Consider the following 57,671-nt stretch of genomic DNA (forward strand, 5'->3'; position numbering starts at 1 on the left):
TAGCCCAACAGGTGAATTCATCGTGGGTAGTGGTAAATTGGCCGCGTTAATCCCGGTGTTCAGTTTTGAAAAGCTACAGAAAGCGATTAACAGCGCTGATTTCGAAGGCGAACGCTACGGTGGTATCCCGGTTGTTAATTATGAATCGGTACTACACGGCGAGGTACAAAAACCAGGCTTGGGCCCATTACACACGGAGTTTGATGAAAAAGGAAATGCATACACCTCGTTCTTCGTTTCTTCTGAAGTGGTCAAATGGGATTTAAAAACGTTGGAAGTATTGGATAGACAGCCGACTTACTATTCTGTGGGACACTTGATGGTAGCTGGTGGTAACGCTAAAACTCCTTATGGAAAGTACTTGGTTGCTTATAATAAGATTACAAAAGACCGGTTCTTACCCACCGGACCCGAATTGGCTCACAGTGCGCAGCTGTTTGATATCAGTGGCGAGAAGATGGAGCTATTGCTGGACTTCCCTACACTGGGTGAGCCACACTATGCCCAAGCCATTCCGGCAGACTTGATCAAAGATAAGTCGGTAAAAATTTACGACATCAATGCCAATGAGCACCCGCATAAAACGAATGGGGAAGCAGAAGCACGGGTCGAGCGTAACGGCAATATCGTTCGGGTATATATGACAACCATCCGTTCTCACCTGACTCCTGACGTGATTGAAGGTATACAACTTGGTGATGAAGTATACTTCCACGTGACGAATTTGGAACAAGACTGGGATATGCCGCACGGCTTTGCAATTAAAGGAAACAACAACTCCGAATTGCTCGTTATGCCGGGAGAGACAATTACGTTGAAATGGGTTCCGGACCGTGTTGGTATCTTTCCATTTTACTGTACAGACTTTTGTTCTGCACTGCACCAAGAGATGTCCGGCTACGCCAGAGTATCGCCAAAAGGAAGTAACGTTCCTATAAAATACTATACTGGCCAGCAGGCTCAATAAAAACACAAACAAATGACTGACGTTAAAAATCAACAACGTATCAAATCATTGCATAGGGCCATACTGATCATCAGCGGTATGGCCCTGTTTGCAGTCATCGCACTACCGATATGGCGTATTGAGTTGATTGCTCCGCAATATCCCGAAGGACTTGAAATGTTCATTTATAGCTATAAGCTTGGTGGGCAGGTAGAGATTATCAACGGACTCAACCATTATATCGGGATGAAAGTGCTTAAAGCTGATGATTTCATTGAATTTACAGTTTTGCCCTATATTATCGCTGTATACGCGGTATTTTTTATCCTAACGGGTCTGCTAGCGCGAAGGAAACTGGTTTATCTGCTTTTAGGGGCATTTATACTTTTCGGGATCGTAGCCATGGTGGATTTCTACAGTTGGCTATACGACTACGGTCATAACTTAGATCCCACTGCACCTATTATCGTTCCGGGCATGGCTTACCAGCCACCATTAATCGGATATAAGCAGTTGCTGAATTTTCTAGCATTTTCAATACCTGACATCGGCGGATGGATATTTATTGCTTGTGGTATATTGTTAACCTATTGCAGCGTAGCCGAGTGGCGGATAGCGCGACAAAAACTTCCTTAATCATGACAAAAATTCGATTTCTTTTCACCCTTATTTTGAGTGTCATCGTACTCTGGGGAACGCAATCTTGCAGTAGCAATAATGGTCCGCATCCCATCAAATACGGAACAGACCAGTGTGTTTATTGTAAGATGACGATCAGCGATGCTCGATTCGGCACCCAGCTAGTCACCCAAAAAGGACGTGCTTATAATTTTGATGATGTGCAGTGTATGATTGCTTACGTAGATGAGGGAAGCATCGCCCGTGAAGACGTGGCCGCATTCTATCTTCCCGATTTCAAAAGCAATGAATTAATGCCTGCCGAAACTATGTTTTATCTAAAAAGTGAAGCATTAAAGAGCCCGATGCGGGGGGATATCGCTGCTTTCGCCAACAAGGCGGATATGGAAGCCACATTGAACGCACTGGGTGGCACACCTTTACTGTGGGATGATCTTTGGGAATAAATCTGAGCATGCAAAACCTTTTTTTATATTTTTTATTGAACAGTGTTTTTTGTTTATTAATGGTAGCTGGTACAACACGTGCCGCTACCATTCATGTAGGTAAACACGACAACAGCAAATCCATAAATCGTGCCATCGCGCAGGCAAAGCCTGGCGACACAATTCTTGTACATGGAGGCCACTATCGGGAAGAAACCATTCAGATTACGAAGAGCTTGACTTTAATCGGGTTGGAAAACCCCATTATCGACGGCCAACAAAAACACGAACCGGTGGCTATAAAGGCCGATAATATAACCTTTAAAGGCTTCACCGTTAAAAACTCGAGTCATTCTGCCCTTACCGACGTCGCGGGTATTAAAGTGTACGGCGTAAAAAACGTCAGCATAACGGACAACGTGCTGGACAATAATTTCTTTGGGATTTATTTACAAAATGTTAAAAATTGCCATGTTGAAAATAACCGATTGCGGACTTACGGGGAAACGGAACGCTTGGTTGGAAACGGCGTTCACGCATGGAAAAGCGACAGCGTCACCATTCTTAACAATGAAATTATCGGTCACCGGGACGGGATATATTTAGAATTCGTTACGCATACCCATGTGCGGAAGAACTTGTCTCAAAACAATCTCCGATATGGCTTGCATTTTATGTTTTCGCATGATAATGAATATCATTACAACATCTTCAGGTCTAACGGGGCGGGCGTAGCGGTGATGTATACCCAACGGGTACGTATGGAGCATAACCGGTTTGAAGAAAATTGGGGTGATGCTGCATACGGCTTGTTATTGAAAGATATCACGGATAGCTATATCGAACATAATACCTTTGTTCGGAATACGACGGGTATCTTCATGGAGGGCAGTAACCGCACTTTGATAGAGCAAAACAGTTTTGAGAACAACGGCTGGGCTATTAAGATATTTACGAGCTGTATGGACAATACGCTCCGTAAAAACAGCTTTATACAGAACACGTTTGATGTGGCTACAAATAGCGGTAAGCTGAACAATACCTTCGTGGAAAATTATTGGGATAAATATGAGGGGTATGATCTCGATAAAAACGGGATAGGTGATGTTCCGCATCATCCGGTAAGTCTTTTCTCTATGCTGATTGAACGCTATCCGGCCGCGATGTTGCTTTTCCGCAGTTTTATGGTCACCCTGTTTGACCGCAGCGAAAAGATGATCCCGAGTTTAACGCCAGAAAATTTAAAAGACGATAGTCCGTTGATGAAACCGCTCCCGATCAAAACGGAGAAATTATCAGCAACCGGCAATAGTGAAGTATTTAGAAGAAGAAAAGGGGTAGAAGAATGATTGAAATAGAACAGCTCTCCAAAAAATTCGGCAAGCTCCAAGCGCTTAAGGATATCAATCTTTCCTTGTCGTCGGGACAGTGTATTTCACTGATTGGCCCTAACGGCAGCGGGAAGACCACTTTAATAAAATCTATTTTGGGCATGGTGGTGCCTAGTTCGGGGAATATTCTTTTTGACGGCAAAAATATCAACAAGGAATGGGCGTACCGAAACGATATCGGGTATATGCCCCAGATCGGACAATACCCGGAAAACATGCGCATCGGCCAGGTGTTGGATATGATGCGCGATATACGGAAAACTCCCGACCACTTATTGGATAATGAGTTGTACGAAAAGTTTGAACTGAACAAAATGCTTGACAAGCGTATGCGTACCCTGTCGGGTGGCACGCGGCAAAAAGTTAGTGCTTGCCTAGCGTTTATGTTTGATCCAAAGGTGCTTATTCTGGATGAGCCTACCGCTGGGCTTGACCCGCTAGCGACGGAAATCTTGAAAGAAAAAATCGTGTACGAAAAGCAGAAAAACAAACTGATCCTCATTACTTCTCATGTATTAAGCGACTTGGATGAACTCGTTTCCCAAATTATTTACATGCAAGATGGGGAACTGGTGTTCCACAAATCGTTGGAAGATTTAAAAAGCGATACAGGTACTGATAAGTTATCAAAAGCAATTGCCCATATCATGGGCCATCGATCCATCCCGCAAATAGAGATTATCCATGAACAATAAAATCATTAAATACGTTATTTCCGATCTGTTGCGTAATCGCACTGTTTTCTTTTATACGCTTGTGCTTCTCGCGCTTTCCTTAAGTATTTTCTTTATCGAAGGTAATGTGGATAAGAGTATCGCTAGTTTACTGAACCTCGTGCTTTTTGTTGTTCCGTTGGTAAGCATTGTATTTTCTACCATATATCTTTACAATAGCGAAGAATTTATCGCCTTGCTCGTGAGCCAACCCCTAAAACGTCAAAGTATATGGCTCAGCATCTTTGTTGGCCTAGCGACGGCCATGGCAGCGGCATTCCTTGTAGGCGTGGGATTACCAACACTGATCTTCGCCTATAGCCTTTCGGGGATTACCTTGGTGATCGGTGGATTATTGCTATCGCTTATTTTTGTATCGATCGCGATGTGGACAGCCGTGCGCTTACGCGATAAATCCAAAGGAATCGGTTTAGCGATCATTTTATGGTTGTATTTCGCGCTGATATTCGATGCATTACTATTGTTTTTATTGTTCCAATTCGCCGATTATCCGATCGAAAAACTGATGGTGGCGGTTTCTATGCTGAATCCGATCGATATCAGCCGAATATTGATCTTGCTGGAAATCGATCTTTCTGCCATGATGGGATATACAGGGGCTATCTTTCGGGATTTCTTCGGTACTGGAACAGGGATGCTGATCACCGGACTAGTGATGTTTTTGTGGATCGCATTGCCCCTCCTATTTGCTACGCGATTCTTTAAGCGCAAAGATCTTTAATCGGTTCATTCTGACATCTACCTGACACGTTTTTGAAGGAATATGAGTCTACGCATAAAACACTAACCTTCAACCATGTACCTTTACGTAGTAATTCATATTTAACTATAAAGCCATGATTAAAACAGCAATATTAAACGTCACAACGATCGAACCACGATTGAAACATCCGACCATTTTTGAACACTTCGATGCCTTGGAGGGCGGCGAGTCATTTATAATTTTAAATGACCATGATCCGCGGCCGCTGTACTATCAATTGCTGGGTGAAAGAGGAAATATCTTTACCTGGGAATACCTCGAATCTGGCCCCGAATGGTGGCGGGTGAATATCGCTAAAACCGGCGGCCAAAGTAAGCAGGAAACGGTCGGAGAAATTGCAGCGGCCGATATGCGGAAAGCGGAAGTATTCAAGAAACTTGGTATAGACTTTTGCTGCGGAGGAAAAGTTTCCTTAAAAGACGCTGCGGCAACGGTAGGTCTTAGTGAAGACGCGCTACGTGATGAACTTGCAAAAAGTGAGACGCAAGGAAATGTTTCGGTACATCTCGATTTTAACGGCTGGGACATTTCATTTCTCGCCGACTACATCAAAAATATACACCACGGCTATATCCGTGAATTCGGTCCAATTATCGAACAGCTGGCTAATAAAGTAGCCTCACGCCACGGAAATGAAAGTCCGGAACTCGTAGCACTGGCGAAAAACACGCATGATTTCATGGCGGATCTGTATCAGCACATTGAGAAAGAAGAAGAACTGCTCTTTCCCATAACGAAGGATCTGGCTTCGCTAGAGGAGGAAGAAATCAACCGAATTATCCACGAATTGGAGCATGAACACGAGGACGCAGGTGCGGAATTGGTTAATTTCAGAAAAATAACAAGCGATTATGCACTTCCGGCACATGCGTGCAATTCTTACTCCTACCTTTACGATAGAATGAAAGCTTTTGAACAGGATTTGTTCCAGCATATCCATCTAGAAAACAACATTCTGTTTCCGAAGGTTATCGATCTATGCCGTGAGCAACTCCACGTTAACTAACGCAGATGTAATCCATCTGCCAACATACTCCTTAACTAACCAGGCGGCTGCTCTAAAAAGAGCCCGTCTGGTTGGATAAGTTACACGCATCAACAAAATGGCAGATATATTTATTAATAAAGCACCTAAAGAACTTGCGGTTATTCCTTTTTACGGGACGGCAGCGCTATTCTTCGTCTTGCTGTGCACCCTACTTTTCTTTTCCGCATCAACGCTTGGTGGACATTATTTTAGTCCATCCATTTTAGCAATTGTCCATACGGCCGCGTTAGGCTGGGGTACGATGGTTATTTTTGGCGCAGCGTATCAGCTGCTTCCCGTCATCTGTGAACGGGAGTTATACAGCACACCCCTGGCACTGCTCTCCTACTTCCTTTTGACCATCGGTACCTGTGGCATGATTTGGTCCTTCTGGTGGTTTGATATGGGATGGTTAATGATTGTATCCGGGAGCTGCGTAGTCGGCAGCAGCTATTTATACGCATTTAATATCTACCAAACGAGTAATGAATCCAATAAATCGCAGGTGAATCAACACTTCCTGCTCCTTTCCGCTTTTTGGCTCTGTTTCACTACGACGGTCGGCTTGTTACTCGCTATAAACCTTCGGTACCAGTTTATACCGCGGAACCACCTTGATGTGCTCAAACTACATGCACACGCCGGTATTGTCGGCTGGTTCTTACAATTGATATGTGGCGTGGGTGCAAAATTAATTCCGATGTTTTTGTTGGGAAAATCAAAGAAAACACAGTTATTATACGCGGCGCTGATCCTACAGAACGTTGGGCTTATTCTTTTTCTCGCGGACGGTTATTTTAATCCTATCGGTCTGCGGACGTTGTTGTATGGTTTATTGGTGGCGGCAGGGACGGTTTGTTGGCTATTGTATATCATAGACGCCTATAAACATCGTGCACGCAAAAAAATTGATCTATTGATGAAACATGCGGGACTCTCCTCACTTTGTTTGAGTTTCGCTTTTCTATGTATCCCCATCGTTCTAATCAGCTCCCAAACGAAATGGGCTTCACTATATGGCTCGCTTATTTTTTTAGGCTGGATTACAGGAATTATTCTCGGCAAGACTTTTAAAACCCTACCCTTTATTGTATGGAACAGCCGTTATAAAACTTTAAACGGCAAAACGAAGATCCCTATGCCCAAAGATCTTTACGACGAGAAGATACTTCCCTATCAATACTATTTATACCTTGTCGCTTTGGCAATGTTATGTCTGGGTATCGTTTTGGACCAGTCTTTTCTGTTAAAGATAGCAGGCGTCGTATGGGTTGTTGTTTCTTTACTGTACGGATACAACGTCTTTCGCGTTATTTTTCATAAAAATCAAATTAAGCTATGATATCTTTGACAAATCCCTATGCGCAAGAAGAATTAAAGGCGAATATAGCCCTCATGGAGGTTATCGATCCGGAGCTTAACATCAATATTATCGATATGGGCTTGGTATATGGAATCGATTTCAGTGAACCCCAAACGATTACCGTAACCATGACCCTTTCTACCCCACATTGCCCCATGGGCGACGCTATCGAACAAGGTGTTATGAATGTTTTAGCAACCGCTTTTCCTAAACGGCAGACGAAAATAAATTTGGTATGGGATCCCGAATGGAGTATTGATAATATCAGCGCAGCCGGAAGAGAACAATTGGGTTTATAAAACCGACCCTTGGTTTATCTAGTCTGTCAATGATTCGTGTGGGAAGCTTCCGGAGGAGTTAAGAAAAAGTAAGTAAAAAACTGTATTTTCGTCCGTTCATTTTTTATAAGGCAGAAGGTATGCAGTTAGTAAAATTGGAGATTAAGGGGTTTAAAAGTTTTGGCGACAAGATTACCATTAACTTTAATGAGGGTGTAACCGCCATTGTTGGTCCCAACGGATGTGGCAAATCGAATGTGGTAGATGCTATTCGATGGGTATTGGGGGAACAGAGTACACGGATGCTTCGCTCCGAGAAAATGGAAAACATCATCTTTAATGGCACCGTAAACCGCAAGCCTGCTAATCTAGCCGAAGTATCTCTAACCTTTGAAAACAATAACAAACTGCTGCCGACCGATTTCTCTACAGTTACCATAACGCGCAAACTGTACCGCAATGGCGATAGCGAATACCGGCTGAACGATGTTAAATGTCGTTTAAAGGATATTACCGATCTCTTCCTCGATACCGGCCTGGGTGCGGACACCTACTCTATTATTGAATTGAAGATGATCGATGAAATTATTAATAATAAAGATAATTCCCGTCGGAATCTATTTGAAGAAGCTTCGGGTATTTCGAAATATAAAGTACGAAAGAAGCAAACTTTATCAAAATTAAAAGATACGGAGGCGGATCTAGACCGTGTGGATGATCTGCTTTATGAAATCAATAAGAACCTCAAGCAACTAGAGACACAAGCGAAAAAAGCAGATAAATATTTTCAGCTTAAAGAACAGTATCGCGAAGCTAGTATAGGATTGGCGTACCACCGGCTGGAAGGATTTAGTACGGATTTAGAACGTATCGCCGAACAAGAAAACGTACAACAGGAGCGCATTAAGGAGACTGCGACAAGAGTCGAGGCCCACGAAAACCAATTACGGACGTTGCGGGAAGATATACTGGCCAAAGAAAAAAATCTGGCGACACAACAGCGGAGCACCCAAGCTTATATCAATAAAATTCGATCCTACGAATCGGATAAAAAAATTAAGAACGAACGTATCATTCATCTACAGGAAAAAGAAACCCGAATTACTGCAGAACTTAATCATGACCGGAACCAACTGGAGCATGTTCAATATACGATCAAAAGGCTAAATGAAGAGCTTTTTGAAGAGCAGGGGAAATTGGATGTTTTCGGGTTAGATATTGACCGGAAGCAAACGGAGGTGGAAGAGCTACGTGGACAACAGTCGTCTGCTAAAGTCAAACTGGATAACTTTACAGAACAGTGCAATGCACTTCAAAACAACATCTATAAATTAGAAAAAGACATTGCGGTTCTGCATATTCAGAAAGAAGCGCTACAGCAGGAGTCTATACGCACGATGACCGACACCTCTACTAAAGTAGAAGAACTCGGTGATTTTAATAAAGCAGTAGACGATCTGGAGCAGCAGGTGGATACCCAAAAAGATCGTTATGATGCCGCTATGCAAGCGGAGCAGGAATTGCAACAGCAAATACAGGCTGTTGAGGAGCGTCTGAACGAAACACGTGCTCAACTAAACCGGGAGTCTCGTTTAATCGATGCGAAGCAAAATGAGTACAACCTTACGAAGTCGCTCGTCGACAACCTAGAAGGATATCCAGAATCTATCAAGTTTCTACGCAAGAATGCAGGATGGAAAAAATCCTATCCGCTGTTTTCCGATATTCTTTTCTGTCAGGAAGAATACCGTGTCGCGATTGAAAATTACTTAGAATCGGTAATGAACCACTATGTGGTGCAAGATCAGCAGGAAGCGGTGCAAGCGATTCAGTTATTGAGTGATGCTTCCCGCGGAAAAGCAAATTTCTTTGTTTTAGATGCTATTCAGTCGGTGAGAAGCAGGCCCGATACACCTGCAAACGCTATCCCTGCTTTAGATGTTATTAAGGTGGATAAAAAATACACGTTGCTTTGTGAGCAACTTTTACAGCACGTGTTTATACTAAAACCGGAAGCAGCTGATCGTTTAGAGGAAGGCTTACCTGCCGATGATCTGGTTATCTTACATCCCGAGGGAAAATTCGCTAAAAATCGTTTGGGCCTAAATGGTGGTTCCGTGGGGCTATTTGAAGGTAAGCGTATCGGTAGAGCAAAGAATCTGGAAAATCTCACGAAGGAAATTAAGGAACTTCATCAAAAAATTGAAAAACTCCAACAAGACGAAGCCGAGGGTGTTGAGCAATTGGCGACGCTGCGTGTTGCCTCTCAAAAAGATCTTATCGACGAGCTCCGTATGGTGTTAAGTCGTTTGAATAATGAATTGACTTCTGTAAAAACCAAACAGGAACAATATCAAACGTTTATTGCCAACAGCCAAAACCGAAAACAGGATATCGAAAGTAAAATTACGGTTATCCAGTACGAGCTACAAAAGACGGAACCGGAACTCCAAATATTGCAAGTTGAAGCGGCTTCGAGCCAAAAACAATTGGTGGAAATGCAGCAGACCCATGCAGAAATCGTGGAGATCCTCAATGATAAATCGGCCGCTTTTAATGAAGAAAATATCCGTTTTCACCAGCAGCAAAATAAAGTATCCAGCTTACAAAAAGACTTAGAATACCGGGAAAGTCAGCAGGAAGCCTTCGAAGCTCGGGTAGCCAAGAATGCTTTGGAATATGAACAGGTGAAGGTCGACATGAAAGAGGCTGCACGTACGGTGGATCATGAGGATGACGATTTGGTCGCGATGTATGCGCAAAAAGAAGCGCTTGAAAAAGGGCTCGCCGAAATTGAAGAGGATTTTTATACGACCCGTGGCCTCATTAACGAGTTAGAAGAAGAGATTACCCAGTGCCGCCGTAGTAAAGATCAGGACGACTTCTTGTTATCCGAATTGAAAGATAAGAAGACTGCTTTACAAATTGACCTCAACAGCTTAAAAGAACGTCTATCGGTGGAGTTCAATATTGATATACATACGTTGCTCGAAGGCGATATGCCGGCGATTCCGGTAGACAAAGACGAACTGGCCTCGACTTGCGATAAACTTAAAAAACAATTGGATGCCTACGGAACGATCAATCCGATGGCAAAAGAGGCCTATGATGAAATCCAGGAACGACACCAGTTTATCTCGAAAGAGAAGAATGATCTACTTGATGCAAAAGCGTCCTTGATGGCTACCATAAACGAAATCGACCAAACCGCTAACGATAAATTTATGCATGCGTTCAATACGGTTCGAGAGAATTTTGTGCAGGTGTTCCGCTCGTTATTCAATCAGGAGGACTCTTGCGACATGGTCTTAACCGATCCGGACCATCCGCTGGAGTCTGACATCGACATTATTGCCCGTCCGAAGGGCAAGCGCCCATTATCCATCAATCAGCTCTCGGGTGGTGAGAAAACGCTAACCGCTACGGCATTGTTATTCTCGCTATATCTGCTAAAGCCTGCTCCATTCTGTATATTCGACGAAGTAGATGCTCCTTTGGATGACACGAATATTGATAAGTTCAATAACATCGTTAAAGATTTTTCGAAAAACTCGCAATTCATCATCGTTTCGCACAACAAACGCACGATAGCGAGTACAGATATTATATACGGTGTAACGATGGTCGAGCAAGGCGTATCGCGGGTGGTACCAGTCGATTTAAGAGATGTAGCATAAGAACAAATTTGCTGGTTTAGCGTTATATCTTTACATTCGTTTATTATGACATTTCAAGACATCATTGATCAAGACAAACCGGTACTCGTTGATTTTTTCGCAACGTGGTGCGGTCCTTGCCAAACGCAAGCCCCGATACTCGAAGAGCTTAAGCAGCGCGTGGGCGATACCGCTGCCATCCTAAAAATTGACGTGGATAAAAATCCGGCTGTTGCAGCTCGGTATCAAGTACGCGGGGTTCCTACGCTTATCCTCTTTAAAAAAGGAGAGATCCGCTGGAGACAATCTGGTGTAGTAGCGGGTGCGGAGCTCGAGCGCTTACTTCGTGAGAATAGTTAAAAAAAATCCCGGTTTCTGTAACCGGGAAATTCTTACTAATCGCTCTACTATAAAATTAACTTACCTTTTCCATTACCTCGTCCTGTTGCAGATATCGTTCTAAACTATCGTCCATCTCCTCAATCCATGGCGTATGGTGAGGTTCTGCTTGTGTGCCGTCCATGACGGATGTGTACACTTGGTCGCGATAATTTAATATGTTAACCTTTTTATCATTAAGCCAGCTTTTGAACATCTCGGCTACCTTATCCAGGTTGAACATCGGATAATCCGTTAACGCGAGCAGATCTTTAATATAGTCTGTTTGGAAGTCAACATGATCCTCCGCCGAAATAGTACTTGCCTCGTCATCCAACCATTTTTTGATATCAGCATCGCGTTCTGCTTTAGCAGGTAAACTTACCCGTCCTAACATATAATCGCGTGCATACCATGCTTGAACGTCAAACATATTGAAGGTGTAATATTGATCCTGCATACCTAAGTAGATCAGGCGCTCATTTTCATTAAATACAACACCTTTATATAAATTATCGGGATACAGACAGTTTTTCGTTTTTAAGCGTAGCTCATCTGGAAGGAATGGAAACTTATGTTGATATCCCGTACACATTATCACCGCATCAAATTGCTCGTCTGTACCATCACTAAAGAAAGCTCGGTCACCTTCAAAATGTGTTACCAAAGGTTTCTCTTCAATACCTTCTGGCCATTGTACGCCAATCGGTGTAGAACGGTACGCAATGGTGACGGATTTACTTCCGTGTTTGTAGCATTGTACGCCGATATCTTCAGCCGAGTAGCTACTACCAATCAATAACAATTTCTGATCAATAAATTGATCTGCACCCCGGAAATCGTGCGCATGCATCACTGTACCGGGAAATTGGTCAATTCCTTCGAAGTACGGCATATTAGGCGTTGAGAAATGCCCGGTACCCACAACGAGGTAATCAAAGTACTCCTCGAATGTTTCATTTTTCACAAGATTATCGAAAACTACACGAAACTGCTGTTGATCGTCCAAATATTCTACCCAACGAGCTACGGTATTAAATTGTATAAAGGAGCGCGCATTACTTTTATTAATCCGGCCTTGTATATAATCAAAAAGCACTTCTCTGGGTGGATAGGAAGAAATAGGCTGCCCAAAATGCTCCATAAAGGTATAGTCTGCAAATTCCAGACATTCTTTAGGACCGTTGGACCACAAGTATTTATACATACTACCATGAATTGGTTCGCCATATTTCCCCACGCCTGTACGCCAGGTGTAGTTCCACATACCACCCCAATTTTCCTGCTTTTCGTAACATTTAATTTCAGGAATCGGATTACCTTTTTTCTGTTCAGATTCAAATGCCCTTAACATGGCCAGTCCACTGGGGCCTGCACCGATAATACCAACTTTAAAATTAGCCATATAAATAATTTAGGCACGATAAATCGTGCTGTTAAAAATATAAAAATTAAATCCTTAAGCTTCTTATCCCCTCCTATAGAGGAAGATTCTTGATGAGAATTTCTTCTCAAATAGATGTCCATTACCTGAATGGCACAAATAGAAAATAGCGCTCGCGCGCTATGCATGTTAACAAATATACACAAAAATTTCTATAAAAGCAAATTTTGCCTAGCGGTCGGTCGCCTAGGTACGGCTAACGTTCATAGAATTAATCCCAATTCGCGATATTTAAAGGCCAGCGAAACCACTGAGACGAGGCCATCAAAAAAGTGCAAGCAAACATTGAAAAGCACTATCAGGATAAAATATCTATCGAAACCTTAGCGAATATTAATTCATATCGGACGCCCTCATATAGTTTACGGAAAAGTTAGTGACAAAGTTTTAAGATAGCGTATTTATAGAATTGTTGTATTTTTGACCTATGGCAGAACGTAGCAAACAAGAAGTGATCGAATACCTTTCGAGAGCGGAAGTGGCAGCAGTGGGCACTTCAAATATGGGGACTCCACGACAACGGATGATGCATTTTGGCGCCGACGAAGATTTTAATATTTATGTGAGCAGCATGAAAGGTGATCCAAAAGTCATCCAGTGGAGCAATATTCCCGAGACGGCCTTGCTGATCCATCAGGGAGACACGTTTTTGGAAATGGAAGAATGTGAAATTATCGGGCGTGCAGAGATTGTACACGATAAGGCTGATCGTTTAAAGATCATTGATTTGATGTCTACACGTTCACCGATCGTCGCAAATTTCATAAAAATAGGCGCAACAGACCGACTCGAATTTATTAGAATAAAGCCGTTTACCGTAAAATACCGCTATGTTCCGGAGATTTTACAGGGAGAAAAGCCCACCATATTTGAGTTTCCGGAAAATCGCGAATCCTTCAGTTCCTGGGATGATGTCAAGGCGAAAGCAAGAGCTTGGAAACAAGCTGTACGGCCACTTTCCCTTACGGCCTCTTTGGTGCCTATTATGGTAGGTGGTGCGTTTGCCTACTCAGCGTCAGGGAGCTTTAATTTCTTTTTATTTTTTCTGACGTTGTTGGGTGGTCTGTTAGTACAGGCGGGCACCAATATGATCAATGATTGGAAAGATGCTGAACGTGATAGTGAAAACGTGGAAGGTATACGTCCTTTTACCGGCGGATCTAGGATGATCCAGTTAGGATTGATCTCACGCGGAGATATGGGATTCGTTGGAATTGCTTTAAGCTGTATTGCGCTGCTGATCGGTATCTTTTTGATTGCTGTTAGCGGATGGGGTCTTGTGCCACTCGTGCTTTACGGGGTTCTTGCCGGGTTGTTCTATACGAATGAAAGTGGAAAGTTTTCCTTTATAAATTTAGCGCCAGGGGTAGCTGAATTCTTGATTGCAACGACCTTCGGGGTCATGATGACGATGGGGGCTTTTTATGTACAAACTGGCTATTTCTCTATTGCGTCGTTTTTAATTTCTTTGCCAGTCGCTATATTAATTTCGAATGTGCTACTAATTAACCAATTTCAGGACGTCAACTCCGACATCAAATCTAATAAAAATACGCTGGTTGTGCGCTTGGGAAAACGGAAAGCAAAAAACGTATTAATTGTAAATTTCGTATTAGCTTATGTAATCATCGCCCTATTACCGATATTTAATTTTGTCCCCTTGACTTTATACGTCGCTTTTCTATCGGCTCCTTTTACTTTTCAAGCTATTCGATATGCCCATAAAAATCATGATAAAACACCGGGCGATTTAGTACCTGCAAATGCCCATACCGCAATAACTCATTTGTTCACGGGCTTATTACTGGTTTTCGCATTTCTTTTAACGGAATTCGGGTTTGTGTATCCGTTGATTTATTTTATAGCCTCTCTCGTCTTTATTTTCTGGGTATGGAACTACATCGAGCGCCAGCGAAAAACGATGATTAACTTTCGGGTTTCTATCAAGGAGAAGGGATAGATGATTTTATAGCTTGCCAGCCTACGCGTGTACGATCTTGCATAAGATGGACCGCTTATCGTTTCGTTTCCCCGAATTTTATTCGGGGAAACCAATAATACTCTATTATCTAAACACTACTGTAACCCTAAATATTTACGGAAATAACCGCATTCTGCAATAACATCTTGATAGTATTTTGTATCGCTGTAATTGTTCTTTAACTCTTCAAAACCTTTCCATTTACGAATCATCACATTGTTTCCATAGCCAGAATAATACTCATTGGGTATAAAATAGGTATTGCTATAAAAATCGTTGCGTTCTACTTTAGCCAGCATGTATGCTATTTTAGCTTTTTGCTCACTCGTTTCGGCAGCGTTCTGAGCCAATGTGTAATATTTTTTCACATTTCCCATGCCGTAAAGCATCTTTTCGTGCTCTTTCGAAATGCTATTTCCGTACTCGTTAATAATACTGTTGTGATAAAAAGCACGCGCATTTCCGAAATATGAAGCGTTGTAGAAAGCATTTCCTACCAAAAGGGCATTGTTGTACACATCCTCTCCTATCGCAATTTTCGCTTTCATTTCCTTAATTTTTTTAAGCAAATCGAACGATGAATATTTGATCGATTGTCTGGCGGCATGCTCGCAATCGTTACAGTCTTTTATTTTTCCGTTGAAAGGATTTCCGGGTAAGGGGATTGTTCTATAATCAACGAGCTGGGTTTCGTCCCTTTCTTTCTCCCAATTGTAGGTTTTACGTTCAAACGGCGTAATTTTTTCAAATTCGGCAAGAGCTTCATCAATCTTATCCTGATAAAAGAGATAAATTCCGCGGCTTTCGTAAATATCTGCCAATTTGAATTCATACAGATCAATCCATAATCTTTCCCATGCGCTGTGATTCGGTTTTAAAAGAAACTGTTCCATAGCTTCTGATTGTTTTTGATTTTTATAAAATCCCACTTTCGAAAACACCACTTCTGCAAACAGGTCATTCTTTTGCTGTTTGTAAAGCATAGATAAGTATTGTTTACTCCACGTAATCGCATAAGAATATCTCATGTCTTCCACTTTTGAATAATCAGTATTCGGTAATTCATGGTGTAACCAATTTAAATCTTCCAACAAACGAGCTTCGACTTTTTTATCGACTTTATCAGTTTTGGCAATTTCGTTCATGAGATTAAGTAAACGCAATTGATTTTTTTGATTATCCGTTTTTGCATATTGTTTTGCGTTTAAATAATAACCCGTAGCTTCTGAAAATTTTGTCTGCATACTTGCCAAATAACCACTCGCTACTTGCCACAAAAAAGGATTAGTCACTTTACCTTCTTTAGCAACTTCTTGAACCCAATGGAATGTAGCAGCGTCTACGTTCTTTTTCATCTTTTTCCGAAAATCATTCACCGATTTCATAGCCGTAGGTTGCCAGGAATCTCCGTAAATATTAACTTGGCTCTCTATGATATTAATGTAACGCGTTAATAAAAAATCGATATGTTTAGATGACGGATCAACGGCATATATTTCTTTCATAGCATCTAATGCGTCACCGTAATATCCTTGTATTGCCCAGAAGGCTGCTTGGTGAGCGGGTTGCAATTTTTGAATGCTTATTTTTACTTCTTTATGCGTCATCGGGCGATATTCAAATACGGCAGCATGTTGCAACAATGGAAATTCGTCAAACAATTGCGCTAAAATCTCATTCGACTTTTGATAATTTCCCTGCGATTTATTTGCCCCAGCTACATAGTGTAACGCGCGATAATACAATGTATTTTTAGGTTGAGTTTTGTGGGTTTGATCAAAAAAGGTAATAGCACTTTGTATATTATCCGAATAGAATTTTAAACGCATGAGTTGAAACCACATCCTGTTTTTGAAAAACGAATCAGTAGACGAAATTTTATTATATAAATTTTCAACCGCAACTATTTTATGCGCTTCCATTTTTAATTGCTGCCGATTGTCATAATCCCAATAATCATACGTTTGATTGGTAATTTGTTCGGTTCCTCGCGCTATCTGTAGAAAAATAAAAAAGTTTTTCACTTTTTGATCCTTGACATCCCATAGATAAGGCAACTCGAACGTGTTATTGTTTTGGACAGCAACCCTCCAGTTATCTAAATATTCGGGTACAGTATCGTTATACAAATAATAAGATAAGGCGTCCTCGGTAGCGAATGTCCCCAAATAAGTTTTCCAGTCTTGTACATTTTCTACGAGAAATTGTTGTTGAGCCGAACGCGCATCACCTGAATAAAATAAATTTTCAGCATCATAGAAAAATGGTTGATAGGACGATTGATTTACCGTAATTTCTGGCGAAAAAACAGAATTGTAAGCACCCCACCATCCGTCGGCACATCCGTAAACATAGATTCCCCAAGAAGATAGGAGAACACTAATAGCCGTGACGAATAGTTTTAAAAACTTCTTGTTCATAATATTTTATATTTTTTTCATCGAGATCATATAAAATAACCTCGCGTGGTTTAATATACGTTGATAAATCTTTTGTGGCTTGTTGTAAATCTTTTGCAGAGACCTCTTCTATTTTTATGCGATCGCCTTTTTGAAGCAAACGTCCCTTGTACACGTATTCTTCTGTAATTTCATAGGTGAAATCCTGGATTTTTTTAAATACCGTATCTTGGCGAATATCTTGTTCGCGCATGCCTCCGATAACAGTTACCACTTTGTGATCCCTGATTTGTACGCCCCAGCTAAAAATAGGCAAAGCAACATCTAAATGCAAAGGGTAATCGCTCAAACGGGCTACATATTTTTGAGCTATCGATCGATCGTATATAGAATTTTCGTCAACTGGAGCAATCGTTCCCATGTTATAGTACATCAACACCCCATGATCTACTGGTGGAACACCCGTTTTTTTAAAATATTTAACTTGATGTAATCGAATGGTTGCCGATAAATACCATTGGGTATCCTTTTTAAATTCCGTTAAAAACTCAAAAAACTGTTCTTTCGATTGTAGTGACCAATCGCAATCAAATTGGACATGTTGCGTTTGTACCCCCGCTTTTGCATTGATTTGCTGCACGTATATTTTTAGCTTTTGCACCAAATCTTTAATATCCACGTGGGGTTTTAAAAACACTTCGTTTTTAATATAAATCACGGGCACAATTTCTTTAGGCAGTGTGGTGATTTCACGCCATTCGATTGGAGCAATAGGGACGGGTTCATTATTTTTCAAGCCCACATCGCAATATCGAATATATAATTTATGGATCTCCTTTTCTTGGAGAAAAGACTGTTCTACGGTTGTAAGTTTGTAATGGGTTTTCCAATAATAAGCTGACAAAGCTACGGGCGGAGTTGATGACTGGCAAGCATAAAGAAAATATAATACCAATAGTATCATCCATTTTTTCATGCTGCAAAGAACGGATTATTCTTGTAAATATTAAATAAGTGGCTTTGATAATTTAATCTCGTTTGTTTTAAAAGCCGTATCGTGTTTTACAAAGACAGGTTATGCTTTTTACCACCTCAACGTCTCCGAACTGTAGATACTGCCGGCACTAAAATATCCGTAAACTCCTAATATAGTTTACCGCAAGCCTTCGTGCCTGTTCAGCAATATCAGTGTCCGAAAGTGTGCTGTCTTCGATTTCCGAGTATCGTTCTTCATCGGGCGTCGTATCATCCACATTGGCTTCGGTTTTCATTTCGGGTGGTTCCGGCAGGTTTATCATTTCTGGGGTGTTTTCGGATGGATAAGCTTGTTGCTCACCAGCTGTGTTTGTTTTGTTTTTCATAACTTTTATTGTTTGTTGCAAACAAAAGTAAATTGGTTAATGACAACAGTATGTCAGGAGGTAGATTTTTTTGTTTAGTTTGAAAAACTTTTTGGAAGATCCCCGGCATTTCTTCGGGTGTTGTTCGGCTGAAGTTCGGATACAGCCGAACAGCAATAAACGGACCGCCTTTTCTTCGAGAAAGGGGAAATATGAAAAAATCATTTTGCAAGATTGGAAAGTAAATATTATTTTTATGGTGCTACGATTTAAATACCATTACTGACCGAAAAAACCTACAAGCAACTGTACATACGGCATCGGCAATCGATTGACCTATGCGGAATTCATTAAGCAAGACGGTATCCTCCAGAGCATGGTATTTTAATACGTAATCATTTAACAGTTTGTTCTTATAAATATACTCGTGCCGATAATGTTGTTCCAGAAGATTATAGGAGTAGGCTATCAAATCGCCGAGCCGAGCGGGCTTGTCTTGCACAAGGTTTTCCCACCCGGCATATTTCTTCATCCTCCGGATATAGGAGGACTGATTACTACTGGTTGATAGCTTTTTGAATGCTGCATGCGACACCAACGAAGCCAATTCGCGCAACTGTGCTTTGTGGTATGTCGGGCAGGTCTGCATAAAGCAAAGTTAGTAATTTGATTAGATTTTTAAATTAATGTTAATATATCTACTTTTCAACCGTAGGAATCCGGTGGTAGTGCTTTGTTACGCAAATTATCATATATTTATGGTAGTTTAGCTTTACCATCCACAGGCATATTTTTTTAGAGGCGACGTTTCGGAGCTGACTACCCTTGATAAAAAAGGAATGACTCATATGTCTGCATAACCAGCGTAACATGGATAATAATATTACGAATGTCAATGATTTAAATATCAAAACGGATATCCTAGAAATATTTGATAATACCCTTCATACCTATTCTAGAGATAGATTGCTCGACATTCTTCTAACCCCGCTTCAAAATATCGATGCGATAAATAATCGACAACAAATACTTAAAGGATTTCTTGCCAACAAAAAGTTATTAGAGCGGTATTTTTATAATAGCCGGGACTTCGCCGATGTACATACACTTTTAACGAAACCCGACAACAGAAAATTAAACTTTCGATTCAAATTACTGCTATTGTTGAACAAAGAAAAGCGTAATGCGGCTATGGGTACCTATATCCAACTTATTATATTCTTACAACAGCAATACACGCTCATCTCCAATTTTATTGACACCGACACCTTCCCTGATTCCTACAAATACGAGATCAATAGCTTAAAAAAATATTTTCTGAACTTCGAACTGGACTTTTTCAGCACACTTATACGCGCAAACAAGTTTAAAATTGCACATATAGTCGCTCTCCAAAAGAAAATTAATGAATTGCAGAAGACGGAAACAAACGAATTTTTTAAACGTTTATTTAAATTTGAATCGTTATTATCCCTAAGTATATCCATTCATAAGAGAGGTTTTATCTTCCCCAGCATTGGAGATCCGGCATTTACAATCACGGGCGTTTACCATCCGCTATTACATAAGCCCATACGTAACTGCGTATCGCTAGACAAGCAAGTCGTGTTGATCACGGGGCCAAACATGGCTGGTAAATCTACTTTTTTAAAAGCTATCGCCATATCCGTTTATTTAGGCCATCTAGGCATTGCTATTCCTGCGGAAGAAGCTAAATTTCCATTTTTCCAGAACATCTGTATATATATTAATCATACGGACAACTTACGACAGGGTTACAGCCATTTTTTACGTGAGGTTAAAAACCTCAAAGAGGTTGCACTTAAAGCGTCGGAAGGCACACCTACCTTCGCCATTTTTGATGAAATATTTAAAGGCACCAATATGAACGATGCATTACAGATTACGCGGGCCACCACAAAGGGTCTTGCGCAGTTCCATAAATCGGTGTTCTTTATATCGACACATATGGATGAGTTAAAAGATATGGCATCAACAGCCGTTAATTCTTATTTCTTAGACTGCAAAGTGGAAGATGGGATTCCGAAATTTAGTTACCAATTGAAAGACGGATGGTCCAGTGTCCAGATTGGTAAGATATTGTTTAAAAATGAGGGACTTTATGACATCTTCCAACCGTCTGGCGGCTAAGATTGAAACTCGCTTAGATATTTGTATTTTTAGTTATATTTAGATCATGGACAAAACAAAAGAAAGAAACCTAAAACTGGTTAACGAGTATTTCGATAAGCTACGCAGATTTGTTAGAACTGCTTGAAAAGCACGACGACGTGAACTTAGATATAGAGCCGCTAGGTAGAGTGGATTGTTGAGCCTACCGGTGGTGTGACAGCAATCTGCCCAAAATGTGGTATTGATTCTGTACTGAGTTCAAATTATCCGATTCATCAAACCCCTGCCCTATTTTTCCGCACTTACAAACTCGCCTCGGGAACATTTTAAGGTGTTATTCGTTTTTTTATTTTTAAATTTAACGCATAATGCAAAATTTATTTTTTCCATTCGGATGGATATGTGCTAAGAAACATCTATTAACAACTACTAAAATGAAGCATCTTTTCCTTTTACTGTTTCTCTTTGTTAATGTAAATCTACAAGCACAGACTAAATTCAAAATCGTGGAAAGTGATGGTCAGGATGCCCTCATTACATACACCTTCGTCGATGAAAACAATCAAACATTGAAAATACTGGATCCGCAAAAGTATTATACTGCTTTTTATGACTTTGATTATGGGCATTTTGCAATTGTAGGCATTAAAGGATCACCAGGGTGGTTCGCAATAGATGCCCATGAAAACGTTCTTTTTCGGGTTTACAACACGAGTTTTGGAGAGCCTAGCCCCGATTATCTAATTGAAAATAAGATTAGAATTATCGATAACAATGAAAAAATTGGGTTCGCCAATGAAAAGGGTGAAATAATCATCAAACCCCAGTTCGAGCTGGCCTCATCTTTTCATAACGGCTACGCCATTATTGCTGAAAACTGTAATAAAATTCCTTGGCCGGGTCATGAAAATTGCGACTGTCATCATTACTCTATGGAGTGCAAAAAGCACGGCTATATGGATGAGAAGGGAAATATCATCAAGCTCGGTGATTATACGCTGGATCAAATTATTGATGAAATCGGTTGGCAGCCGGACCAGCCATATTAAGCCATAACACAATCCCCAAATACGCTGTACTTGACGAAAGAACAGCGTCGGCATATTTCATCATGTCTATGTACATAGACATGCGCCTACCTGCACAGTACATCTTTGTTTTGTACCGCGACTAAGTTGACATGTCAAGTGCATGGTTGATTATGTGCAGTGACAAAGCCGTCAACTACATGAACAACGTCGTTCATGCACATGATTGCGATGACAAGTACCGTGCGGTCATCGACCATTCAAAGGACATCGTCGCGATGTCAAGGAACAACTCGGTTTTGACACGGTACCAAGCCCACAACTATATTGACTTAATGATTTTGTCACGGTACTTAAGCGCTATGTACCTATACGACGGGACGATGTCCATGTACAAAATGGTATCAATTGGGCGCTACTTTACCATTTTCCCGTACGGCGACGCGTTGACGGCACCCTACGACGCGTTGACGGCGCGGGGCAAACTCATGTCGTCGGGCTACGGTGCATCTTCCCCGTCCGTCGGGGAGACGTCACCGTTCTCCGGAAACCTCTCGTCGCCCTTCGACAGGCTTTCGTCCCCCGACGGTATTTTGCCCCCATGCAGGGGGAGTGTATCCCCGTACCGCCAGGTCTTGTCCCCGCCCTTCGGCAGATCCTCCCCGCCCGGCTATGCGTTCCCGTCCTCCTACGACGTCATACTTCCGTGTGTCGACATTGTTTCGGTGTACGCCGACACGTTGTCCCCGTCCCTCGACGTCGTGTCGGCGCCCTACGACGTCTCGTGGACGGACGGGGATAGTCTCCCGTGGTCCGACGAGCTTTCATCGCCGTCCGCCGTCATGACACTTCCGTCTGCCGTTATGGTGTTGCCATCCGCCGCCATTGTACTCCCGTCCGTCGATACGAGCATACGCACGTTCGACAAAAACGGTTGTAGTCGATAAAAAAACCGCTAAAAAAATTCCATTTTGTGATTTTCAAGTAAGCTTCAGTTTATTAAATCTCGATTTTTCGTCGGAATACATGAAAGCTTCGAGAGGATATTCCCCTTTTATGTTGGCGCCGTGACAATAAATGGCATACCTTTGGCGGTGATAAGTGAACGCAGTACGATATGGAAAATTTAAGCGCTAAGCAATTCAAAAGAAACTTTGTAGACACTTTCCCTGGGGATAGCAGTGGTGACCTGCACCCTCGACAAACGCCGGGAATGTTATATAGCAAAGCAGTACCTACAGCTGTACGGAAACCCGAACTTATCGCTTGGTCTGCCGAACTAGCCGATAGCTTGGGCATCGCGGAACCTAATTCCGACGACATACAGGTTCTGGGCGGCAATCTTGTCACCCCGACGATGTATCCTTATGCAGCCTGTTACGCGGGCCATCAATTTGGCAACTGGGCCGGGCAACTTGGTGACGGTCGAGCGATCACATTGGGCGAATGGGAAAACCCAAACGGCAATACGTGGGAACTGCAGCTGAAGGGCGCTGGCCCCACAGCATATTCGCGGAGAGCCGACGGCAGGGCAGTTTTACGCTCATCGGTACGCGAATACCTGATGAGTGAGGCGATGCATCACCTAGGCGTTCCTACTACTCGGGCATTAGCGCTGGTGACCACGGGTGAAATGGTGACGCGTGACATGTTTTACGATGGCCGTGCCGCGGATGAGCCCGGCGCCATCGTCATGCGTACAGCACCAAGCTTTTTACGTTTCGGCAACTTTGAAATGCTTGCGGCTAGGAACGAGATCGATAACCTCACGCAGCTCGTGAACTGGACGATCGAGCGCTTCTATCCGCATCTAAACGGGGAGGACAAAGTACTGCACTGGTTTGGAGAAGTGGTGGAACGTACAGCAACCATGATCGTGGAGTGGCAGCGGGTAGGTTTTGTTCATGGGGTCATGAACACCGACAATATGTCTGTACTTGGCCTAACGATTGACTATGGGCCCTACTCCTTTCTGGACAACTACGACCCGGATTTCACGCCGAACACCACCGACTTGCCGGGCAAACGATATGCCTTCGGTAAGCAAGCGAATATCGCTTACTGGAATCTGAGCCGCCTGGCGAATGCCTTGATCCCACTGATTTCTGATAAGGATCAGCTTGAAAGCGAACTAAGAAAATACGAAGACTTTTATTGGGCTAAGTACTACGCCATGATGGCCGATAAGCTGGGTATGGACGGCATATACAACGAGGACGATGTAAGGCTTTTGGCCGAATTTGAGCAAGTTCTGGCAACGATTCAGCCAGATATGACAATATTTTATCAGCTTTTGATTGATCTACCCACATCGTTAGCCACCGCGGAAGATGTGGTTAATTTCTTTAGAAGTAGTTTCTATGGCGAACCTGATCCAACGGAAGTCGCGCAACTCTACACGCTCATCAAGAGCTACCAAGCGCGTTTAAGAGCGAACACCTGCACGAGGGAGGATAGCGTACTGCGGATGAAAAAAGCCAATCCAAGGTTCATATTAAGGAATTATCTGCTTCATATGGCCATAGAAGAATTACAACGAGGCGAAAACACCCTCTTTTTAAAATTACAGCAGGCGCTTAAAGATCCGTATTCAAGAAGCCACGATGAGTTCTTTACAATACGGCCAGGTTGGGCCACGCAACAGGCAGGCTGCTCGATGTTGTCCTGTAGCTCATAGCGGCAGAGGGTACTTTGCTACCCTACCCTTTCTATATCATTAAGGTTATTCATTTTCTTATATTCCAAGAAGCCCTTGATATCTTCGAAGTGCTCTCTTACGCGCTTGTTGCCAAACTCGAAAACTTTCGTTGCCAATCCATCGAGGAAGTCTCTATCGTGGGACACCAAGATGAGCGTACCGTCGAATTCTTGCAGCGCATCTTTAATGATATCTTTGGTTTTCATGTCCAGGTGATTGGTAGGCTCATCGAGGATCAGCACATTTACCGGCTCTAACAATAGTTTGATCATAGCCAGACGTGTTTTTTCTCCTCCGGAGAGCACTTTCACCTTTTTGGTCGTATCGTCGCCGCTGAACATGAATGCCCCCAGGAGATCTTTGATTTTGACCCTTACTTCCCCTACCGCAATTTGGTCAATGGTTTCGAACACGGTAAGCTCTTCGTCCAGTAAGGAGGCCTGATTTTGTGCGAAATACCCGATTTGGGCATTATGCCCCACTTTGAGGGAGCCTTCGTAATCAATTTCCCCCATAATCGCCTTAATCATGGTTGATTTACCTTCACCATTTCTACCCACGAAAGCTACTTTCTCGCCACGTTCGATTACCATCGAGGCTTTTTCGAACACGACGTGGTCGCCATAGACTTTGGTAAGTTCTTCCACGATGACAGGATATTGTCCCGAACGGGGAGCTGGCGGAAATTTTAAACGCAGCGCCGAAGTGTCTACTTCATCCACTTCAATGATATCCAGTTTTTCCAACATCTTAACGCGAGATTGTACCTGCAATGTTTTGGAATAAGTACCTTTAAAGCGGTCTATAAATTCTTGCGTATCTGCAATAAAACGTTGTTGTTCTTCGTACGCCTTCAGTTGGTGCTGGCGCCGTTCTTGACGCAACTGCAGGTAGTGCGAATATTTTGCTTTATAGTCGTAGATGCGCCCCATCGTTACCTCGATCGTGCGGTTGGTGATATTATCGACGAATGCCCGGTCATGGGAAATCACGATAACCGCTTTGGCCGAATTGACCAAAAAGTCCTCTAGCCACTCAATACTTTCTATATCCATGTGGTTGGTAGGCTCATCGAGCAGTATTAAATCGGGTTTCTTCAACAGAATTTTAGCAAGTTCGATCCGCATGCGCCATCCGCCTGAAAATTCAGCGGTCTGCCGGCTAAAATCCCGCCGTTCAAAACCCAAGCCTTTTAATACTTTTTCAACTTCTGCATCATAGTTGGTCTCTTCGATGGAATAGAACTTTTCGCTTAACTCCGAAACCTGCTCGATCAACTTCATGTACTCGTCCGAGTCATAATCGGTACGGATGTTCAATTGTTCGTTGAGCGCTTCAAGTTCGTCACGCATCCGGTAGACTTCATCAAAGGCTTTAGAGGTCTCTTCAAAAACCGTCATATTATCCTCCGTCAACAGGTGTTGCGGAAGATAAGCGATCACCGCTTCCTTCGGTCCGCTGACATGGCCAGTAGTGGGCTTCCCTACGCCGGCAATGATCTTTAGTAAAGTAGATTTTCCTGCGCCATTCTTTCCCATCAAAGCTATTTTATCATTTTCGTTGATGGAAAACGACACATCACTGAAAAGGGTGGTTCCGCCAAAGGATACAGAGATATTATTTACGTCTATCACGATAAGTGTCTATTTAAAAAAAAACAGCTGCAAAGATACGGCAATATAACGGAGTTTTTCTATGTTATTTACCGTCGATACGGGTCATCCTACATTTTCTAAAACAAAGCGTTATGCTAGCCGTTATTTTGTTGAGTCCTTTTGTGGTCAGTCTCCGATCAGCGGATATTGATGACTTATTTTATGTTGGGGATTTAGTGTTTTATGTATTTCAAGTAACGATCCGGAGAAGCAATATGGAAAATGTATTTTTTAATAATTGGCAGAGTATTTTAGAAACCTTTCTACTTGGATTATTGGCGTACATTGCCTTAATAATCATAGTCCGAATATCCGGAAAGCGAACATTGTCTCAAATGAGGGAATTTGATTTCATTGTAACGGTCGCTTTAGGTTCAACACTCGCCACCATCTTTCTAAGTAAAGACGTGACTTTAGCGGACGGGATAGTCGGCCTTAGCGTTCTAATCTCGCTACAATATCTTCTCGCCTATCTTTCGACAAGGTCAACTAAATTTTCCCGGTTGATCAGTTCTGAACCTACGCTCGTATTTTATAAGGGAAGTTTCTTGCAAACGGCATTACGGAAAGAGCGCGTTACGGAAGACGAGGTACGAGCTGTTCTGCGTAGTAAGGGGGTAACTTCCATCGAACTTGTGGAAGCTGTGGTCATGGAAGTCAATGGACAGTTTACGGTAGTCGAGCAGGGTAGTTTGCACGATGACGACTCTCCGCTGTGCAACGTCAGACGTATTGGTTAAAGAATCGAACCCAAGCCAACCCTTCTGTTCGAAGCCGGCGGGTACAAACAAAGCCCAATCTTTCGATTGAGCTTTGTTTGTGATCCCGCTGGGATTGGCTCAGTCCCGCCATTCCCCTGCACTTCCCTGAGCCTCCAACGGATCGAACCCCTGGGTTCGACCCTAAAGGGCACAAAAAAGCCCCAACTTTCGTTGAGGCATTTTTTTGTGAACTTATTGGTACGAAACTCGAACTTTTTGTTGGAAGATTTATGGTTATTAAACCTACTTAAAGATTATTTATCGTGATTGATAACGAAAAAAATTCTGCTGAAACCAAAGCCTATAAAGGAATACCACAGATATTATCTTTTACCGATGAAAACGGCAACGAAAATATAAAGCAGATAATGAAAACAGATTAAAATTGCTTGTCAAATTCTATTTTTGTATATTATTGACTTTATAAAGACAATAGCAATGGAGTACGAAAGAATTTACCCTAAATCGAGCATTAACCATCTCGTTCAGTTTTTTTGGAATTTTGAGGGAGATTTTGCAGAAACATCACTGTATCACCATTCGTCTGTGGCATCCATTTATCCTAAATTGGCATTTCAATATATTCCCGGAATGATGATTATGGAAAATGGTGAGCGTAATAAGTTGTTTGTAAGTGGAATTCAATCACAAACAAATGCTTTTTATCAATTGTCTTCCAATCAAAAGGTTGGGATTTTTGGGGTTTATCTTCAATCTTATGCTATTCCTTTGCTTTTCAATATTCCTGCTTATGAAATAACAAACCACAATATTGAAATAACAGAACTCTTAGGTAAAGAAGGAGCATTCTTAGAAGAGCAAATATTAAATTGTAGGAATGTTCAACAGCGAGTAGATATTATTACCCGCTTTATTGAGAATAGAATAGATACGTTGTCTCCGAACGTGAAAGACACCATTACCGCCATCCGATATTTGATTTTGAATGATGGAAATGCAAGGATGCAGGAGTTGCTTGAGGCACAGTTTCTGTCTCAAAGACAGTTTGAGCGTAATTTCAAGATGTTGACAGGATTTTCTCCAAAATATTTTTCCAGAATTGTTCGTTTTGAAAAAAGCATTACAACCGCATACTGTCATCAATTATTATCGTTAACGGAGCTTGCCTTGCATTCGGGATATTTTGACCAAGCACATATGATTAGAGCGTATAGAGAGTTCACCGGTAAAAACCCATCTGCATATTTTTCTGAAGATCAATCTCTATTTGTGAAAGGATAAATGTCGAAAACATACAATTTTAGTTGACCAACAGGGCGTAATTTTGGGTGTGAAAAGATTTGGACTTTTAATACCTATTTTTATTTTAATGAACAGTTGTATGAAACCACAAAAAGAAAAGATAGTTAATAACGGTAATGTATCTATCTGCACTGAACATTTTGGGAACCCTGATAATCCCGCCATTTTATTAATTGCAGGAGCGACAGTTTCTATGTTGTATTGGGATGCGGATTTTTGCAGTCAATTAGCCAATAAAGGATATTTTGTAATCCGTTATGACAACAGGGATGTAGGCAAATCTACCACTTATGATCCGGGGTTTATCAAGTATGACATTGTTGACCTTGCTAATGATGCGATTGATGTTTTGGACGCTTATAAAATACAGAAAGCTAATATAATGGGGATTTCGTTAGGAGGTTTAATTGCGCAGATTATCGCGATTAAAAATCCCGATAGCGTTAATTCAATTATCTTGATGTCTACGGGTGTGTGGGGAATACCCGACCCCGACATTCCCGAAATGGCCAAGGAAGTCATCGACTTTCAGGCTAAAGCTGAAAATATAAACTGGAATGATGAGAAAGAAATAGTCGACTATATGTTGCAAAACTCACGCCTGATGGCTGGTCGTAAACCGGTAGACTATCCGAGGGAAGAAAAGCGCATTAAGGAAGAGTTTCGTCGGGCGGTGAACTATCGTAGTATGTTTAACCATGCTCTAATACAGGGAGGAGAAGCTTACTACAATAGAATGAGTGAAATCAATGTCCCTGCGTTGATTATTCATGGTACAGATGATAAAATCTGGCATTTCGACCATACTAAAAAACTGTTTGCAGAAATTAGAAATTCAAGGCTTTTAAAATTAGAGGGAACAGGACACGAATTGAATTACAAGGATTGGGATACCATAACAAATAGTGTTAGCGAATTTATAAAATAATCAATTTGCCACGCATTTAGTAAGGTATGCGTTATAGTTTTGATGAATTCAGGAGAAACACTGCATGGATAAATTTTGTCATGAAACACTACGCAACTTGAATGCTTCAATCACCGAAATGGAGATTGAAACCGATTGCTCTATACAACGGATAGTATACCGACTTTTCAATAAAACCCTATAAACAGTAGAAAAAACAATGGTGTTAGAGAAAAACAAGTAAAAGTGGGTTCGATGTTCCCTAAATTTCCACAACTTTTGTACATGATCCCAAGAAACTGTTCGAACCCATCCCAACCCTGCTGTTCTCGTCCCAGCACACAAAAAAAGCCCAATCTTTCGATTGAGCTTTTTTTGTGAACCCGCTGGTACAGAACTCGAACTCTTTTTTGGAAGATTTAAGACGGTTGAATCAATTAAAAGACAGTCCATATCAAAACGATTTCAGTCCTGAAAAACCGAAAGCCAAAAGATTGAAATTCTAAATATGAAGTTGCTATAAAATACTTTCACGCAACAAATATCCATGTACTGAACCCCGTTCTATCATGAAATCAAGAATTGGAATGACCTTGTTTTTCAATCTTATTTCTTTTTTGATTTCTTGTCTATTGTTAAAAATGAATTTCCTTAAATACGTTTCTAAATAGTACAACGTATTTGATTCAAAATCACCAAGCTGGAGTAGCCTATTATTTGACACAATAGTATATACCCAATCAATCCCCTCATTTTTAAAGTTAGACCCAACGGTGTTCAATACTCTTGTAACAGAATATAATACCGCAGGGATATGACCCATCTCCTTGGAAGCGTTGATATAAAGAGATAAATTCTCTCTGCTTAAGCTATGCCATTCTTCAATTCTATCTTTCCAAAACTGCCATGCTAATAAATAGTTTATTATGACTTGTTTTAAATATGGACTTCTTGGATAATCACACAGTTCCTTAATCTTTGGAAATAGTTTATTCCAAATATGCCAAAATTGCTCACGGTTCATTAGACTATCCTCGGCAGTGATGATTTCTCCAATAAATAAGGAAGTTTCTTCTGTCGGAGATACAAAGTCCAAAAATGGAGTAAGGTATTTATCAATCTCACTTACTTCTCTTTGAAGAATAAAATTCGCATATCTTTTGAAAATATCTAAACGCACTTTAAAAATATCATGGTCGTCTCCAAATTTTTCTTCATACACTCTCCTGTCTATCAACAGCCGTGAAGCCAATATGGTTAACGTTTGTATGACAATATCTAAATGAATATAATCCTTTGTGTCAGAAGGAATTAATTGGTAAACGATTCCTAAACCATGAACATCAAGTAATTCAATGTCTTTTATATCAAATGAGTTTTCCTCAAAATTGAAATCAGGAATCGCCTTATCGAGTTCTTCTAATATTGAACTTTTTGGAATCCGTCTCCAATATCTTTGCTCTTTCCTTTTTTCGTCTATAATCTTTTTATAAATCGGTTTGAGTTTTATATAGCCAAATAATATAGATTGAGCAACTTTTTGATTTTGCTCCCACAGTTTTGACTTGTGAATTGACTCAATTACGTAATCACATATTCTTTTGTAAGCACCAAGAGGTGTTTCATCGAAAAGAGCCAAGACCATTATTGAAACAAAATTTTCAATATCTTCAGGATATTCATTTATTAATATCGGAACAGCATGAAAAGATGCTTCAACACCATCACTTATTTGATAGTCGTATTCCTCGCTAAAAAGGCGTGACAGAGTTGAAGTAATTATTTCTTTGCAAAAATCTATGTCTTCTTTTTGTAACTTGTCTTTATACTCGATAAGCAACTTTGAACAAGTGAATGGAGGAATGCTATGGTCACGTACTCTTGCAGTATGCCCAGACTTAATTTCTTCGACCAACTGTTTCGTTTCAGATAAAGCAATCAATGGATTACTACTGTATTCTTCGTGTTTTGCAATCTTGCCTTGGGAATCCCTACCTATTAAAAAATCCGACCATGTTTTTAATGCGGAATATTTGAAAAAATCATCAAATCCCGAGCGAGCTTGTTCACTTACATTTTTGAGTTCATCGGGAAATACTTTAGGGCTAAACTCTACAAGAAATTTGTTGTCTTCTGCTTCAGATATTTTAGGAGTTAGATTTCTTCTATCCATTCTTAACAACAGGACTTCAGATGACATCTTAGACAAATCATTTGATTTATGGCGGTCAATTATATCATATAATTTCTCAATAAATTCAGTGTTTTGTTCTTCAGTAAATCCATTGACACCGAAAAATTGGTAATTTAAAAACACAGATTCTAAATTAGAAGCTCTATGCTCATCCTTACATGTTTTTAGTCTTTCGTCTGTATACAAGGCATCTTTTAACTTGTCCATTCCATATCCTATCCCATATGTAGATTGAGCGTGGAACTCACTCGTACTCCTAACTGTGTCGATATGGAACAATTCAATCGTTTTAAATAATACCAATGCTACATTATAAAGCTTATCGCGATTTGCAAGTATGACACTACAAACAATTGAAGTAAGAGAAGCTGATTTCGACTCTCTTAGGATTTTTAAAAGAACATGTTCAAATATTTCAGGTTTGGTTGCAGGAGCGTACTCTAAAAGAGTTTTTTCTAATGCCATATGAATTGATTGCAGTAGATATGGAACGACTGGACTACCATTGCCACGATACATCCCCCAAAGAGACCAACTCAAATATTGTGTTACTTCTATTTCATCTATATATAATGTGATTTCTTCAACGTCCTCCTTGCCATAATCACTCTGACTATATGTCTGAACAGCTCTATTCGTAAAATTTATAATAAAATCGAGTGTTGGATAAAAAGCGACTTGCAAAAGCCATTTTATAGGTGTTTGATTTGCACTTGCAGGAAAATAATTAAATTTAAATTCATCAACCAACCCATATTTACTCTCCATACTATCCCTATCATAACTCCAATCATTACTTTTTCTTGCAGGTTTCTGCCAAAATAAATCACATAATTGAATGACTTCCAATGGGAGTGATTTTATTAAATCTATCGCTATATAAGGTTTCTCTAATATTTTTGTACATAAACCATGGTAAGGCTTTCTGTGATTAGTCCACTTGTTTTCTATTACCTTGTGGAAGATGTTTTTTAATTCGGTTTGTATTTCATTGGCGGAATTGAAAACCACTTTCAGAATTTTTTCTTCTGTATCCTTGTGCATGTAGAAGCTATCTTCTGTTTCGGTTTTTTGTATTATACTCAAAGCTAATAAACCAGAGTATCTTGTAGTTTTACCTGTTTTAATAGATTTGCACCAGTCACTTAGAACAGGTAAAACTAAGTTTAGATTGCTGTCAAAAAAAACAGATTTGTATTTATAGACCAGAGAAATTACTTCTTCCCATCCTTTTCCTTTGGGGTCAATTATATCGATACTCTCAAACGAAGAAATATCCGTGCAAGCAATTCGCAACAGGAATAGAATTCGTTTCAATATTGCAAAATCATTTTCGATGATTTCATTCTCAAAGAGGTTGAAAAACGTTCCTGAATAATCAGACAGTAAAACCGATATTAAAATCTCATCTTTCCAAAACTGAGAAATTTCATCGCTTTTAAATGCTCCTTGAATAAAAGACTCTATATCACCACTACCGTTAGACAAGTGTTCTGATACCCATAACCTAAAAGCTCTCCGTATAGGAAGCGAATCACCTAATTCATCAAAAAATTGCTTTGTATTTGAGTAATTAGAAAAACACCGGGATACTATTTTGGCTAACGCCCATTCCTCGTATATATCATGTGTAATAAAGTATCCACTATGGACTTCGTCATATCCCAATATCTCATCTTGCTTCAATTGAAATAATGCTGACTGTGGTAAATTTTCAGCATTTATATAGAATCTTCCCGTATCACATCTTTGCTTGGCAATATTAATAATACACCGCTCTCTTTCGAGATGCAAATTATCTTTTTGAACAATATTATTCTGTATTCGTTTTTTCCACAGCAAATCAATAAAGCCGTTAAAACTACCTTGTTTATCAATATTGGTATATTGCTGAATATATTCATTTAGATAGAACAGATTTGTAAGCCTTTCTGAAAACTTCTGATTATCAGGCAATGAAAATTCAAATTTTTCGGATAAAGCTGTTAGTTCATCGATACTAATCAGAGAAATATCATTTACTTCGAAGGACAGCTGATAGTTCTCTCTGATATGGAAAGTCAAATCATTGAGATATGCATAGCGTGTTGTAAATATGACGCTCCAGTCATTCTCTTTTAATTGTTCAATTAAATTTCTAAGAATATCATTATTCGTTATCTCTGCCAGCTTTTCTGCTGAATCGATTACAAATATTTTGATGGGTTCATCTTTGTAAACTTCAAGAAACTCATTCAATTTGAACTGATTGTCAAATCGAAATATATCGTTAATATGTGCAACATTCAATTCGTTTGCTTTAAAAATGCAAATTGGAATTTTGTTGCTATTCAAAGCATAAAACTCCTTTAATATTGCAGTCTTGCCACAGCCTCCCTCTCCCGAAATGATTATGTTCTTCTTATTTTGACAAGCATCTGTAATACTTGCTATTAGCAAATTTCGGTCAATTTTAATCTGCTTGTCACCAAAAGGTATTTCGGTCTGTATTGCTTTTAAAATATTCAGGTTGTGTTTGCTAACTTCATCAAGTAAGTCTACACCACTTGGTTCAAGACTGAAAAAGATGTCGTGCAAGTATTTATTTTCAGGCAAAGCTAATTGTAACTCAAAGTGACTCTGAACTCTCCATTGGATATTAACACCAACCGATTTAGCGGATTTTTCGATTTCTTCCTGATATTGAGGTTTTTTCTTATCTTTCTTTGAGCTTTCTGACAGCTCTTGGTTAACGTAAAGTAGTAGTTCGTTTAGTTGGCTATTCTTTGATTTCGCTTTTTTTATTGAATCAATAATATCTTCTTTGTTCTCGGAGATTGAAGTTGTATAATATTTAGCTTGAAAACCATAAAATGCTCCCTCTTTTTCAATTGGCTCTGTTTCAATTCCTGTTTGGTTTTTATAGCGAAACAACCCAATTCTATTGCCAAATTCAACGCAGAAAAGTAAGTAGGACAATTGCTCAAATGCCCATGTTTCCCTGTTATCATATTTTAAATTAAAAACTTTCCAATTCATATCTTACGCTATTTTCAATCCATAATAGGTATGTTAAATACTTTGTGACAATTTAAGAATTTTAAGCGTGATAAATATTTACAAAGTAACACAGTGAGTTGTAGTAGGTATCTTTTGTGTTCTTGACAATAAATCTTCCCTGACTTCGTCCTGTCTCATGAAAAAGGTTCGATACTAATCGTAAAATTTGCAAAGGCATATTGGCTTCATTTTAAACCTTTAGTATTATGAGACACCTATTACACAAAATCGTCTCCGACATACAGAAACAGGAACGTAAATTGTCGGCGGAGACTTCGAGTTTTATGGACGAGGCATACAGGATGACAATCTATCTGAAATCACTTCTTGGAGACATCAAAGAAGATATAATAAACGAGGGCTTCAAAACATTAGAAGACGAAATCCTTTTCTTTAAGCAGATAAAGCCGACCGTTCTTGGCAAACTCATCTATTACAACAAAGTGTTCAGAATAGAAACTGCATGCCCTGCGAGCAACGGAAATATGTATGAGAGCTATTTCGCCATGCACCTGAGAGAACTCAAAAAAGAATATACAGAGCATGTCTGCAATTCCGACTTCTCCCGCTACTACCGTTCCGGCAGAACCGACAGGGATGAACAATACTTTACACTTGGCAAAATCAATTGCTATGATAGGCTGAACAGTTATGTATTTGAAATCGACCCTCAATTTTCGACCTACTTTGATTATAAGGTGGCGAAAATCATCGCCAACGAATTAGTCTATAATTACCTAACGACAAAGCTAAGCCCCGAACAAAATCCCGATGTACTATTGCAACACGAGGAAACAAAGGACTTCTTTTGGACACAGACAAAAAATGCCCTTATCGAATTGATTTATGCACTCTATGCCTACGATGCCATTTCGCACGGGAAAATAGGCATCCGCAAAATAAGCATGGTGTTTCAAATCCTGTTCCGTATATCGCTGAACGACATCCATAACAGCTTCCACCGAATGAAAACCCGTGCAGGCTCACGGACATTGTTTTTAGACCAACTCAAATACAGTTTAGAGGAATATATGGACAGGGAAGACAACCTGTAGTCTTTATCTTCCAAATTTGACAACAAACTTTGGTTTTAATAAACGAAATAAAGATTTTATTCCTATTTACGTTGTTGCATGTTGAAAACTGTACCAGCAGGGTCTTGAATCCAGTGCATATTTTCCGGCAACTCTTCCAATTCATCACATGTTTCGACACCGTTGGACAATAAATAATCTGTCGCCTCAGCCACATTTGGAACGGTGAGTTGTAACCAAGTTTCCGAATGGGTATAGTTATCGACGCAGTCCAGCCAAATCACATTATTTCCGAATTTTACTTCGTGTGTTCTGGAGACGGTTGGATTGTCGATGGGCTTTTCCGAAACTTCAAATTTCAGTATATCCCTGTAGAAAGAAACTGTTTTTTCGTATTTACCTTTAGGTATCTTAATAGCGATGTTAATTCCTGCTTCAAATTTCTGATTCATATAGCCTCTGTTTTTTTACATAAATGATGGCCGTAGCCGTTCACGTTTTATACTACAAATATAACTACCCAATGCCTTAAGGCTACTTATCATAAGGCAAGAAAGTTTAATAAACCAATACTTTACACATGTTTGCCTATATGTGTCTATCGGCAAATCCATTGATTTGGATGCCGACCAGTTAACCAAAAGTGCGGAAAGACCCCAAAAACAGCACTTTATATGAATTGTAAAAAAATGAAAAAAGTGCCTTTTTGATAGACACGTATCGGAAGACAGCCTCCGCCAATCGCTCCAATTTTGTGGTGTTAGAAATCATTAAAAGTATTTGTTATGAACATCGACAGAATGGAATTTATCGCATGGATGGAACGCATCATGGAGCGTTTCGATATTTTAAAAGAGTACGTCCTAAACATCAAGAAAGAACGGCACAGCATAGATGGCGAGGAATTACTGGACAACCAAGACCTGCTCCTCATGCTGAAAATCAGCCACCGCTCCCTGCAACGATACCGCTCCACGGGCAAATTACCGTATTACACCATTAGCGGAAAGCTGTACTACAAACTATCGGACGTACACCAGTTCATTAGGGAAAGTTTCAAAGCCCCCATACGGCGTACAAAAGAAAACCGATGACAAACCCTACCACGAAAGGACGGGTACGGCTTTGCCGTATCTGCTTCACCTACATTCGGACAATGTAAACTTTAAAAAATCAATATCATGAGCGAACAGACAAATGAAAATCCACAGCAATATCCCGAACAACTTTCGGATGTGCTGTTGGTGATGAACAAGGAAAAAAAGAAAATCCAAGCCGTCACGGGTGTTGACGAAAACGGCAATCTGAAAACCGTTGATGCAACCAAGAAAAACCAAAGCCAATTTATGCGAGTGGACAGAGCCGGAGACGTGTTTACAAATTTCTTCTCTAACTTTTGGCGACAGCTAAAAGACCCGACCCACTTTTCATTCTTTAAAGTGCCTGAAAAGGAAGCGGTCGAAACCGCCAAACAGATACAGAAACAGGTCGATACCCCGACCAAAGAGGGCGAAGCCGTCTTGGCAAAGCATGAGGTCAAAGAGCCAAAGGAACAAATACAGGAAAACAAAAAGGATGTGGAAGCCCCACAGGCAACACCCGAAACGAAGGAAACACAGGGAAAAAACGATTACCGCTATAAAGCGGAAGAAGTGGACTGGAATTATTTAGCGCAATTTGGGATAAGCAAAGAGAGGCTTGAAAAAGACGGACAGATGGATTTGCTATTGAAAGGCTATAAAACCAATAAGGTCTATCCCACAAGTGTCAATTTCGGTGCGGTCATCATGCGCACGGAAGCAAGGCTTGGTTTCCAAGACGGCGAAAACGGGAAACCTGTACTTGTCATGTACGGTGTCCGCCATGAGCCTAACCTGAAATCCCCGTTCTTTGGTCACGAATTTACCAAAGAGGACAGGGAAAACCTGCTAAAAACCGGAAACATGGGGCGTGTGGTGGAATTGACCAACCGCAAAACGGGTGAAAAGATACCGTCCATTATCAGTATCGACCATCTAACAAACGAGGTCATTGCGTTTAGGCAGGACAGGATAAAAGTACCCGATGAGATTAAGGGCGTAAAACTGACCGAAGACCAAAAACAGGATTTGAAAGACGGGAAAGCCATCTATTTGGAGGGATTGGATTTTAAGAACAGTGCGAACAAAAATGCCTATGTTCAGTTCAACGCCGACAAAAAATATACAGAGTTCCTTTTTGGTGATAAAGCCACCAAACAGGTACAGGAAAATGACCCTAAACATTACCGTGGCAAAACGTTCTCCGATGAACAGTACAAACAACTCACGGAGGGCAAAACTATTTATGTGTCGGATTTCATAGACGGAAAAGGACAGCCGTACAAAGGGTATGTTACGCTGAACAAAGAAACAGGAAAATATGATTTCAGCTTTAGAAATCCCAATGCACTTAAAAACAAGGCACAACCTGCCGAGGCTCACAAAACACAGGTCGCCGTCAACTCCGAGGGAAAGACCAACGAGGCAACCAAGAACATCCGAGAGCCTTTGAAACCGGAACAACAAACGCCGAAAAACAAACCCCAACAGCAACGGCAGAATGAGCCTAACGCTCCGGCTAAATCCAAAGGGGTGAGAAGATAACACTATAAAAAACATTTTTCTTTGGAAATCCCCTCTCACAAAAAACGGAGGGGTTTCTCAAAGAGAAATGTCCAACACTTAATCCATTAGCATTATGAAAGCAATCATTGCAGAAAAGCCAAGTGTGGCGAGAGAAATAGCTACCCTTTTGGGAGCGACCGAAAAAAGGGATGGCTACCTCGCAGGGAACGGCTATGAAGTTACGTGGGCATTGGGGCATTTGGTCGGACTGGCTATGCCCGAAGATTACGGGGTGTCGAGCTTCCAACGTGAAGCCCTGCCCATATTGCCCGACCCTTTTTTATTGACGGTACGAAAGATAAAAAAGGACAAAAGTTATGTTCCCGATAGCGGAGCATTGAAACAGTTGAAAACCATCGAACAGGTCATCGGTAGATGCGATAGTATTATCGTGGCCACCGATGCCGGACGTGAGGGCGAACTCATCTTTAGGTACATTTACGAGTACCTAAAATGCCGTAAACCCTTTGAACGTCTATGGATAAGCTCGCTCACCGAAAAAGCGATTAAACAAGGTTTTGACAATTTAAAGAACGGAAATGATTTTGACGGTCTGTACAGAGCCGGACAAGGACGAAGTAGAGCCGATTGGCTTGTGGGTATCAACGCTTCACAGGCATTGAGCATTTCGGCAGGTCGTGGCGTGTATTCACTCGGACGGGTACAAACGCCAACGCTTGCCCTGGTCTGCAAGCGGTATTTGGAAAACAGGGATTTTGCCGTTAAGGAATACTTTCAAATCCAATTGAGACATCGCAAGGAATTTATCAATTTTAAGAGCCTTTCCAAGACCAAATGGGATGAGAGGAAACTCGCTGATGATACGCTGAAATCCATTCAGCGCAACGGAACGGCTACCGTTACGGCAGTGGAAACCAAAACAGTTACGGAGCAACCGCCTTTGCTGTTCGACCTAACGGGATTGCAGAAAGAAGCCAATAAAAGAGCATCCTATACCGCCGAGGAAACATTGAACATCGCCCAAAGCCTGTACGAAAAGAAATTTATCACCTATCCACGTACAGGGAGCAAATACTTCCCCGAAGATATGTGGTCGGAAATACCTGCACTGGTAAGGAACTTGGAAGCACGGGCTTCGTGCAAAAAGGCGGTCGGGAAAGTGAAATGGGGGCGTTTCAACAAACGCATCGTGAACGATGTGAAAGTGACAGACCACCACGGTCTGCTGATTACCGAAAAAATTCCGTCCGAACTGTCCGCACACGAAAACGTGATATATGACATGATTGCCCACCGATTACTGGAAGCCCTTTCACTTGCTTGTACCAAAGAAATAACCGACATTGGATTGCAGCCTTTACACTATGATTTCACATTGAAAGGGTGCAAAATCCTCGAAGCCGGATGGCGTGGCATCAAAGAAAAATTTACAGATGAGGACAGTGAGCCGGTGCAGGAACTGCCGGAATTAAAGGTCGGCGATGAACTGAAAATTAAAGAGGCTTCCATACTGGAAAAGAAGATCAAACCGCCTGTGCTTTACACCGAGGCAGGTCTATTGTCAGCCATGGAAAACGCCGGAAAAGAAGTGGACAACGAGGACGAACGGAAAGCCCTAAAAGACATCGGTATCGGTACACCTGCCACAAGAGCATCCATTATAGAAACGCTCTTTAAAAGGGATTACATTAGGCGTGAAAAGAAATCTCTTATCCCTACCCATAAGGGATTGCAGGTTTACGGGGCTGTAAAGGACAAAAAGATTGCCGATGTTGCCATGACCGCCGAATGGGAAATGGCATTGCAGAAAATCGAGAACAACGATGCAGATGCAGATGCTTTTCACCGTGATATGGAAGCCTACGCCACTTCCATTACACGTGAACTTTTGGACATGAGCATTGCCAAAGAAAAACAACCCGAACTGACCTGTCCCAAATGCAAGAGACATCGATTATTGATATGGAATAAGGTTGTAAAATGCCCAAATGAGGGATGCGGTTGGCTTCAATTCCGCACCGTGTGTGGAGTGCCGTTAAGCCTTACTGATATAGAAAGCCTTGTGACCAATGGAAAGACCAAACTTATCAAAGGTATGAAAAGCAAGTCTGGCAATAAATTCGATGCCTATATCGTCATGGACGATACAGGCAAAGTCTCTTTTGAATTTGAAAAGCGGAAACCCAAAAGGAAATAAAAGCCAATATTTCTGAACGGCATACAGCGTGAGGGATAGAAGCGACATCCTTTTGTGGTCCTTTCAGATCCACAAAAGATATAGCGGATAGCCCGACCCGTCTGCATTTTTTCGATAGCCTGGGCATGGTGGCAAAATGCAGACGGTGGCACGCCCAAATCTTATATTCCCTCCTGCTCATCCATTTTCTTGATAAGTGTTTCCCGAAGCGTATCGAGGAATTTTGTCGGGTTCATTTTCCGGTTTCTCAATTCCAAATAAGTTTGGTAAAAATTGCCCAAATTGACGTTAAAAGCATCTTCAAAATACTTCGCTATTAGCCTTATATCGGCGTTTCCATTGTCAAAGACACCTTGATAGTGCAGGGAATAAATCAATTCTATGATTGCCACCTTACTACCCGTCCAATTGAGTTTTTTAGAGGCTTTAGGCTTACCCTCTTGGTCTTTGTTGTACAACTGGTCTTCGATATACACCTGTACCAAATCATTACCTATTATCTTGGCAACCTTGTAATCATGGGAGGTAGAGAATGTTAGGTCGGATTGAAAGTACCCTGTGTCCAAACAGAGCTTTATATCATGGTTGCCCCTTACAAAAAGTTTGTCGTCAAGAGAAGTGTTATTGGTACGATAATATTTATAAAAATCGAGGTTATTGTCAAAGTATCGTTTGAGTTTTTTTAACTCTCTATTTAGGTATTTCCTTATTGGCTTTGCTCCATAAGGCTTCCTCGTCTCAATTTTGTAAATGGCATTGTAATAAATGAGTTTGGCTACGATAATAGGTTTTTGAAATTTGAAAAAGAGGATTTCTTCTTCGTTGTTTTTAAACCCTGTTTCTAAGATATGTTGTTTTACTTCCGATAGACATTCCAAAATCAAATGTATAATGGCTTCTATCCGTTGTATAGAATAATGCGCTTCAATCTCCAATTCGTTGATTGAGGTTTCCAGTTTGTTTAAGGTATTAATGTAAAACTTTTCCATCCATCCTCGTTTTTAATTATCTACGCTGCGGTATTACTTTAAAAGTGTAAACAACACTGCATTTTTATTAAGTTTGATTTTCGACTATCTCGGTCATTACTTTGCTCAAAAGAGATGTTAGGCTTTCCAGTTCATTTTTTGTTAGGGATTTAGAGACTTTTTTTGCAACACGTTCTCTAAAATTTTCGGAATTATCAACAATGAATTTTCCATTATCCGTTGCACTTAAATTGAAAATTCTACGGTCTAATGAAGATTGCTCCTGTGCAATGAGATTATTTTCAATCAAGAATTTAAGTTGTCGTGAAATGGCAGGTGGGCTGATGTTAAAGGCTTTTGCTACCTGTTTTCCGGTACATTTATCGTGTCGATAAATGTATTCAATGATATTGTAGTGAGTAGCGGTGACCCCGTTAACCTCCCCCTTGCTCATATTCGCCAATATAAAACACTGCAACTCCGTAAATATATCATAGAATTTTTGTTCGCTTTTGTTCATACCTCAAAATTAGTTAACTTTGTTAAATATTACCAAAGTTAACGAATATGGCTGATATTATTATAGAGAATGCAAGACAAAATAATCTAAAGAATATTTCTGTACAGATACCAAAAAATCAAATTACTGTATTTACTGGTGTTTCCGGTTCAGGAAAATCTTCTTTAGTTTTTGAAACAATTGGAGCTGAAGCACAGAGGCAATTCAATGAAACGCAAAGTAGTTTTATCAGAAACCGTCTGCAACACATAGGCGTGGCGGATGTGGATAAAATCGATAATCTGAATGTTCCGGTCATTATAAACCAAAAGAGATTGGGAGGAAATGCAAGGTCAACCGTTGGAACAGTAACTGATGTGTATGCTTCTTTAAGATTGCTTTTTTCCCGAATGGGTAAGCCATTTGTAGGTTATTCCAATACATTTTCTTTCAATAATCCTTTGGGAATGTGCAAAGAATGTGAAGGGCTGGGTTTTGTACAGACAGTTAAAGTTGACAACCTTATAGACAAACAGCGGTCTTTGAATGAGGGTGCAATTATGTTTCCGACTTTCCAATCCGGTGGTTACCGCTTATTGAGATATACGATGTCCGGCTACTTTGACAATAATAAAAAGTTAGGAGATTATACCGCCGATGAATGGGATTTGCTTTTGAATGCTCCAGAACACAAACCGAAGAACCCCGACAAAGACTGGGGAAAGACAGTGAAATATGAGGGTATAATCCCTCGAATTGAGAAAGCATTTCTAAAGAAACAATCAAAGGAGAACACTATCCGTAAAGAGGCGTTAAAAAATATTATCGCAACAAAACCCTGTCCGGTATGTAATGGAAAAAGATTGAGTGAAAAGATTTTGTCCTGCAAAATAAACGGTAAAAGTATTGCTGATTGTACAGCACTTTCAATAGAAGAACTTTTAGACTTTGTTAGTTCTCTACAATCCAAAACTTATGATGTAATCCTTGCTGAACTCAAAAAAAAACTTCAAAACATCGTAAACATAGGGTTACAATATCTGACGTTGGACAGAAGAACTGATACCCTGTCGGGTGGAGAAAGTCAAAGAATAAAAATGGTAAGAAACCTCGGGAACAACCTAACAGATTTACTCTATATTTTTGATGAGCCGAGTATCGGACTTCATCCAAAGGATTTACAAAATATTTCTTCAATCATTCAACAAATAAGGGATAAAGGAAATACTGTATTAATTGTTGAACACGACCCCGATTTAATTAAGATTGCCGATTGGGTCATTGATATGGGGCCACAATCGGGAAAGAAAGGTGGAGAAATTGTCTATCAAGGTACATTTGATGGATTAAAAAAATCAAAAGGGAAAACAGGTCTATACTTCGCAAAAACACCTACTATAAGCAAAGAACCAAGAAGTGCAAAAGGGTGTTTAGAAATTGAAAACGCTAATCTGTATAACCTTAAAAATGTCAATGTAAAAATTCCAAAAAACGTAATGACCGTAGTTACAGGGGTTGCTGGGTCGGGCAAGAGTACATTAATTAACAAGGTACTGCCTAAATTTTATAAGGATATAACCATTATTGACCAGTCTTTATCTGCCATGAGCATACGTTCCAATCTGATTACGTATTTAAACTTATCGGATGACATTAGAAAACGGTTTTCGATGGCAAACAGCGTGTGCGATAAACTTTTTAGTAGAAATAGTGAGGGGGCTTGTAAAAACTGTAAAGGAATTGGCGTTGAAAAAATTGATTTGGCATTTATGGATGATATAGAGCAACCCTGCGAAGTTTGCGGAGGCAGTGGGTTTCAGCCAAAGGTCTTAAAGTATCATTATAACTGCAAAAATATTGTAGATGTAATGGATATGACCGTAGAAGAAGCTATTGATTTTTTCCCCGATAACTTATATAACAAGCCTTTTAATATGTTGCTCAAATTGGGTTTAGGCTATCTTACCTTAGGGCAACGGTTAGACAGCTTTTCGGGAGGGGAAAGACAACGCCTTAAATTGACAAGAGAATTGAAGCACTCCAATAAAATAATTGTTCTTGACGAACCAAGCACGGGGCTACATCCAAGCGATACTGAAAAGCTATTGGATTTTATGAATAATTTAGTTGAAAATAATAATACTTTAATTGTCATAGAACATAATCTTGATGTGATTGCACAGGCGGATTGGATAATAGATATTGGGCTTGGCGCAGGTAAATACGGCGGAAATGTATTGTTTACCGGAACGGTTTGTGATTTATTGAAAGATAATGTTTCAATAACGGCAGAATATGTAAGGCAACATTTGCGCAAAGGAAAATAAATATTTATCTCCTTTGCGCTTGTTTGCTTAATGGTTACTCCTGCTGTATCAAGTGCTGTAAATTCGGGTCATTCTTGATACGCTCCATTTCATTTTCTACAATCTGCATAACGTCCGCTTTAATCTGCTTGTAATTGGCTTCGATTACCTGCTTCATATTGTCGTTGCCATCTTCATCGGTAAAGGATAATATCTGCGGCATCTTTTTGTAGGCTTTGGTTTCGGAAGCTACCTTATCATTATCCACCACGATTTCAGCATGAAAGATTTTTCGCTCGATACGTTCATCGAAGTTGTCCGCAACCGCTCCAACAAACATACCCTGTGTGAGCATGGATATTTTGGAGGCAGGTATCAAGCTGTCCATTTGGGTGGATATGGACGTGGATTTATCATTGCGATTTATCGTAATGCTTTGGCGTTTCTGCAAGACCTTACCAAACCGCTCACTTAGGTTCTTTGCTGTTTCCCCTAAAACTTGACCGGAAAAAATATTACCAACGGTATTTTGGATGACCTTGCTTTCCTTGTCGCCGTAATCCCGTGTTAACTGTGAATAGTCTTGAAAGCCCAAGCACACCGATACCTTATTGCTACGTGCAGTTGCGATAAGATTGTCCAGTCCTCGGAAATATATCGTAGGCAACTCGTCTATGAGGACGGAACTCTTTAACTGCCCTTTCTTATTAATGAGTTTTACAATTCGGGAATTGTACAAACCCAAAGCGGACGAATAGATATTTTGGCGGTCGGGGTTATTTCCGATACACAGTATTTTCGGCTCTTGTGGGTTGTTGATGTCCAGTGAAAAATCATCTCCTGTCATTACCCAATAAAGCTGTGGCGAAATCATCCGTGACAATGGAATTTTTGCCGATGCTATCTGTCCCTGCAACTGGTCTTGCGCTCCGCCTTGCCATGCATCCATAAAAGCCGACAGGTAGTTTTCGAGTTCGGGATATGAGGTCAGTATCGTAAACACGTCTGCATATTTTTTATTCAGCAATTCAATAGCATGGGGAAACGTGCAGTACTTTCCGTCTTCATAGATTTTCAGAAACCAAATGATTGATGCGAGCAATATAATTGGACTTTCCACGAAAAAATCCCCTTGCTTCAAAATCCACGACCTGTTGAGGTTCAGCATGATGGTGTAAGAAGCCTCGTAGGCATCGGAAATATCCGTCATAAAGGCAGGGCTTAACGGATTGCATCGGTGGCTTCGGCGTGGGTCGTCAAAATTGATAACATAGAACTTGGGTTGCACTTTGTACTTATCCTTATGCTTCAATAAGTGATTATAGGCAATGGTGGATAGGTCGTCGAATTTGAAATCGTAGATATACATCGCAAACCCCTTTTCGATATGCTGCTTGATGTAGTTGTTTACGATGGCGTAGGATTTTCCCGAACCGGGAGTACCAAGTACAATCGAGGCTCGAAAAGGGTTGACGACATTAATCCAACCGTCATTCCATTTGCCTTTATAATAGAACTTCGTAGGAAGATTGACGGAGTATTCATTTTCCATCAGACGGGTTTCCTGCCCAAAACTTTCGTTTTCGCTATTGAAAACATCATCCATCAGATTGTTGCTGAGTAGTCGGCTCATCCAACCCCCTGCCATAAGCAAGGCTATATATCCCAAACTCGTTGTAAGGATGTAAAGCGATGTGGCAATCCCTACGGACAGCTTTAACAATGGCGTGTTCAGAAAGAACAATACAAAGCCGATAACTAAGGCGGTGTAAATCTTAGCCCATGTTATCTTTTCGTTTTTTACGCCCTTTGTACCGAGACAGCTTAACGCCAATAATATCAGCGCAAAAATTTTGGTGTAAAGCGTATGTGAAAAAAGCCCTGCGGTACGGTTGAAATTGGTCAGTATCTTGCCGATGATTTCCAGTGTCCACCCACGTTCGGCAAAGAACCCGTAACAGAACCAATAAAAGTGCATGAGTACCAAAAGAATACTTACGGCACGCATAAAAGCCATGATTTTGGCTAATCCTCTCAAATCGTCTTCTCCCTGCATAACAAAAAAATTTAGTGATGCAGGAAATTTAGAGGCTATTTAAAAGGGCTTATCCAAAGGGGTGTCGGATGGCTTTTGGGGGCTTAGTTTGGCTGAGTATCGTAGAAGCAGAAAAGGTAAAACTCGCTATTGAGTATCAAGAGCAATTTTTTGTAACTTTGTTCCTAACAAAAACTAAAATATTTAATCCAATGAAGCTGTAAGTAACTGTTATAAAATGGAATTGACAATTCATCACTTTGCATAAGTGATGAAGAAATGCATGCAAAACTTTAAATTTAGCACAATGACACAGTTACAAATGATTGATACGACCAAATCAATCGCTCAACAGGACGAAAATGTTTCCGCAGTTTTAATGTATGGGTCGTTTACCAAAAACGAGGGCGACCAATATTCTGATATCGAGTTTTATATTTTTCTGAAAAGCAAAGAAAATTTTTCTTCCGAAAAGTGGGTAAACAAGATTTATTCGACAACGTTATACTTTACGAATGAATATGGCAGTGAAGTCGCAATTTTTGAGAACCTGATTAGAGGCGAATTTCATTTTTTAAGAATAAATGAGATTGACGTCATAAAATCGTGGGAGGGCTTTGTATCGTTCAGTGATTTTGAGCAAATGAACTTAATTGACAAAGACGGTCTTTTGACTGAAACACTTAATCAAATAAAAACAAAATTGCCCGACAGAACTACAAATGAAAATATCTTATTTTTAAGCCAATCATTACTGAATGTATTGTTGACAACAAGTAACTTGATTAAAAGAAAGGAATACGCTCACGCTTACCAAAGCCTGTCAAACGTACAAAAGTATTTACTTTGGTTAATCCGAATAGCAACAAATCAAACCCATCATTGGGAAAGTCCGACAAAAAGTTTAGAGAAAGATATTGACAAAGATTGGTATTCAGAATTTAGATTGACAACATCTGATTTGGACTCTAGCAATTTAAAAGTAGCTTTCCAAAATTCGTTGAACTTATCAAAAAAGCTGTTTGATGAATTAGGTGTTAAGACAGACCTAAAACGACTACTAAATAGGATTGAATAAGCTGATTTTCTATTTCTTTATGTGGCTGGGAAATGTTTATTGCTTGTAATCTACTCCTACAAATGCGGTTTACCCATCCACTCTGTTAAACGTTTCATTCAAAGCTAACCATCAAAGACCAAGATGTTAATCATGGTCTTTGATGGTCAAAAAAGCTATTGTTGTCTTCCATGCCTTTTGCGTTTCTTCTTTTTCTTCATACGGTTGGCAAATTCCTGTTCCTCGTAGACTTCGCCCTGTGCCTCCGGCAGTAGCCCACCCAATCCGTCTATCCATAAATCATCGGTCGGCTGTTCTTTATTTAGGAAGTTAAAAAGTGCATGGGCTTCCTCTTTCTCTACGGTGTTGCCTGTGGTCGATGACTGATTTTGTGCGTTTGTTTTTTCAGCTTCTTGGCGTTGCCCAACCGCTTGCTGGTTCCACCAATCATTAAAGAAATTCGCCGAAAGGTTTTTACTTAAAGCTGAACCGTTGCGGAAAGTCGGTGTACATCTGCCCCGATTTCCACAAGAAATTATGCCGTATCGTCTGCATTCTCTGAGAGGGAGACGGTATATGTCACCAAAAGAGGGTATGGCCGATGTTTTTATCGAAGCCTTTATAAAAGACTTTAACAACAAGACTAAAGCCCAAAACACCGAAAGGACAAATATTATAAGTGATATTGACGCATCGAACAAACGCTATCAAAATACACTTTTAAAGAATGCCGATGGAGAGATGGCAGATGACGATTTCCACGAAGTAAAGTAATTGACCAAAGGTAAGATTGAGGTTTTTGAAAGAAGATTAAACGACTTGGCAGTAGCGGGAACAGAGATTAAAGACTTAGTCGCCCCCACCTTAAAAAAGGTCGCAAACATTGACAGACGTTTTGAAAACGGTGATATACAACCCTGAGCCTCCAACGGACCGAACCCAAGGGTTCTCATCCCAACTTTAGGGGCACAAAAAAGCCCCAACTTTCGTTGAGGCATTTTTGTGATCCCGCTGGGATTGGCTCAGCCCCGCATTCCCCAAACTCATGCCTGAGCCTTCTCCGAATCGAACCCAGGCCAACCCTTCGTTCGAATCCGGCGGACACAAAAAAAGCCCAATCTTTCGATTGAGCTTTTTTTTGTGATCCCGCTGGGATTCGAACCCAGGACCCATACATTAAAAGTGTATTGCTCTACCAGCTGAGCTACGGAATCTTACTTCGCTTTCTGAAGCATCGCTTCGTTGTTTGAAGTGATGCAAAAGTAGGTATTTCGATTTAAATTGCAAACATTCTTTCCTGCTTTTTTTCAGAAAAACAAAAACCCATTCATAGTGAGGAAGATAAATTTAAGGTATCGCTATATAGATAGCGGACTTCGTTCCGTAAATTATAACGGGAAGCCATCACCTCACCGTATGCCCCGGCTGTACGGATGGCGATTAAATCACCGCGATGTGATTTTGGCAAGGGTACTTCCTTTCCAAAACAATCGGAACTTTCGCAGATCGGGCCTACCACGTCGTACAAGATTGGGGTTTCTTCGCTGTCGCCCACGCGTTCTATTTTGTGATAAGCTTGGTATAAAGCGGGTCGCATTAATTCTGTCATACCCGCATCCACGACTAAAAAGTGCTTTTTCACACCACTTTTGGTATATAGCACCTTAGTGATCAGAGAACCGCATTGTGCTACTAATGCACGCCCCAATTCAAAATGAACTTCTTGCTGCGCCGTCCGTTCTAGAAAGCGGTCGAATATATCGAAATAGGCTTCAAAGTCTGGTATTGGATTTTCGTCCGGATGCTGGTAATCCACGCCTAGCCCACCGCCTACGTTTAGCACCTTAATTTGCGTACCACGTTCCTCAAACCAGTTTTTCCACTCGTTGACCTTCACACACAGGCTCTTGAAGACATTTAGATCGGTAATTTGGGAACCTACATGGAAGTGTAAACCAACTAACTCTACGTTTTTTGCTTCTCGGATCACAGCCGCTGCATGTTCGAGTTCGGAAGTAGGAACGCCGAATTTGTTTTCATCAAGCCCCGTTGTAATATAGTGGTGGGTATTCGCATCTACATTCGGGTTAATCCGTAAGGAGACTTTTGCCACAACACCGAGTTTGCCAGCTAGCTCGTCGATTACTTCCATTTCCTGGATCGACTCCACATTAAAGGCAAAGATATCATGCTGCAACGACAAAATAATCTCTTTGTCTGATTTTCCTACACCTGCAAATGTGATCTGATCTGCGGGGAAGCCCATATCAATCGCTTTCTGCACTTCATTTCCGCTCACGCAGTCGGCTCCGAATCCTTTCGATTGAATGAGGGACAATACCCGATCATTGAAATTTGCTTTCAGCGCATAATGCACATGAAAATTTCGCTTGTCCGCAGCACGTTTCGCTTGCTCCAGCGTCTCATCGAGCAGATTCAGATCGTAATAATAGAGGGGCGTTTCTGATGCTTTTATTTTTTCTAGTTGATGATTATCGAACAACATATAATTTATTTAAATCTTAAAACAACCTATTATGCAGCGAACGTAATGCTTCTGTTTTATGACCGGCGTCAACTAAGACAGAGACGTTATAATCCGACCCCCCGTAGGAAATCATGCGAATAGGCAGATGTTTAATCGCATCGAGCACCTTAGCGGTATAACCGTGTGTATTGGCTCCAAAATCGCCGACCACACAAACGATAGTCTGATCATAATCTACGTGCACCGAGCCAAAATCTTCCACTTCTTTGATAATGTCTTCCAAATTTTTGGTATCATCCACCGTCAACGAAACGGCTACCTCCGATGTGGTAATCATATCGATCGGCGTTTTATAACGTTCAAAAATCTCGAATATCTTGCGTAAGAAACCATAAGCCAACAACATTCGGGAGGAATGGATGTGGATGGCGGTGATCCCGTCTTTTGCGGCAATTGCACGGATCTGACCATTCGTACCACCCTCTTTACTGATCAGTGTCCCAAAGGCCTGTGGATCCATGGTATTCAATAAACGGACTGGCACATTGTAACGCTGTGCGGGAAAAACGCTCTGTGGATGTAAAATTTTCGCTCCGAAATAAGCTAACTCCGCTGCCTCATCAAAACTGAGGTGTGCGATAGGCTTTGTTCCACTGACAATCCGTGGGTCGTTATTATGCATACCGTCAATATCGGTCCATATCTGAACCTCGTCTGCCTGGATGGCAGCCCCGATAAGGGAGGCGGTATAATCGGACCCTCCGCGACGAAGGTTATCGATCTCACCAAATGAGTTACGACAGATATAACCTTGCGTAATAAACAATGTATTATCGGCGTGTTCCGCTAATAAAGCGCCCAGCTTTTCACCAATGTACGACACAATAGGCTCGTTGTCTTCATCGATTTTCATGAAGTCCAATGCTGGCAACAATACTGACGGTATACCAATCTCTTCTAAATGAAAATGAAACAAGGTGGTCGACAATAGTTCGCCTTGGGCAAGTACAATCTTCTCCTCTATAGGAGTGAATAGCTCATTGCCTAAAGAAGCGATATAATTAAAGTGATAATCAATCAGATTGGTTGCTTTTTTCTGTCCTTGTTCGGTCGAAAAAAGTTCCTTTATTAATTCTTCGTACTTATTCTTGTGCTGTGCGATTAAGTCCAATGCCTCTTCAGACTTTCCTGCTAAAAAAGTTTGACCGATTTCCACCAAAGCATTTGTCGTGCCGGCTACCGCCGACAGCACAATAATCTGGCGATCCGCAGGGTTTACAATATCCAATAACCCTTTAATACGTTGGGCACTACCCACCGATGTGCCACCAAATTTTAAAATTTTCATTTGAACAAGTTGTTTTAATGATCACGGAGTTTGTAGATATCCATATTGCTGTTTTATGGTGACCTATACAGCTTCCGTGTAGTATTTATGATAAGTTAATCTATTTGTAAATGTACCTATTATACACAAAAAAGCGGCACAAATGCATACCATCGCTTTTGTGCCGCATATATTATAATGCGGAAGTATTACTTCTTCAAGGCGTCGATAAGCAGTGTTGCTAACTCGATTCCTATCCGCTCTTGCGCTTCATTTGTAGCCGCACCAATATGTGGCGTCAAAGAAATACGCGGATGGTTCAAAATCTCTGCCCGTGGTGTCGGTTCATTGTCAAAGACATCCAAACCAGCAAAAGAAACTTTACCGGAATCCAACGCCTTTACAAGCTCTAGTTCATCAATAACACCTCCACGCGCTGCATTCACCAGACCTACACCATCTTTTAACAAGGCAAACTCTTCTTTTCCGATAGCTGGTTTATCTAAGAAAGGAACATGAAGTGTAATAAAATCTGATTGTTTAAGCACTTCTTCGAAAGCTACTTGCTTTACCGGAAGATCAACCGCTATGCCACCTGTAAAGGTCAGCGATAAGGATGTCGGCCCATCGAATAAATCCGTATAGATGACGTTCATGCCCAAGCCAAGTGCGACTTTAGCGGTTTCGCGGCCTATTCGACCGAATCCAACCACACCTAAAGTTTTGCCTCTCAATTCCACGCCTTTTGCATACGCCTTTTTCAGGCCGCCAAAATTCGTGTTGCCTTCTACGGGCATCTTACGGTTGGAATCGTACAAAAACCGCACACCGTTTAACAAATGAGCAAACACGAGCTCTCCTACCGAAAGTGAGGACGCCGCAGGGGTATTGATAACGGCAATTCCTTTGGAGCGTGCGTAATCCACATCGATGTTATCCATTCCTACACCACCCCGACCGATAGCTTTGATATTAGGGCACACATCAAGCAATGCTTGACGGACTTTAGTAGCACTGCGTACCGTAATAGCGTCATAGGCCTGTAACTTCTCTGCAAGCTCTTCTTGCGGAATATGATTCGTATCTACTTCGAATCCGGCATCTTCCAATAGCTTCTTACCAGCCGCGTCAATACCGTCGTTTGCTAATATCTTCATATAACTAAAATCTTTATGCTATTTATTACTCAATTCTTCAAACTCTTTCATTACATCGACCAACGCGTTGATGGAACTAATTCCTAATGCATTGTAGATCGATGCTCTAAAACCACCTACTGAACGGTGCCCTTTTATACCCACCATACCGCGTTCTTGCGCAAGCTTTAAGAAAGCTGCTTCTTGCTCTGGTGTATCCATCACGAAGGTTACATTCATGCGAGAACGATCTTCTTCATTGGCCGTACCTCGGAAAAATGGATTTCGCTCAATTTCATCGTATAGCGTGCGCGCTTTGATGATATTTTCTTGTTCGATAACTGATATACCGCCTTTTTCCTTTAACCAACGTAAGTTCAACATCGATACATAAATCGAGAACACCGGTGGCGTGTTGAAAAGAGAGCCGGCTTTCGCATGTGCTTGATAGTCGAATATTGTCGGTAACGTACGACCTGTTCTGCCTAAAATAGCATTCTTTACAATTACTAATGTAACGCCGGCAGGACCCATATTTTTCTGTGCCCCCGCGTAAATAATATCATAATCCGCCACATTGATGACACGACTCAAAATATCGGAAGACATATCAACCACGGTTGGTAGATTAACTTGAGGTTTTTCAAAAACCTCTGTACCATATATCGTATTGTTCGACGTATAGTGAAAATATGTAGCGTCCGAAGGCACTGAAAAGTCCTTGGGAATATACGTGTAATTTTTATCGGATGAAGAAGCCACAATCTCGACCTGCCCTATCTTCGACGCCTCTTTAGCAGCCTTCGTCGCCCAAACACCTGTGTCTAAATATGCCGCTTTCCCCCCTTCGGGCAACAGATTCATCGGAATCATGGCAAATTGCTGACTAGCTCCACCTTGCAGAAACAATACGGAATAATCAGATGGAACATCCAACAGTTCGCGTAATAAAGCTTCTGCTTCCTGAATCACTTGCTCAAATTCTTTGGAACGGTGCGATATTTCAAGAATGGAAAGCCCTGTGTTGTTGAAATCAATTACAGCTTGCGAAGCTTCTTGAAATACTTCATTTGGAAGTATGCATGGTCCTGCCCCAAAATTGTGTTTCATCATGAATTTATTTTATGTGAATGAATGAATCGCAAAAATAGTACATTTTTTAATTTTCCTCATATTTCTCAAACTTTTATTGACAAATAAATAAACATTTCTTTCGTTTTATATAAAAATGACATGTAACAAACGAAAGCATCAGCAGGTGCAGAGCACGACCTATTTCCTCTGTATCTTTGCTGCAAACATATATTTACACAGGTAATTGCAGCATAATTACCAAAAAAAAATCGTAACTTCGCATGCGATGTGTTCAACTTTTTTAGTACACATTTAGTTTTATTGAAACCACATTTAATATGGCTGAAGAAACAGAAAACGAAAACAATCTAGTACCTGCAAACGACCGGATCATTCCTATTAATATCGAGGACCAAATGAAGTCTGCCTACATAGATTATTCTATGTCGGTAATCGTTTCTCGTGCATTACCTGATGCAAGGGACGGTTTAAAACCAGTACACAGACGTGTGCTATATGGAATGTTAGACCTAGGTGTAACGAGTGGTAAACCCTATAAAAAATCTGCTCGTATCGTTGGAGATGTGTTGGGTAAGTATCACCCGCACGGCGACTCTTCAGTATATGATGCAATGGTTCGATTAGCACAAGACTGGAGCATGCGCTATCCGCTAGTGGATGGTCAAGGTAACTACGGATCTATCGATGGAGACCCGCCTGCGGCTATGCGTTATACGGAAGCAAGGCTAAAGAAGTTGTCGGAGGAAATGCTTTCCGACATTAATAAAGATACGGTAGATTACCAACTGAACTTCGACGACTCGCTACAAGAACCCACCGTACTTCCTACGCGTATCCCGAATCTTTTGGTGAATGGAGCATCCGGAATTGCGGTAGGTATGGCCACTAATATGGCTCCTCACAATTTAACCGAAGTCGTGGACGGCACCATAGCGTATATAGACAACCGTGATATCGAAGTCAGCGAACTGATGCAACACATCAAAGGGCCCGATTTTCCTACCGGAGGTATTATATATGGTTATAATGGCGTAAAAGATGCCTGCGAAACGGGCAGAGGCCGTATCGTGATGCGTGCTAAAGCAGAAATTGAGACCCTCAAAAACGGACGGGAGTGGATTATCGTCACCGAAATCCCCTATCAGGTCAACAAAGCGAATATGATTGAGCGGACGGCGGAACTTGTCAACGAGAAAAAAATCGAGGGCATTGCCACCATTCGTGACGAATCCGATAGAGAGGGTTTTCGTATTGTATATGAAATCAAGCGTGACGCTAACGCAAATGTCGTATTAAACAATCTTTATAAATATACCGCCTTACAAACTTCGTTTTCGGTAAACAACATCGCCTTGGTTAAAGGGCGCCCGATGTTGATGAATTTAAAGGATATGATCCACGAATTCGTGGAACACCGACATGAAGTGGTTATCCGTCGTACAAAATTTGAATTAGCGGAAGCGGAAAAACGGGCGCATATCTTAGAAGGATATCTGATCGCGCTTGACCACCTGGATGAAGTCATCAAGTTGATTCGGGCTTCCGAAACGCCTGAAGATGCGCGTGTAGGTTTAATGAGTAGATTCGGCTTATCTGATGTCCAAGCACGTGCCATCCTCGATATGACGCTTCGTCGCCTAACGGGACTAGAGCGCGACAAGATCAAAGAGGAATATGCTGAACTCATGAAAACCATTGATTATTTGAAATCGGTACTTGCCGATGAGAATCTTCGGATGGAAATAATCAAAAAAGAGCTGCACGAGATAAAAGAGAAGTATGGTGATGAACGCCGCTCAACCATTGTCCATTCTGCGGAAGATATGCGCATGGAAGATTTCATTGACGACGAAGAGATTGTCATCACGATTTCGCATAACTCTTACGTAAAACGCACGCCGTTGACGGAATATCGCCGACAAGGACGAGGTGGTAAAGGAGCGATCGGTTCTACCACACGAGAGGAAGATTTTACGGAACATATCATCACGGCCTCTGCGCATAACTACCTGTTATTATTTACCGATCGGGGACGTTGCTTCTGGTTACGAGCTTTTGAAATCCCAGAGGGTAGCCGTACATCTCGAGGACGGGCTCTTCAAAACATCATCAACGTACCGAAAGAAGAAAAAATCAAAGCCTTTATTAAGGTCACCAATCTTCGCGATCAAGAATATCTTGAAAACAATTTCATTATCATGTGTACGAAAAAAGGTACGATTAAGAAGACATCTTTAGAGGCTTATTCGAGACCGCGTGCAAATGGTATAAACGCTATCAATATTAATGAAGGCGATGAATTACTGGAAGCATGTTTAACCACCGGAAATAGCGAAATCGTTATGGCATTGCGCTCCGGACGAGCAATACGCTTTAATGAATCTACGGTACGTCCGATGGGAAGAACGGCCACGGGAGTTCGAGGTATTACCCTCGCGAACGACACCGATGAAGTTGTTGGCATGATTGCTGTAGATAATGTGGATACCACAGTTCTTGTCGTTTCAGAAAAGGGCTATGGAAAACGCACAGATATTGAAGATTATCGTGTAACAAACCGTGGAGGTAAGGGCGTAAAGACACTTAATGTTACCGACAAAACCGGCGAGCTAGTGGCCATTAAAGGCGTTACCGATGAGGATGATCTGATGATTATTAACAAATCTGGTATCGTTATTCGTATCGGGGTGGACACGCTTCGTGTAATGGGACGTGCTACGCAAGGTGTTCGGCTTATTACACTCAACGATACGGACGCTATAGCTTCGATTACAAAAGTAGAACGCGAGGAAGAGGAGGAAGTGGAAAACGGCGAGGAAAACACAAATGAAAATGACGTATCAAATGAGACAACAGATGCGGAAGAAAACGAAGAATAAGGTAAAAATTTGCTTGCCCGCCCTCGTGTCGGGCTTGCTTCTGTTGAGTTCAGCGCAGACTTTCGCACAATCCAACTACAAGGAAAGTAGCAATAGTTTTGCACGTTACACCCAATCTGGCGACTTAAAGAATCTCGAAAGTGCTAAAAAACTCATCGATGAAACGTATAAAAACCGCCGCGATTCCAACAGTTCACGCGTGAACGTACTCCGCGCGATGATATACAGCTCGTTGGCGTATGCGGATTCAACGCGCAGCATAAAAAATCCTAGTGATCCTATTGACATCACCTACGAGTCTATTAATAAAATTAAAAATCGTGACTGGGATAATTATACTGCTGAATTACAGTACATCGAACAGAATTTAGCTGCCGCACATATATATAAGGCAAAAAAAGCACTAGAAAAAGAAGATTATGCCGGTGCCTTCCAAAGTTATTTGGAGGTGAAAGAATTGGACATCCCCAATTACGACGTAACCTATAACTTGGCGTTATTGGCTACACAGACCCAACAGTACGATGCGGCCATTACGTATTATAGCAATTTGTTGAAAAGAGGCGATGCGCCGGTAGAATATTACCTAGAGCTCGCGCACGTGTACAAACTAAACAGCGATAGCCAAGGCGTGCTAAATACACTCCATGAAGCGAGGACCAAGTTTCCGGAAAACAAGGAGGTATTGATGAACCTCGTTCAACTTTTCGCACAACGTAACGAATATAAGGCGATTGCGCCGATTATTGATGAGGCTGTCGCTCATGAACCCGAAAACATCGATCTGAATTATCTAGCAGGATATGCCAACGAAACAGTAGGAAATATTGAGATTGCAAAAAGATATTATGGAAAAGTATTGCAACTGGATCCTAACAATTACGCTGCAAATCTCGGCTTAGGTCTTATTTTCCTTAACGGTTTCTTGCAAGATAGCGACAACGTTGAAGCACAGTATCAGGCGCAAAATTTGTTATTAAAAGCGAATGAAATTCGTCCTTATGATGTTAATGCTTTAAAGTCTCTTTCTTTATATTATGAAAGATCTGGGGATCTGGGACAATTAGATCGGGTAAGACTATTATTGAATCAACTATCAAACAATTAAGTATATGAACTTAAAAAAAGTAATATTATTTTCGTTATTGGTGGCAGGAGGAACTACTGCTTTCGCTCAAAACAGCAATTTACGAAAAGCCAAAACAGGTTTACAAGAATTCCAAAAGCTACAAGGAAGCAATATTGCTCCTGAACAACTGGCTCAATTAGGTGGTAAAGATCTACTGAGTGCTAAAGAAGCTATTGACGCGGCGATCACGCACGACAAAACGAAAGACAATCCGGAAACATGGACAGTTTATGCCTTAATATATACCAGTCTAGCGAATTTGGAACAATCGGATGAGGCCGCACAAACTGCCGAAGAAGGTATCCAAAAAGCAAAGGAATTGGATAGTGAAGAGAAGAATCAGGAAAACATTGCTATAGCCACGCAACAATTAGGACAATATAGTTTTAATAAAGGTGTTGGCTCTTGGCAAGAGCAAGACTTTAAAACGGCATATGCGGATTTTAGCAAGGCACTTACTTTTCTGCCAGGTG

At 40.9% G+C, this 57,671-nt stretch carries 43 protein-coding genes, 1 tRNA gene and 1 pseudogene (2 of these 45 cut by a window edge); 27 read left to right on the forward strand and 18 right to left on the reverse strand.

What is annotated here, in order from left to right; translation table 11 throughout:
- The 11 genes from nosZ to trxA all read left to right on the forward strand — a co-directional run.
- Positions 1-967, forward strand: the 3' portion of a protein-coding gene (gene nosZ, locus LKO28_RS13795; RefSeq protein WP_227695565.1) for a Sec-dependent nitrous-oxide reductase. It extends 1,010 nt beyond the left edge of the window; 967 of the gene's 1,977 nt are visible here — the last part of the coding sequence; the start codon falls outside the window, past its left edge; the stop codon is at positions 965-967.
- 12 nt (positions 968-979) lie between these two features.
- Entirely contained in the window at positions 980-1,582 is a 603-nt protein-coding gene (locus LKO28_RS13800) for a hypothetical protein (RefSeq protein WP_227695567.1), read from the forward strand.
- A 2-nt stretch (positions 1,583-1,584) separates the two neighbouring features.
- Positions 1,585-2,031 (forward strand): nitrous oxide reductase accessory protein NosL, encoded by a 447-nt coding sequence (locus tag LKO28_RS13805; RefSeq protein WP_227695568.1) that lies wholly within the window; start codon positions 1,585-1,587, stop codon positions 2,029-2,031.
- A gap of 59 nt (positions 2,032-2,090) precedes the next feature.
- Positions 2,091-3,359 carry a nitrous oxide reductase family maturation protein NosD gene (locus LKO28_RS13810; protein WP_227695570.1) on the forward strand — a complete coding sequence of 423 codons (1,269 nt, stop codon included), beginning with the start codon at positions 2,091-2,093 and terminating at the stop codon, positions 3,357-3,359.
- On the forward strand, positions 3,356-4,096 hold the full coding sequence (locus LKO28_RS13815) for an ABC transporter ATP-binding protein (protein WP_227695572.1): 741 nt from the start codon (positions 3,356-3,358) through the stop codon (positions 4,094-4,096). Before LKO28_RS13810 ends, LKO28_RS13815 begins: the two co-directional genes overlap by 4 nt.
- Positions 4,086-4,856, forward strand: coding sequence for an ABC transporter permease subunit (locus LKO28_RS13820; protein ID WP_227695573.1), 771 nt, complete (start codon positions 4,086-4,088; stop codon positions 4,854-4,856). The genes LKO28_RS13815 and LKO28_RS13820 overlap by 11 nt, the downstream gene beginning before the upstream one ends.
- A gap of 115 nt (positions 4,857-4,971) precedes the next feature.
- Positions 4,972-5,904 (forward strand): iron-sulfur cluster repair di-iron protein, encoded by a 933-nt coding sequence (gene ric / locus LKO28_RS13825; protein ID WP_227695575.1) that lies wholly within the window; start codon positions 4,972-4,974, stop codon positions 5,902-5,904.
- 97 nt (positions 5,905-6,001) lie between these two features.
- The gene (locus LKO28_RS13830; RefSeq protein ID WP_227695577.1) at positions 6,002-7,267 is read left to right on the forward strand and encodes a hypothetical protein; all 1,266 of its coding nucleotides are present in this window, start codon (positions 6,002-6,004) and stop codon (positions 7,265-7,267) included.
- Positions 7,264-7,587 carry a metal-sulfur cluster assembly factor gene (locus LKO28_RS13835; protein ID WP_227695579.1) on the forward strand — a complete coding sequence of 108 codons (324 nt, stop codon included), beginning with the start codon at positions 7,264-7,266 and terminating at the stop codon, positions 7,585-7,587. The genes LKO28_RS13830 and LKO28_RS13835 overlap by 4 nt, the downstream gene beginning before the upstream one ends.
- A 119-nt stretch (positions 7,588-7,706) precedes the next feature.
- On the forward strand, positions 7,707-11,243 hold the full coding sequence (gene smc, locus LKO28_RS13840) for a chromosome segregation protein SMC (protein WP_227695581.1): 3,537 nt from the start codon (positions 7,707-7,709) through the stop codon (positions 11,241-11,243).
- 45 nt (positions 11,244-11,288) lie between these two features.
- A complete protein-coding gene (gene trxA / locus LKO28_RS13845; protein ID WP_227695582.1) occupies positions 11,289-11,582 on the forward strand; it encodes a thioredoxin in 294 nt (97 codons plus the stop codon).
- A 55-nt stretch (positions 11,583-11,637) separates the two neighbouring features.
- Here the strand turns inward: trxA and LKO28_RS13850 are convergent, their stop codons facing one another.
- Positions 11,638-13,005 carry an NAD(P)-binding domain-containing protein gene (locus tag LKO28_RS13850; RefSeq protein WP_227695583.1) on the reverse strand — a complete coding sequence of 456 codons (1,368 nt, stop codon included), beginning with the start codon at positions 13,003-13,005 and terminating at the stop codon, positions 11,638-11,640.
- Between the two features lie 466 nt (positions 13,006-13,471).
- On the opposite strand from LKO28_RS13850, the gene menA reads away from it, so the two are divergent.
- A complete protein-coding gene (gene menA, locus LKO28_RS13855) occupies positions 13,472-15,004 on the forward strand; it encodes a 1,4-dihydroxy-2-naphthoate octaprenyltransferase (protein ID WP_227695584.1) in 1,533 nt (510 codons plus the stop codon).
- A gap of 116 nt (positions 15,005-15,120) precedes the next feature.
- Here menA and LKO28_RS13860 read toward each other — a convergent pair whose 3' ends face one another.
- The 4 genes from LKO28_RS13860 to LKO28_RS13875 form a co-directional block, all read right to left on the reverse strand.
- On the reverse strand, positions 15,121-17,445 hold the full coding sequence (locus LKO28_RS13860) for a hypothetical protein (RefSeq protein WP_227695585.1): 2,325 nt from the start codon (positions 17,443-17,445) through the stop codon (positions 15,121-15,123).
- Positions 17,405-18,220: a hypothetical protein gene (locus LKO28_RS13865; RefSeq protein ID WP_227695586.1), complete on the reverse strand. Its 816-nt coding sequence runs from the start codon at positions 18,218-18,220 to the stop codon at positions 17,405-17,407. The genes LKO28_RS13860 and LKO28_RS13865 overlap by 41 nt, the downstream gene beginning before the upstream one ends.
- A gap of 328 nt (positions 18,221-18,548) precedes the next feature.
- A complete protein-coding gene (locus LKO28_RS13870) occupies positions 18,549-18,785 on the reverse strand; it encodes a hypothetical protein (protein ID WP_227695587.1) in 237 nt (78 codons plus the stop codon).
- A gap of 241 nt (positions 18,786-19,026) precedes the next feature.
- Entirely contained in the window at positions 19,027-19,413 is a 387-nt protein-coding gene (locus tag LKO28_RS13875) for a hypothetical protein (RefSeq protein ID WP_227695589.1), read from the reverse strand.
- Between the two features lie 221 nt (positions 19,414-19,634).
- On the opposite strand from LKO28_RS13875, the gene LKO28_RS13880 reads away from it, so the two are divergent.
- Positions 19,635-20,915 (forward strand): MutS-related protein, encoded by a 1,281-nt coding sequence (locus tag LKO28_RS13880; RefSeq protein ID WP_227695590.1) that lies wholly within the window; start codon positions 19,635-19,637, stop codon positions 20,913-20,915.
- Positions 20,916-21,331: 416 nt separating this feature from the next.
- Positions 21,332-21,946 carry a WG repeat-containing protein gene (locus tag LKO28_RS13885; RefSeq protein WP_227695592.1) on the forward strand — a complete coding sequence of 205 codons (615 nt, stop codon included), beginning with the start codon at positions 21,332-21,334 and terminating at the stop codon, positions 21,944-21,946.
- A 751-nt stretch (positions 21,947-22,697) separates the two neighbouring features.
- Here LKO28_RS13885 and LKO28_RS13890 read toward each other — a convergent pair.
- Entirely contained in the window at positions 22,698-22,844 is a 147-nt protein-coding gene (locus tag LKO28_RS13890; RefSeq protein WP_227695594.1) for a hypothetical protein, read from the reverse strand.
- Between the two features lie 198 nt (positions 22,845-23,042).
- On the opposite strand from LKO28_RS13890, the gene LKO28_RS13895 reads away from it, so the two are divergent.
- The gene (locus LKO28_RS13895; RefSeq protein ID WP_227695595.1) at positions 23,043-24,602 is read left to right on the forward strand and encodes a protein adenylyltransferase SelO; all 1,560 of its coding nucleotides are present in this window, start codon (positions 23,043-23,045) and stop codon (positions 24,600-24,602) included.
- Positions 24,603-24,619: 17 nt separating this feature from the next.
- On the opposite strand, the gene LKO28_RS13900 is transcribed toward LKO28_RS13895, so the two are convergent.
- A complete protein-coding gene (locus LKO28_RS13900) occupies positions 24,620-26,257 on the reverse strand; it encodes an ABC-F family ATP-binding cassette domain-containing protein (RefSeq protein ID WP_227695596.1) in 1,638 nt (545 codons plus the stop codon).
- A gap of 113 nt (positions 26,258-26,370) precedes the next feature.
- On the opposite strand from LKO28_RS13900, the gene LKO28_RS13905 reads away from it, so the two are divergent.
- From LKO28_RS13905 to estT, 3 genes are all read left to right on the forward strand, one after another.
- A complete protein-coding gene (locus tag LKO28_RS13905; RefSeq protein WP_227695597.1) occupies positions 26,371-27,018 on the forward strand; it encodes a DUF421 domain-containing protein in 648 nt (215 codons plus the stop codon).
- 459 nt (positions 27,019-27,477) lie between these two features.
- The gene (locus tag LKO28_RS13910; RefSeq protein ID WP_227695598.1) at positions 27,478-28,281 is read left to right on the forward strand and encodes a helix-turn-helix domain-containing protein; all 804 of its coding nucleotides are present in this window, start codon (positions 27,478-27,480) and stop codon (positions 28,279-28,281) included.
- 100 nt (positions 28,282-28,381) lie between these two features.
- Positions 28,382-29,230, forward strand: coding sequence for a macrolide hydrolase EstT (estT, locus tag LKO28_RS13915; protein ID WP_227695599.1), 849 nt, complete (start codon positions 28,382-28,384; stop codon positions 29,228-29,230).
- A gap of 496 nt (positions 29,231-29,726) precedes the next feature.
- Here estT and avs4 read toward each other — a convergent pair whose 3' ends face one another.
- A complete protein-coding gene (avs4, locus tag LKO28_RS13920) occupies positions 29,727-34,421 on the reverse strand; it encodes an AVAST type 4 anti-phage nuclease Avs4 (protein ID WP_227695600.1) in 4,695 nt (1,564 codons plus the stop codon).
- 227 nt (positions 34,422-34,648) lie between these two features.
- Between avs4 and LKO28_RS13925 the strand changes: the two genes are divergently transcribed.
- Entirely contained in the window at positions 34,649-35,497 is an 849-nt protein-coding gene (locus LKO28_RS13925; protein WP_227695601.1) for an RteC domain-containing protein, read from the forward strand.
- A 62-nt stretch (positions 35,498-35,559) separates the two neighbouring features.
- Here the strand turns inward: LKO28_RS13925 and LKO28_RS13930 are convergent, their stop codons facing one another.
- The gene (locus tag LKO28_RS13930) at positions 35,560-35,928 is read right to left on the reverse strand and encodes a VOC family protein (protein ID WP_227695603.1); all 369 of its coding nucleotides are present in this window, start codon (positions 35,926-35,928) and stop codon (positions 35,560-35,562) included.
- Positions 35,929-36,261: 333 nt separating this feature from the next.
- On the opposite strand from LKO28_RS13930, the gene LKO28_RS13935 reads away from it, so the two are divergent.
- The 3 genes from LKO28_RS13935 to LKO28_RS13945 all read left to right on the forward strand — a co-directional run bounded on the left by LKO28_RS13935 (position 36,262) and on the right by LKO28_RS13945 (position 40,279).
- Positions 36,262-36,570 (forward strand): helix-turn-helix domain-containing protein, encoded by a 309-nt coding sequence (locus tag LKO28_RS13935; RefSeq protein ID WP_013632691.1) that lies wholly within the window; start codon positions 36,262-36,264, stop codon positions 36,568-36,570.
- 87 nt (positions 36,571-36,657) lie between these two features.
- The gene (locus LKO28_RS13940) at positions 36,658-38,100 is read left to right on the forward strand and encodes a DUF4099 domain-containing protein (protein ID WP_227695605.1); all 1,443 of its coding nucleotides are present in this window, start codon (positions 36,658-36,660) and stop codon (positions 38,098-38,100) included.
- A 94-nt stretch (positions 38,101-38,194) separates the two neighbouring features.
- Entirely contained in the window at positions 38,195-40,279 is a 2,085-nt protein-coding gene (locus LKO28_RS13945; RefSeq protein ID WP_227695606.1) for a type IA DNA topoisomerase, read from the forward strand.
- Between the two features lie 161 nt (positions 40,280-40,440).
- On the opposite strand, the gene LKO28_RS13950 is transcribed toward LKO28_RS13945, so the two are convergent.
- Both LKO28_RS13950 and LKO28_RS13955 read right to left on the reverse strand, forming a co-directional pair.
- Complete coding sequence (locus tag LKO28_RS13950) at positions 40,441-41,268, reverse strand: RteC domain-containing protein (RefSeq protein ID WP_227695607.1); 828 nt, start codon at positions 41,266-41,268, stop codon at positions 40,441-40,443.
- 67 nt (positions 41,269-41,335) lie between these two features.
- Positions 41,336-41,767 carry a MarR family winged helix-turn-helix transcriptional regulator gene (locus LKO28_RS13955; protein WP_227695608.1) on the reverse strand — a complete coding sequence of 144 codons (432 nt, stop codon included), beginning with the start codon at positions 41,765-41,767 and terminating at the stop codon, positions 41,336-41,338.
- Positions 41,768-41,814: 47 nt separating this feature from the next.
- Here LKO28_RS13955 and LKO28_RS13960 point away from each other — a divergent pair, with 47 nt between their 5' ends.
- Positions 41,815-44,073: an ATP-binding cassette domain-containing protein gene (locus LKO28_RS13960; protein ID WP_227695609.1), complete on the forward strand. Its 2,259-nt coding sequence runs from the start codon at positions 41,815-41,817 to the stop codon at positions 44,071-44,073.
- Positions 44,074-44,107: 34 nt separating this feature from the next.
- Here the strand turns inward: LKO28_RS13960 and mobC are convergent, their stop codons facing one another.
- The gene (gene mobC / locus LKO28_RS13965) at positions 44,108-46,108 is read right to left on the reverse strand and encodes a conjugal transfer protein MobC (RefSeq protein WP_227695610.1); all 2,001 of its coding nucleotides are present in this window, start codon (positions 46,106-46,108) and stop codon (positions 44,108-44,110) included.
- Between the two features lie 262 nt (positions 46,109-46,370).
- On the opposite strand from mobC, the gene LKO28_RS13970 reads away from it, so the two are divergent.
- A complete protein-coding gene (locus LKO28_RS13970) occupies positions 46,371-47,165 on the forward strand; it encodes an aminoglycoside 6-adenylyltransferase (protein WP_227695611.1) in 795 nt (264 codons plus the stop codon).
- 155 nt (positions 47,166-47,320) lie between these two features.
- Here the strand turns inward: LKO28_RS13970 and LKO28_RS15605 are convergent.
- From LKO28_RS15605 to serC, 6 genes and pseudogenes are all read right to left on the reverse strand, one after another.
- Positions 47,321-47,497: pseudogene (locus LKO28_RS15605) on the reverse strand (relaxase); the annotation flags it as partial.
- Positions 47,498-48,285: 788 nt separating this feature from the next.
- Positions 48,286-48,358: transfer RNA gene (locus LKO28_RS13980), tRNA-Lys, on the reverse strand.
- A gap of 113 nt (positions 48,359-48,471) precedes the next feature.
- The gene (lysA, locus tag LKO28_RS13985; RefSeq protein WP_411028047.1) at positions 48,472-49,647 is read right to left on the reverse strand and encodes a diaminopimelate decarboxylase; all 1,176 of its coding nucleotides are present in this window, start codon (positions 49,645-49,647) and stop codon (positions 48,472-48,474) included.
- A 19-nt stretch (positions 49,648-49,666) separates the two neighbouring features.
- Entirely contained in the window at positions 49,667-50,980 is a 1,314-nt protein-coding gene (locus tag LKO28_RS13990; RefSeq protein ID WP_227695616.1) for an aspartate kinase, read from the reverse strand.
- Between the two features lie 188 nt (positions 50,981-51,168).
- Positions 51,169-52,116 carry a D-2-hydroxyacid dehydrogenase gene (locus LKO28_RS13995; protein ID WP_227695618.1) on the reverse strand — a complete coding sequence of 316 codons (948 nt, stop codon included), beginning with the start codon at positions 52,114-52,116 and terminating at the stop codon, positions 51,169-51,171.
- 18 nt (positions 52,117-52,134) lie between these two features.
- Positions 52,135-53,205, reverse strand: a complete 1,071-nt coding sequence (serC, locus tag LKO28_RS14000; protein WP_227695647.1) for a 3-phosphoserine/phosphohydroxythreonine transaminase — start codon at positions 53,203-53,205, stop codon at positions 52,135-52,137.
- A gap of 302 nt (positions 53,206-53,507) precedes the next feature.
- On the opposite strand from serC, the gene gyrA reads away from it, so the two are divergent.
- The 3 genes in view from gyrA to LKO28_RS14015 are tightly spaced (at most 4 nt apart) and all read left to right on the forward strand, a layout consistent with a single transcriptional unit that may run on beyond the window.
- Positions 53,508-56,069: a DNA gyrase subunit A gene (gene gyrA / locus LKO28_RS14005; RefSeq protein ID WP_227695619.1), complete on the forward strand. Its 2,562-nt coding sequence runs from the start codon at positions 53,508-53,510 to the stop codon at positions 56,067-56,069.
- A complete protein-coding gene (locus tag LKO28_RS14010; protein ID WP_227695620.1) occupies positions 56,035-57,177 on the forward strand; it encodes a tetratricopeptide repeat protein in 1,143 nt (380 codons plus the stop codon). Before gyrA ends, LKO28_RS14010 begins: the two co-directional genes overlap by 35 nt.
- 4 nt (positions 57,178-57,181) lie before the next feature.
- Positions 57,182-57,671, forward strand: the 5' end (the start) of a protein-coding gene (locus LKO28_RS14015) for a tetratricopeptide repeat protein (RefSeq protein WP_227695621.1). Its footprint extends 698 nt past the window's final position; the window shows 490 of its 1,188 coding nt (coding positions 1-490); it begins with the start codon at positions 57,182-57,184; its stop codon lies beyond the right edge, outside the window.

Source organism: Sphingobacterium sp. FBM7-1, assembly GCF_020687765.1.
Lineage (GTDB): Bacteria > Bacteroidota > Bacteroidia > Sphingobacteriales > Sphingobacteriaceae > Sphingobacterium.

Coding starts and splice junctions, on each gene's coding strand:
- LKO28_RS13800 (WP_227695567.1), top strand. CDS start 980: ATGACTGACGTTAAAAATCAACAACGTATCAAATCATTGCATAGGGCC.
- LKO28_RS13805 (WP_227695568.1), top strand. CDS start 1,585: ATGACAAAAATTCGATTTCTTTTCACCCTTATTTTGAGTGTCATCGTA.
- LKO28_RS13810 (WP_227695570.1), top strand. CDS start 2,091: ATGGTAGCTGGTACAACACGTGCCGCTACCATTCATGTAGGTAAACAC.
- LKO28_RS13815 (WP_227695572.1), top strand. CDS start 3,356: ATGATTGAAATAGAACAGCTCTCCAAAAAATTCGGCAAGCTCCAAGCG.
- LKO28_RS13820 (WP_227695573.1), top strand. CDS start 4,086: ATGAACAATAAAATCATTAAATACGTTATTTCCGATCTGTTGCGTAAT.
- ric (WP_227695575.1), top strand. CDS start 4,972: ATGATTAAAACAGCAATATTAAACGTCACAACGATCGAACCACGATTG.
- LKO28_RS13830 (WP_227695577.1), top strand. CDS start 6,002: ATGGCAGATATATTTATTAATAAAGCACCTAAAGAACTTGCGGTTATT.
- LKO28_RS13835 (WP_227695579.1), top strand. CDS start 7,264: ATGATATCTTTGACAAATCCCTATGCGCAAGAAGAATTAAAGGCGAAT.
- smc (WP_227695581.1), top strand. CDS start 7,707: ATGCAGTTAGTAAAATTGGAGATTAAGGGGTTTAAAAGTTTTGGCGAC.
- trxA (WP_227695582.1), top strand. CDS start 11,289: ATGACATTTCAAGACATCATTGATCAAGACAAACCGGTACTCGTTGAT.
- LKO28_RS13850 (WP_227695583.1), bottom strand. CDS start 13,005: ATGGCTAATTTTAAAGTTGGTATTATCGGTGCAGGCCCCAGTGGACTG.
- menA (WP_227695584.1), top strand. CDS start 13,472: ATGGCAGAACGTAGCAAACAAGAAGTGATCGAATACCTTTCGAGAGCG.
- LKO28_RS13860 (WP_227695585.1), bottom strand. CDS start 17,445: ATGAACAAGAAGTTTTTAAAACTATTCGTCACGGCTATTAGTGTTCTC.
- LKO28_RS13870 (WP_227695587.1), bottom strand. CDS start 18,785: ATGAAAAACAAAACAAACACAGCTGGTGAGCAACAAGCTTATCCATCC.
- LKO28_RS13875 (WP_227695589.1), bottom strand. CDS start 19,413: ATGCAGACCTGCCCGACATACCACAAAGCACAGTTGCGCGAATTGGCT.
- LKO28_RS13880 (WP_227695590.1), top strand. CDS start 19,635: ATGGATAATAATATTACGAATGTCAATGATTTAAATATCAAAACGGAT.
- LKO28_RS13885 (WP_227695592.1), top strand. CDS start 21,332: ATGAAGCATCTTTTCCTTTTACTGTTTCTCTTTGTTAATGTAAATCTA.
- LKO28_RS13895 (WP_227695595.1), top strand. CDS start 23,043: ATGGAAAATTTAAGCGCTAAGCAATTCAAAAGAAACTTTGTAGACACT.
- LKO28_RS13905 (WP_227695597.1), top strand. CDS start 26,371: ATGCTAGCCGTTATTTTGTTGAGTCCTTTTGTGGTCAGTCTCCGATCA.
- LKO28_RS13910 (WP_227695598.1), top strand. CDS start 27,478: ATGGAGTACGAAAGAATTTACCCTAAATCGAGCATTAACCATCTCGTT.
- estT (WP_227695599.1), top strand. CDS start 28,382: ATGAAACCACAAAAAGAAAAGATAGTTAATAACGGTAATGTATCTATC.
- avs4 (WP_227695600.1), bottom strand. CDS start 34,421: ATGAATTGGAAAGTTTTTAATTTAAAATATGATAACAGGGAAACATGG.
- LKO28_RS13925 (WP_227695601.1), top strand. CDS start 34,649: ATGAGACACCTATTACACAAAATCGTCTCCGACATACAGAAACAGGAA.
- LKO28_RS13930 (WP_227695603.1), bottom strand. CDS start 35,928: ATGAATCAGAAATTTGAAGCAGGAATTAACATCGCTATTAAGATACCT.
- LKO28_RS13935 (WP_013632691.1), top strand. CDS start 36,262: ATGAACATCGACAGAATGGAATTTATCGCATGGATGGAACGCATCATG.
- LKO28_RS13940 (WP_227695605.1), top strand. CDS start 36,658: ATGAGCGAACAGACAAATGAAAATCCACAGCAATATCCCGAACAACTT.
- LKO28_RS13945 (WP_227695606.1), top strand. CDS start 38,195: ATGAAAGCAATCATTGCAGAAAAGCCAAGTGTGGCGAGAGAAATAGCT.
- LKO28_RS13950 (WP_227695607.1), bottom strand. CDS start 41,268: ATGGAAAAGTTTTACATTAATACCTTAAACAAACTGGAAACCTCAATC.
- LKO28_RS13955 (WP_227695608.1), bottom strand. CDS start 41,767: ATGAACAAAAGCGAACAAAAATTCTATGATATATTTACGGAGTTGCAG.
- LKO28_RS13960 (WP_227695609.1), top strand. CDS start 41,815: ATGGCTGATATTATTATAGAGAATGCAAGACAAAATAATCTAAAGAAT.
- mobC (WP_227695610.1), bottom strand. CDS start 46,108: ATGCAGGGAGAAGACGATTTGAGAGGATTAGCCAAAATCATGGCTTTT.
- LKO28_RS13970 (WP_227695611.1), top strand. CDS start 46,371: ATGCAAAACTTTAAATTTAGCACAATGACACAGTTACAAATGATTGAT.
- LKO28_RS13990 (WP_227695616.1), bottom strand. CDS start 50,980: ATGAAAATTTTAAAATTTGGTGGCACATCGGTGGGTAGTGCCCAACGT.
- LKO28_RS13995 (WP_227695618.1), bottom strand. CDS start 52,116: ATGAAGATATTAGCAAACGACGGTATTGACGCGGCTGGTAAGAAGCTA.
- serC (WP_227695647.1), bottom strand. CDS start 53,205: ATGAAACACAATTTTGGGGCAGGACCATGCATACTTCCAAATGAAGTA.
- gyrA (WP_227695619.1), top strand. CDS start 53,508: ATGGCTGAAGAAACAGAAAACGAAAACAATCTAGTACCTGCAAACGAC.
- LKO28_RS14010 (WP_227695620.1), top strand. CDS start 56,035: ATGAGACAACAGATGCGGAAGAAAACGAAGAATAAGGTAAAAATTTGC.